Raw genomic sequence first — 57,671 nt, 5'->3', positions numbered from 1 at the left:
GAAGCAGGTCAGAGCTTTGAAGTACGTACCACCGTCGAGTCGGCTTATCTGTGCAAGTACGAAGACGCCTGATCAACACTGTCACTCCCGAGATAAAAAGCCGCCGCAGCCTTAAAAGGCTACGGCGGCTTTTTCATTGATAGGCCAGTACCCACCCACGAAACAGCTCAGGCTCGGCGACGTCGTTTGAGCACCGTACGCAGCGCCAGATAACTGATTCCAGCCATCAGCAGGTAACTTGCCGCTACCCCGACGAAGATACCGACCACGCCAAAAATCTCTCCGCCCAGCCAGGCCAACGGCACCAGCAACGCAAACAGTCGGATCAACGATAACGTCATGGCGCGCGAGGTTTATGCAACGCATTGAGACTGGAGTTAGTGAGGATAATCACACCTTGCGCTCCCAGCGCTGCCGGAATCAGCCACAAATAGGTACTGACTAGCCTGGCCACCTCCTCAGTCTCCGCAAAGCGCGCCGCTATCCATCCCCCACTCAATCCCAGACCCAGCCACACCGCCAGCTGCCAGACGAGAATGAAGCCAAGCACACCATGAATGGCTCGCCATACACGTGCCTGCTGACCCGCGCCGTCGTTCTGGCTGATGAAGGGTGACAACGTCATCGATAATGCCAGCACCAGAATCAAGGCCAGCGACTCGATGCGCGAGCCAATACCAAACGCGGCAACGGCGGCATGACCATGCTGGCTGACGATACGCGTCACCAGCGCCGTGGCGATCGGTGTCATCACACTGGTCATAGCAGCAGGCAAGCCTATCGCGCCCACCTCGCGGCAGGAAGCCATCATGCGCGTGAGACTTATCTGCCGAATATCCAAGCGGGCGCGCAACATCGGCAACGCCAACAAACCCAGTGTCATCGCCAGCCATGACACCACTGTCGCTAGCGCCGCGCCCGCCACGCCCATGCCTTGCCAACCTCCGACACCAAAGATCAACAGTGGGTCCAACGCGGCATTAAGCAGCCCCGCCGCCGCCATCACCAAGGACGGCACCAGCGTATTACCCTCAGCCCGCAACACGCTGCCCAGAACACGGGGCAGCAGCACGAAGGGCGCACCGAAGTACCAGACCTGCATATAGTCCTGAATGTGAGGCATCAGAGCATCATCTGCCCCCAATAACCGGAACAAGGGTGCAATGCTCGCAAGCCCTCCCGCGGCTAGTCCCACCCCCAGCAATAATCCGAGCAAACCGGCATCAGTGGCGCGCGCACGTACGGTCTCGATTTCTCCACGGCCTAACCTACGCCCAACAACTGCCGTCGTCCCGATGGACAGACCGATGGCAATGCTGATCACCGCGAAGGTGACAGGGAAGGTAAAGGTCACTGCCGCTAGCTGCGCCGTGCCCAGCTGGGCGATAAACCAGGCATCGACCAGATTGAATAACATCATGGTCACGATGCCGCCGATGACCGGCCCTGTCATACGCGCTAGCGTTGTCGCGATTGGGTCACGTATCAGATCGCGCCGACCACGCGATACAGGGATGGCACCAGTAGAAGATGAAGAAGTGGGTGTGGCAGGGTCAGACATGCAGGCTCCGGACAGAAAACGGCCCCGCCAGACAAGATGCCTGCGGGGCCACGTAGTGTAAGACATCACTCTGCCAAGAGCAGTTCCCGCCTGAAAAGTAGCAGTACTTACTCACTTTTCAGCGCTCGGCTAGTTACCCTGCATGAAGGGTGATACGACCTCTCCCCCTGCTTCACGCCAGGCAGCAAAACCACCGTCAAGATGCGCGACCGGCCCAAAGCCCATGTCCTGTAGCGCTTTGGTCGCTAGCGCCGAGCGCAGCCCGCCAGCGCAGAAGAGGACATAGCGACCTTCGCGAGCAAACTCAGCGCGGTGATAGGGCGAGGCAGGGTCAACCCAAAACTCGAGCATCCCACGCGGAGCATGAATTGCCTCAGGGACACGTCCCTCACGCTCCAACTCGCGCACATCACGAATATCCACCAATGTTAGCGGCGTACCACCACTGCGAGCCTCTTGTAATGCGACGTGTAGCTCGCTGGCCGACAGAGTCTCCACCTCGGCATTAGCCGAGGCCACTAGCTCACTCACCGGTCGAATCATGTTCACTCCTCTTGCTGCTGTGGCGACGGCTATTGACTACTGATCATGACTACCATCTACCGACTAGTAGCCGCCATTATTGGTCTGCACATACTGATCTGCACACCCTGAACCAATAGCTCAGCACCTCTTGCCAATCACACCCTACACATCGGCTTCGCCCACACGGTAAAAGCGCTGAATGCTTGAGAAGTCCAGTCGCCCGGCCCCCTGCGCCGCATGCTGCACGAACAGGTTACGCGCCTGAGCCCCCATCGGCACCGCCGACTTTGATCCCAGTGCCATTTCCCAGGCCAGCCCCAGATCCTTGGCCATCAGGTCCACCAGGAAGCCGCCTTGATAGTCATTGGATGCCGGCGCAGCCTCCATCACACCCGGCCACGGGTTATAGACATTCAGCGCCCAGTTACCACCGGAAGACTGTTTCATGACTTCTGACAGCACGGCGGGATCAAGGCCGTTCTTGACGCCAAGCGCCAGTGCCTCTGCCGTGCCACTCATCAAGATACCCAACAGCATGTTGTTGCAGATCTTGGCCACCTGACCACTACCGGCAGGCCCAGCGTGGAACAGGTTCTTGCCCATTACCTCAAGCAGTGGCAAGGCACGTGCGTAAGCATCAGCGTCACCGCCGACGATGAAACTCAAGGTGCCAGCGCGTGCTCCCCCAACACCACCAGAGACCGGCGCATCCATGAAATCAATACCGCGCTCAGCAGCGTGACCGGCCACCAGACGCACGTCATCAGGCGCGATGGTCGAGGCATCGATGACCAGCACAGAACTATCGAGCGCTGCCAGCAAGCCGCCCTCACCATCTTCCTTGTCACCCAGATAGAGTCTGCGCACATGCTGCCCTGCAGGCAGCATGCTGATCAGCACCTCAATGTCTTCACAGGCTTCACGAGGAGAAGCAGCGCGCTTGGCACCTGCCTCGGTCAGTACCGTCATGGCCGACTCGACCAGATCAAACACCTTCACGGGATGGCCGGCCTTGACCAGATTGAGGGCCATCGGCCCCCCCATGTTGCCAAGCCCGATGAATCCGATGGACGTCATGGCGTTACTCCTTATTCTTATAATAGAAATTTCTATCATGATGAATATTGATAATCGACACGTAAAAAGAGCGTCACCTCAAAGACACTGCGCCCGACAGTGCTTACAGATCCGCTAGCGGATGCTCGTCCTCTTCCCACAATGGGGCGAAGAAGCCATCGATATATTCCTCCGATACCTCAGCGATTCCGCGATAGGCCCACTGCGGCTGTTTATCCTTATCGATCAATAACGCGCGTACGCCTTCAGCAAGCTCAGTTCCCAGACAACAGCGCACGGAAAGCGTCAATTCATCACGGAAGGCTTCGGCCAGTGAAGAATGGCGATGACGCGACAACATGCGGAACACCAGATGCGGCGAGCTGGGACAACCTGAGGCGAGTCGTTCACGATTAGCATGTAGCCAGGCATTGCAGTCCTTGCGTGCTTGCGGATCATCGAGAATCTGCTGACAGGATTGTTGCACTTCTTGACCCGCGACCAATTGCTGCAGGTGATCAAACAACGGTGCGACTTGCCCAGGGGGCGCGAGCTCGCGATGCTCGAACGCGCTCAGCACTCGGCCAAGATGGCGCATCGGGTGCCGACCAAACTCGCCATCGCACAACGCCTGTTTGAGCGCCTCACGCTCGCCATCGGGAATCAGTCGCGTCGCAATGCCAAGATCCAATGCATCACGTGCATTCAACTGCGCCCCCGTCACACCAAGATACTCACCCAGCCCACGCGGCAAACGATTGAGCAACCAGCTGGCACCTACATCCGGATAGAGTCCGATGCTGACTTCCGGCATCGCCAAGCGTGATGTCTCGGTGACGACGCGTTCGCTGCCCCCTGTGAACAGGCCCATGCCGCCGCCCATCACGATACCGCCCCCCCAGACCAGCAGCGGCTTGGGAAAGGTGTGCAAGCGGTGGTCCAGTCGATATTCCGCCGTGAAGTAACGAGTGGCAAAGAAGTCTTCGAGCGCTTCAGCATCACTCCCTTCACCCGCAGGCGCTGTCGTCATGGCCTGATAAAGTGCCACGATATCGCCGCCAGCACAGAGTGCCCGTTCGCCGGCACCTTCCAGCCATAACATGGCGATGCTGCTATCGAGCTCCCATGCATCCAGCTGAGCTCAATACGTTCAATCATCTCAAGCGACAGCGCATTCAGTGCACGCGGCGCATTGAGACGAATAATCGCCAGCTGTTTACCATCGCGTGCACGACGCGTCTCGAAAACAACCGATGCTTCGGTAGCGGCCACCGATGTACTGCTGACCCCTTCGATATGACTCATGACTGCTCTCTCCCTTGACCCTCGCCGCTTGTCACCCACTGAGGCGCACGTTTCTCGAGGAAAGCACTGACGCCTTCCTTCTGATTGGGATCATCAAACAGCTCGACAAACAGCTCACGCTCCATGCGCAGGCCGTCACTCATGCCACGATGACGTGACGACATTATCAGCGCCTTGCAGCGCGCCACGGCGCTCGGGCTCTGGTTGGCCACGCTTTCGGCGATCGCCAACGCGCGTTCAAGACTCTGGCCTTTCTCGACCACTTCTTCTGCCAACCCGATACGACCCGCCGTCTCGCCATCCACCTGCTCACCGCACAGAATCATGCGCTTGGCCCAGCCTTCACCCACCAGCCACGGCAGATGCTGAGTTCCCCCTGCACACGGCAGCAAACCGACCTTGGCCTCCGGCAGTGCCAACCTGGCTTGACGCTCAACAATGCGAATATCACACGCCAGCGCACATTCCAGTCCACCGCCCATGGCATAGCCGTTGACGGCAGCAATCGTGACACCCGGGAAGTTGGCCAGTCGCTCAAAAGCCAGCCCGAAACGGCGCGCCATGGTTGAGGCCACGCCCTTGTCTCCATCGGCGAAGGTCTTGAGGTCGGCACCGGCGGAGAAGAACTTGTCGCCTTCGCCGGTGATCACTACCGCACTCAAACTGCCATCGCGTTCGAGTTCATCGAGTAACTGCTCCAGCTCGATCAACGAGGCTTCCGTCCAGGTATTGGCCGGCGGATTGTTGATGGTGATCCGTGCGATATGACGGTCTTTCTCAAGAACGAGACACTTGTTTCGTGCCTGACTGTCCTGTGCTTGACTGGATGACATCGCGTAATCCTCTGAAAAAATTGCGACAAGTTAACCGTAGGGGATGGGAGGCCTGGATCAGCCACTCAGACCAGCGACTCAATCATGCCTGGCGTCATCAAACGACGCGCAATGATCAAACGCATGATCTCGTTGGTGCCTTCCAGAATCTGGTGCACGCGTGTGTCGCGTACCAGCCGCTCCAGCGGATACTCGCGGATATAACCGTAGCCGCCATGCAACTGCAGCGCCTGATTGCAGACTTCGAAGCCCATGTCAGTGGCGAAGCGTTTGGCCATCGCACAGTGGGCACTGGCCTCGGCATCCCCTTCATCGAGCTTGAAAGCCGCCAATCGCACCAGCGTGCGCGCCGCCGTCAGCTCGGTCGCCATGTCGGCCAACTTGAACTGCAGTGCCTGAAATTGACCCAACTCACGCCCGAACTGCTTGCGCTCACCGAGATAATCACGCGACAACTCCAACGCTTTCTGTGCTGCACCCAGCGAGCAGGTAGCGATGTTGATGCGGCCACCATCCAGCGCCTTCATGGCGAAGCGGAAACCCTCGCCTTCTTCACCCAGTCGATGGTCTGCCGAGACGCGCACACGATCGAAATTCACCAAGCGAGTGGGCTGGCTATTCCACCCCATCTTCTCTTCTTTCTTACCGTAGCTGATGCCGTCTGCATCCGCGGGTACCACGAAGGCAGAAATACCGCTCGCGCCGCTGTCTGGTGAACCAGTGCGTGCCATCACTACCAGCACGTCAGTGGCACCGGCACCGGAGATGAACATCTTGGACCCGGTCAGGTAGTAGTCATCGCCTTCACGCTCAGCGCGGGTGCGTAGACTGGCGGCATCACTGCCGCTGCCCGGCTCCGTCAAACAGTAGGAGCCCAGCTTTTCGCCACTGACCATCGCCGGCACCCACTGCTCACGGCACGCATCACTGGCAAAGCTTGAAATCATCCATCCCACCATGTTGTGGATGGTGATATAGGCCGTAGTGGAAATGCAGCCGGTGGCCAGCTGCTCGAGAATGATGGAGCTATCCAAGCGCGGCAGGCCCAGCCCACCATGCTCTTCGGCGACATAAAGCCCCATGAAGCCGGCCTCACCGGCCTTGCTGAGCGTCTCGATGGGAAAGTGAGAGGTGGCGTCCCACTCTGCAGCAAAAGGCGCCAGCTCAGCATCGGCGAAGGCGCGCGCCCCCTCCTGCAGGGCACGCTGGTCATCGGTCAGCGAAAAGTTCATGCAGGTGCCTCCTGTTGTCCTTGGTCATCAGCGATCAGTCGCTAGGCTTGGCGCACCTGAAGGGCCATCAGCACCTTCAGGTGCCATCAGCAGGCTGACAAAAAGAGCCATCAGCGGGCTGGGTAAAAAGCGCCTTCAGCGCATCTGAATAGAGAAGTTCGGCTGGTTGCTGTCCGTGGGCTCGTCATCGAACCAACGTGCCGTCACCGTCTTGGTCTCGGTATAGAAACGCACCGCCTGCTTGCCATAGGCATGCAGATCGCCGAAGAAGCTGCCGCGCCAGCCGGTGAAGGAGAAGAACGGCAGCGGCACCGGAATCGGCACGTTGATCCCGACCTGACCCACTGCGATCTCGTTCTGGAAGCGGCGTGCCGCCCCGCCAGAGCGAGTGAAGATTGAGGTGCCGTTGCCGTAGGGGTTGTTGTTGATCAGCTCGATGGCCTCGGACAGATCTGCTGCCTCCATGCAGCACAGCACCGGCCCGAAGATCTCCTCGCGATACAGCACCATCTCCGGCGTCACCTTGGAGAACATGCACGGCCCCAGCCAATTGCCATCGGGATATCCCTCGACGGTAATGCCACGACCATCCAGCAGCAGCTCGGCACCTTCCTCGACGCCCTGGCCAATCCAGCCCGTCACACGTTCCAGCGCCTGCGGCGAGATCAACGGCCCGTAGCTGGCCCCCTTGTCATTCCAGCCACCAGGACGCACTTCAGCCAGCGCATCGCGCACGCGCTCGATCAGTGCCTTGGAATCGCCGACGAATACCGCGACGGAAATCGCCATGCAACGCTGACCTGCTGCACCGACACTGGCTCCCACCAACGCATTCACCACCTGGTCTGCCGGGGCATCCGGCATGATTACCATGTGATTCTTGGCACCCGCGAAACACTGGGCACGCTTGAGATTATCCGTTGCGGTGCGATAGATATGCTGACCAACCGGCACCGAGCCAACGAAGCTGACCGTCCGTGGAATCTCGTGAGCCAATAGATGATTGACCTGATCACGGCCACCCTGCACGACCGTCAGGATGCCTTCAGGTGCACCGGCTTCCATGAACAGTTCGGCCAGGCGCAGCGTGGTCAGCGGTACCTGTTCAGAAGGCTTGAGGACAAAGGCGTTGCCGCAGGCGATCGACAACGGGAACATCCACAGCGGTATCATGGCCGGGAAGTTGAACGGCGTGATGCCCAGGCATACACCCAACGACTGGGTCACGGAGTAGCTGTCGATGCCGGTGGCGACGTTTTCTACCGTCTCACCCATTATCAGGCTCGGGATATTGGCGGCGTGCTCGACGACCTCGATACCACGCCAGACATCGCCCTTGGCATCATCAAATGTCTTGCCCAGCTCGTGGGAGATGATCTCGGCCAGTTCATCGTGATGCTGCTTGAGCAGGTGCTGATAGCTGAGCATCAGACGGGCACGCGTCGGTACCGGCGTGTTGCGCCAGCGCAGAAAGGCCTGCTCGGCGAGCTCTAGTGCGTCATCCAATTCACTCAGCGGCGTGAGTGGTACCCGTGCCACTTCAGTATTCGTCGCCGGGTTGGTCACGCTGATGTGCTGATCAGCAGTACTTTCCACAAACTGCCCATTGATCAGTTGTGGCAGTACCAGCGGCTGGCTTTCGCCGGCCACGACAGCGCGCAAGCGCGACAGTAGTTCGAGTGCACCACCAGCAGAAGGTGTGGGAGTAGAGAGAGACGAAGACATGGCGTGGCATTCCTATGACTGTTGTTGTTAGGGAGGACGGCTACGTGACGCTCTTCATTACACAGACGGGCGTGAGAAGATGCGACCTGACTCAACCTAGCATCTGCTTGGTTGGATGCAAATACTATTACCCTTTACGTTAACGTAAACAATGCTAGGCTATAGCAAAAAGCGGCTAGGTGCCGCTGGCAGCCTCTGCGTCATGGGAATATTTCACTACGTAACTCGTACACGGAGCGGCAGCGCCCATGACAAACACGACGACTCAACACACTTTTCTGGATACTCCGATGGATACCTCTTCAGAGCCAAACGCTCCGGACCCGACGGCAGAGGCAGCACTTGCCGCCCACGAAGATGGCCTGCTGAGCAGCACGACTTCCGGTGGCATCCGCCCTAGTCAGCGCACCTGGAGCATCGGTGAGCTGGCACGTCACTTTGATGTGACCACCCGTACCATCCGCTTCTATGAGCAGGAAGGCCTGCTGCATCCAGAGCGTCGCGGCCAGACACGTGTCTATCGCGACAAGGACCGCGTGCGCCTCAAGCTGACCCTGCGCGGCAAGCGGCTAGGCTTTTCGCTGGCCGAGATTCGCGAAGTAGTCGATCTTTACGATGCAGCCGATGGCGGTGGAGAGAAGCAGTTGACGCGCTTGCTCGGCATTCTGAGCGACAAACGCGAAGGACTCGAGCGCCAGCTGCACGATCTCACCACCATGCAACGTGAGCTTGACGATGTAGAAAGCCGTGCCCGTGAAGCACTCGCGCGTTTGAAGACGGATGATTGAAGACAGCACACTTGAATAGAGTGCTTGAAGACAGGCATCAACAAGACTTGATGTAGCACATGGCGCCGCCGAAGAGCGGCCCTATCATGTTTTAGCCTCACCACCCCGCCTAACGGCGACTCCCCCTGCACAGCCTTGCCACGCCAATAACAACCAAGGACACAGGACTGCACCATGCCACAGGACGCCATTGACTCACGCCATCCCGCCACACCTTCATCATTCAGCGCTCACGATGTCAGCTATCTTAGCGCCACTTCCGACACGCCACTGATGGGCGAAACCATCGGCGACTGCCTCGATCGTATCTGCGCTACCTACCCGGAGCGTGACGCACTCATCAGTTGTCATCAGAACCTGCGTTATAACTGGACTGAGCTACACCAGGAGGTCGAGCGCGTCGCACGCGGACTTCTGGCGATGGGCATCACGCGCGGAGACAGAGTCGGCATCTGGTCACCCAATCGCGCCGAATGGACCTTGATCCAGTACGCCACCGCCAAGATCGGCGTGGTGCTGGTCAACCTCAACCCTAGCTATCGTGGCCACGAACTGGCCTATGCACTCAAGCAATCCGGCGCGGCCACGTTGCTCTTCCAGTCACGTTTCAAGGGCTCTGATTATGTGGCGATTCTTGAGGAGCTATTCCCGGAATCATCTCAACAGCAAGGGCGTCATGGCATTCACAATGTTGCTCTACCGGATCTCAAGCGCCTGATCTGTTTCGAGCCGGGAGATGCACTCCCCGGCATGCTGCATTGGCAGGATGTATTGAGTGGTGCCGACAACGTGACGCATGAAGCGATGATTGAGATTCAAAGGAGCCTGACCTTCGATGACCCGATCAATATCCAGTACACCTCCGGTACGACTGGTGCCCCCAAGGGCGCCACGCTCTCGCATCACAACATCCTCAACAACGGCTTCTTCGTCGCCGAGCGCATGAATCTCAGCGAGCACGACAAGCTGGTGATGCCAGTGCCGCTCTATCACTGCTTTGGCATGGTGATGGGCAATCTGGGCTGCCTGACCCACGGCGCTGCCATCATCTATCCCGAGGCGGGTTTTGATCCGCTAGCGACGCTACAGGCAGTCAGCGAGGAAGGCGCTACCGCCATGTTTGGCGTGCCGACCATGTTCATTGCCGAGCTTGAGCACCCACGCTTTGGCGAGTTTGATCTGTCGAGCTTGCGCACCGGCACCATGGCGGGTTCCATCTGTCCTATCGAGGTCATGCGCCAAGTCATTGAGCGCATGCACATGAGTGAAGTCACCATCGCTTATGGCATGACCGAAACCAGTCCCGTGAGCTTGCAAACCACCCGCGAAGCCCCCCTCGAAAAACGCGTCTCCACCGTCGGTACACTGCACCCGCATCTGGAAATCAAGATCGTCGATCCAGACACTGGCCGTGTGGTATCGCGTGGTGAAAAAGGCGAGCTGTGCACGCGCGGTTACAGCGTGATGCTGGGCTACTGGAACAATCCGGAGTCGACCGCCAAAGCCATCGACAGTGGCCGATGGATGCACACTGGCGACCTCGCTACGCTGGATAGTGACGGATACGTCACGATTGTCGGGCGCATCAAGGACATGATCATTCGCGGAGGCGAGAACATCTATCCACGCGAAATAGAAGACTTCCTCTATACGCATCCAGCGGTATCGGATGTGCAGGTGATCGGCGTGCCCGATGAGCGTTATGGCGAGGAAGTGATGGCGTGGGTCAAGCTCAAGGACGGCGAGCAACTCGATGCTGAGGGTCTGAAAGCGTTCTGTCAGGGGCGCATTGCCCACTTCAAGGTGCCGCGCTATATCAAGTTTGTCGACGAATTCCCGATGACCGTGACTGGCAAGATCCAGAAATTCAAGATGCGCGAGACGGCCACCGCCGAGCTAGGGCTAGATGAATGAATGGCCAAGGAAGGGCCAGAAGATACAAAAGGTGATGATGGGATAAACCACACCAGAGGCCGGCCATGAGCCACGAACGGCCGGAGAATGAGATGACAGAAAACTATCGTGAGGATGAGCCCGGCGGCTCAACCTCACGCCACCTGAAAATGGCCTGTGATCAGGTATCCCACTACGCGTCCGCCAGCCGTCATGCAGCACTCAACAGCGCGCTGGAGGCGCTGCTGAGTGCTTATCCGCCCAGTGAGGTACCGGTAACGGCACTGGCCGGATTGGACCAGTTACACCTGGGTGGCGTGGGAGGCACCCACGAATTACTTGCATTGGCCAAGCTGCAGAAACCTTCCTCCTTCACTCCACTCAAGATTCTGGAGCCGGCGCCGGGCTCGGCGGACTGGCTCGCCATCTGGTAAGCCAGTCCGCACGCAACGGTGTCCAACATCATGTCACCACACTCGATCTCTCGGATAGTCTCTGCCAAGTGGCTATCGCCCTGAATCGGGCTACGGGACTGAGCGAGCATATCCGCGTTCTTGAAGGCGACGCCTGCTACCCCGAGCTGCACCCGGCACTACCCGGTCGGCGTTTTGATCGTGTGTTAAGTCAACATCTGCTGGTGCACCTCAGTGACAAACCTGGCGTGCTGAAGCAGTGGCATGACTGCCTGGAGGATGACGGTTATCTGATATTGCATGAGCCAGTGCTCAGCGTGCAGGCACAAGCCTTCGGCGAGCGACCTGAGCTACCGGTACCCTGGGCGCTGACAACGCGTGCCGATCAGCTCGCGACCTGTGAAGAACTACATGAAGCCATGGCCAACAGCGGATTTGAGGTTGATACACATGTCGAGCTGACTGATCAGGTGCTCGCCTGGCAAGCACGCCGCCAGCAGCATGCCCGTTCCTCACATCAGAGCGATAACGCTGAAGATCCGCTCGGCAGCTGCGATGCTCAAGAGCTATCAAACGCCATGCTTGCCGCGAGAGCATTGACGCCCGAATTGATCTTTGGCCCGACGTTCGCACTGATGCAACGCAACATCGCACAGGCCCTGGAGGCTGGCTGGCTGGAGGTACATCTGTGGCGGCTGCGCAAGCGTCCTGCACAGCATGCATCAGGCACTGGCCGCCCTCACCTCTGACAAGGAAAAGCCGCGAAATGGCCATTGTGGTAAAAATTAGGAAACAGCGCTCTAAAATTGCTGGCGTCGCGTTGCGTCAACCGTTATTCTTGCAAGTACAGTCCCGTTCGGGGGATAAACCGTTCTTTACCCGTTGGCATGTGAGGGTAAATATTCTCTCCATGACGACCGCACTGCTTCGTGTTCTTTCATTACCCACGAATCAGCGCACAGTTTCCCGATGCTCGCGCAATGTTTCTCCGGGAATCTGTTCATCAAGGAGGTGATCTGATCAATCAGCTCCGACTGCATCAAAGATTCCTTAACGGGAAAACCGAAAGGGCCTCCACTTGGAGGCCCTTTTTTTGTGCAAAGCGCTTGATCACACCTGCCAGGCTTTCAATGCCCTCAAGTAGTCACGGCGTGCCTGACCCGGCGTTACCGCGGCCAGCCGTACACGAGTACCCGGCACACATTGCCCCAGCTGTGCACATGCCAGTGGCGTCAAGGCGCCGATACGCGGGTAGCCACCAATGGTCTGACGATCATTGAGCAATACGATCGGCTGGCCATCCGCCGGCACCTGTACCGCGCCGAGCGGAATCCCTTCCGAGACCATTCCCGCCCCATCGCGCTCCAGTCGTGGACCCGTCAAACGCACGCCCATCCGGTCAGCGCGGCCATCCACTGCCCAGTCACTGTTGAAGGCACGATAAAGACTATCACCACTGAACTCGGCGATTTGCGCTCCAACCACCAGCGGCAAAATGATTGCCGTCTCCTGGTCGGCAGGCGATAGACCTGTTTGCCAGTCCAGGGCAGCTTGCGGCAGCTTGCGCAAGGACAGCTCATTGCGGGCAGCACGCAGCTCATCACCGCTGGCCAGCGCGCGGCCTTCACCGTCCAGGCCGCCAAGACCATCACGCACCACGCAGGCAACACTGCCCAACACCGGCGCCACATCCAGCCCGCCCGCAAAGGCGAGATAGGCTCTCAGACCAGTCACGGGGCGCTCGAACTTGATTACCTGTCCTGTCGTTACCGTGAATGCCCGACCGGGCAACAGCGGCTCACCATCGAGGGTCGCGGCAAGATCTGCCCCATGCAGGGCTAGAGTACCTCCCTGCTCGACCTTCAAGCTCAGCCCCCCCCCCAAGGGTAATCTCGAGCGCCGCCGCATCAGGCGCATTCCCCAGCAACCAGTTGGCCCAGCCCAGTGAGACCCAATCGGCAGCGCCACCCTGAGTGACGCCAAGATGACGCACGCCGAGACGCCCGCCATCCTGCACCAGTGCCAGGGCGCCACTTCGCTCGACGCGTAAGGTGACCACGCTTTCTACTGCTGATGCGGCACTCATGAACGCTCCTCCAGCGGTGTGACATCGCCACCCTGACGCAGAAATTCTTCGCGGCTGACCGATACGAATCGTACTCGATCACCAGGCATGAACAGACTCGAAGGCTCGCCGGCGGCGTTACGCCCAAACAGTGTCAACGGTGTGCGCCCCAGGATATTCCAGCCCCCGGGTGAGCGTGACGGGTAGATGGCGGTCTGGCGATCAGCGATACCGACACTGCCCGCCGCCACCTTCTGACGCGGAGTCTTGAGGCGCGGAGTCGTCAGCGCATCTTCCAATACGCCCATGAAGGCGTAACCCGGCGCAAAACCCAGCGCAAACACACAGTAATCATGCGCGCAATGTCGTTCGATCAATGCCTCGACACTGATACCAAGGCGCGTGGCAATAGGGACGAGTTCTGGTCCAACACTGTCGTCGTACCACACGGGTACCTCGTGAAGCTGGCCCTGCTGGCCGTTATCGGGTGATAGATTTTCAAGCGCTTGCGATACCCGTGCACGCGCCTCGCTCTCTTCAAGCATCGTCACATCGTAGTGCAGCAGCAATGTGGTATAGGACGGCACCAGGTCAATCAGCGCCGCTCCGAATACCTGGCGCAGCGCGCTATCTGCCGCCAGTACCCAGCCCATGTTGGACTCTTCAATACTGTCGAACAGCCGCACGATCAGCGTGTCCATGCCGACTGTCTCGAGACGCAAGTGAGGCACGTCACTCGTCTGTATGCCAGCGCCCGCCATCAGGCACCCGCCAAGGTGTCGAAAGCTTCACGAATGGCGCGAACCGCCGCCACGGACTCGGCATTGTCACCGTGCACGCACAGCGTGTCGGCCGATAGCACTAGCTGGCCACCGCTGCTGTCCGTCAGTGCCTCACCGCGTGCCAGGGTCACTGATTGCGCGATGATCACCTCGCTATCGTGATGCACGGCTCCCGGCTCACGACGTGACACCAGATGGCCACGGGCGTCGTAGGCACGATCCGCGAAAGCTTCAAACCACAGCGTGATGCCCATCTCGTCGGCCAGCGCCTGCATCGGAGCAGGATCAGCGGTTGCCATCACCATCAGCGGCAGGCTGGCGTCGTAACGCACCACGGCCTGCATGACGGCACGTAGCAGTGTCGGGTCAGCGGCCATGTCGTTATAGAGCGCACCATGTGGCTTGACGTACTGCACACGGGTGCCTTCAGCACGACAAATACCTTCGAGCGCGCCGATCTGATAAAGCAGCATGTCTTCGACTTCGGCGGGCGAGCAAGCCATGGAGCGACGCCCGAAGCCTTGCAGGTCCGGATAAGCGGGATGCGCACCGATGCGCACGTCATGCTGGACGGCCAGGCGTACGGTACGACGCATGATGTTGGGGTCAGAGGCATGAAAACCGCAGGCGATGTTGGCGCAATCGACAAAGGGCATCACCTCTTCATCGAGGCCGATCTTCCAGTTGCCGAAGCTTTCGCCCATGTCACAGTTGAGCAGAGGGAGGGCGGGAGCAGAAACGGAACGGGACATAGGGACACCTCACAGGCTGATCTTGTGTGTTGTTATGCCTCCACTCTATGTAAGGCCATGCCTTGGTATCCAATCGTATTTTATGATTCGTTATATCGAAGAAATCTTTCATTACCTGAGGAAATGCAAGTATTGGCACCCGATTGCTTGCCCAATCTCTGGCTGCGTGTTTCTGTCCCTTCAGGCTGCCTGACCCTCGCAGTCTATCGACAAGACTGCCTACAAGGCTGTCTGCAAGACTGCCCACAAGATCAGCCGCAGACAGGCACAATAATCATAAACGACTACATGAGGAGCCTTTTCCATGGCCGTCAGCGATCCGTTCCATCTCGCCATTCAAGTCCACGATATTGAAGAAGCGCGGCGCTTTTATGGTGAATTTCTCGGCTGTCCCGAAGGTCGTTCTTCTGATAGCTGGGTCGATTTCGATCTCTACGGACACCAATTTGTCTGCCACCTGAATACCGAACTCGCCAAGCAGGGCGTGGCACAGCACAAGAACCCCGTCGATGGTCACGGCGTCCCTGTGCCTCACTTCGGTGTCGTGCTGGAAATGAACGCCTGGCAAGCCTTGGCTGACCGCCTGAAGGCGGAAGGTGTCAGTTTCGAGATTGAACCCTACGTGCGCTTCAAGGGTGAGCCCGGCGAGCAAGCCACGATGTTCTTCTTTGACCCCAGCGGCAATGCGTTGGAATTCAAGGCATTCAAGGACCGCGAGAGCCAGCTGTTCCGCAAGTGATCACGTCAGCGGGCCAACTCTGACCCGCTAGAACACTGCACGCCCCGTGATGAAAGCTGACGCCCTGCGCTGCATGCGGCAAGATGGGCGATCATCACGATTCATCACGGGGCACCTGCCATGTTCGACTTCAAGGAACTCGAGGCCTTTGTCTGGGTCGTGCGGCTCGGCTCGTTCCGCAAGGGTGCGACCAAGCTGCACCTGACCCAGCCCTCCATCTCGGACCGCATCAATCGTCTGGAAGCGACCGTCGGCGAATCACTGCTGGAACGCTCTACACGTCCCATTCAGCCCACCTTGCGAGGGCGTGAATTCTTTGCGCATGCCGAGCGCCTGCTAAGTGGCCGTGAAGAAGCCATGCGCCTGTTTCAGGAAGAAGGTGCCTTTTCCGGCACCCTGCGTCTGGGCGTGATCGAGACGATCGCCAACAGCTGGTTTCCTGCCTTCATGCGCCAACTGGCAGAACGCTACCCCAAGTTGACGCTGGAAATGACCGTCGATATCTCGCCCTTCCTGCATCAGCGGCTGGCCGAGAACGATCTCGACATGCTGTTTGCAATGGATAGTGCTGCCATGGGGCCCTATGCCACTCAAGCGCCGTTGTGCACGTTCGAAATGGGCATGTTCGCCTCCCCTGTGCTGGCTCAGCAGCTAGCGGAAGGCACCAGTCGCTTTGCCAATACACCCTTCATTTCCTTCAGCAAGCAGGCACGCCCCTACAGTGAGCTGGTCAGTTATCTGTCAGAGCTAGGCATCAAGCAACCCAAGGTGCACTGCACCAGCACGCTGATGACGATTCTACGCATGAGCAGCGAAGGACTAGGTATCGGCGTACTACCCGTGGCCACCGTCGAGGATGTCATCAGCCACGGCGAGCTGGTGCGCCTGCCGCTGGATACGCCACTCCCCCCGATGATCTACGAGGCTATCTGGCGCAATGCCAACTACCCTGATTTTTGCGCCAGCGTCGCTCGTCTGGGCCGTCAATGTGCCGAAACCTATGCCCAACAACATGCCATCGTGCCAGCAGAGCCATCTGCTGAAACATGACCATGGTGGCGTGTCGTGTTGACACATCACTTGCCGACCTTTGACACGCCATCCAAGCTGCCAAGAGGCGGCAAATGACTCGTAAATCCACCAACAGCCTTATTCGACCAAGGTCTATAAATATCAACAAAGTCTTTCATTACCCACAGCAATGAAAGGTTTTAGCGATACTGTGAATCAGAATTAACGATTGGACTGAACCGGCTGTCGCTTGAAGAATGAAATTGTCTGCCGAGAACTTTCAATAATAATGAGGAACGAGACATGCGTAAGCCCAACTCTTTCGTATGGCTGGCCGCCGCGGGTGCACTGGCGTTCAGCGGCACTACTCTGGCTGCCCAGTGGAACCTCGCCACCCCCTATGGCGATGCCAGCTTCCACACCAAGAACACCAAGCAATTCGCTGAAGAGGTGACAAAAGCCACCGATGGTGAGTTGACCATTACCGTTCACAGCGGTGGTTCATTGATCTCCCACGGTGAAATCAAGCCTTCCGTGCGTCGCGGTACCGTCCAGGCCGGCGAGATCTTCCTGTCGATTCTCTCCAACGAATCGCCGATCTATGAGCTGGATACCCTGCCCGGGGTCGCTTCCAGCTATCCGGAAGCCATTGCGCTCTGGGAAGCCTCCAAGCCTGACATTACCAAGCTTTTCGCCAAGGAAGGTCTGTTGCCGCTGTACGCCGTCGCATGGCCAGCGCAGGGTATCTACACCGATTTTGATCTGACTGACGTGTCTCAGCTCAAGGGGCTGCGTATTCGCGCGCCCAACATCAATACCCAGCGCTTCGTCGAGAATGTCGGCGGCAAGCCCACCGAGACCGAAGAAGCCGATATCCCGACGGCCTTCAGCACCGGTCGCGTCGACGGCATGATCACCTCAAGCTCCACCGGCAAGTCCATGTCGGCGTGGGATTACGTCAAGCATTACAACGACGCCAAACTGTGGCTGCCGAAGAACATCGTCTTCGTCAACAAGCGTGCCTTTGATCGTCTCGATGAGAGCAGCCAGCAGGCTGTGCTGGACGCCGCCAAGGCCGCCGAAACGCGTGGCTGGGAAGCCAGCAAGGCTGACGCGGCAGAAAGCGCCAAGATGCTGACGGAGAAGGGCTTCACCATCACCGAGCCGGATGCCAAGCTCGCTGAAGACCTCAAGGCCGCAGGCGACAAGCTGTTCCAGGATTGGAAATCACGTGCCGGCGAAGAAGGCCAGCAACTGCTTGAGCGCTATCAGGCCGACCTGAGCTCCTGATCGTCAGACGTTGAGCCTTGCCACTGGCAAGACAATGCTCGCGAGTCAGCAGTCTGTCCCTCTGTCTGTCCCCGCCACGCGGTAGCGGTTGCAAGTCACCCGTATCGCGTGGCCACCCTCACCTTCCCTGTGAGCGCCCGTCATGACCTACTTCTTCGACAAACTCTACCGCCTTGGTGCGTGGGGTGCGGCGGCCTGCATGCTACTGATCTGTGCTGTTGTCAGCCTGCAAGTCTTCCTGCGCCTGATTGATGCCATCCTGGTGACGTTCGGTGCCGAGCGTCTCGGCTTCGAAATCTCCGGTGTCTCGGAAATGGCTGCCTTCCTGCTGGTCGGTGCCACCTTCCTGAGCCTCGCTTACACCTTTACGCATCACGCCCATATCCGCGTGACGCTGGTCATCAACCGCCTGCCGGCTGCAGGCCGCGTATGGATCGAAAGCCTGGCGCTACTGATCGCGCTGGCATTGAGCGTATTGATCACCCGCGAGCTGGTGTTACTGGTCGGCGAAAGCTTGAATATCACGATATTTCTTCCGGACTGCTGGCACTGCCGCTGTGGATTCCGCAGAGCGTGCTGGTGGCCGGTACCAGCCTGTTGTGCCTGGCGATTCTCGAGACACTGATCGCCACTCTGCGCACCGCCTTCACCGCGCCCTCACGCTACGTGGCGCCTGAGCCCGAAGACGGAGCCGAATGACATGCTGACACTCATCCTCGTCACCCTGCTGACCCTCGCCCTGCTGTTGGGCGGTGGCGTGTGGGTCGCCTTCTCGCTGATCGGTACCGGCTGGATCGTGCTGACCTTCTTCTCGACCTTCGATACCGGCCCGATCCTAGCCTCTGATTTCTGGGGCGCCAGCTATGGCTGGGACCTCACCGCTCTGCCGATGTTCGTGTGGATGGGCGAGATCCTGTTCCGCTCAGGACTGGCCGACAACATGTTCCGTGCCTTGGCACCGTGGCTCAATCGTATGCCGGGGCGTCTGCTGCACTCCAACATCATCGGCAGCGGTCTGTTCGCCGCCGTCTGTGGATCCTCTGCCGCCACCTGTGCCACCGTCGGCAAGATGACACTGCCAGAGCTTGAGCGGCGTGGTTACGACAGCAACCTGGCCATCGGCACCCTCGCCAGTGCCTCGACCCTTGGCCTGCTGATTCCGCCGTCGATCATGATGATCGTCTACGGCGTGGTCACCGAGCAGTCCATCTCGCGCCTGTTCATCGCGGGCGTACTGCCGGGCCTGCTGCTGCTGGCACTGTTCATGGGCTACCTGGCGATCTGGTCCAAGGTCATCGGCGAGCCACAGGGCCGCGCCGGGCATGATGAGCCGCACATGAGCTTCATGGCCAAGCTGCGCAACAGCGCTCAGCTGATTCCGCTACTGGCGTTGATCGGCGGTATTCTGGGCAGCATCTATGGCGGCCTGGCATCGCCGACCGAAGCGGCTGCTGTCGGCGTGGTGCTGTCACTGATCATTGCGCGCCTCAACGGCCACATGAGCCTCAGTACCTTCAAGACCTCGCTGTTCGCGGCGCTGCGCACCTCGTGCATGATCGCCTTCATCATTGCCGGTGCGTCGTTCCTGTCTTCCGCGATGAGCTTCACCCAGATTCCGATGCAGTTGGCAGAAGGCATTGCCGCGCTAGGACTGTCACCGACCATGCTGCTGGTGGTACTGACACTCTTCCTGCTGATCCTGGGCTGCTTCCTTGACGGTATCTCACTGATCCTGCTGGTGACGTCCATCATCATGCCGGTGATCCAGGCGGCCGGTTTCGACCTGATCTGGTTCGGTATCTATCTGATTATCGTGGTCGAGATGTCTCAGATCACACCACCCGTTGGCTTCAACCTGTTCGTGATCCAGAGCCTGACCGGCAAGGACATCATCACCATCACCAAGGCAACACTGCCGTTCTTCCTGCTGATGATCTTCTCCATCGTGTTGATGCATATCTTCCCGGAGATCGTGCTGTATTTGCCGCAGGCCATGAATGGCAGCTAGGCCAAGCCTTGCTGTACTCGGCTGACAATATGAAATTCTCTTCAAGGCCTCCCACTCGGGAGGCCTTTTTTGTACCTTCACCTGACCGAGCCAAGTCGTTAGGCTTGTCGACAGCTCATAGCCCTCTCACCTCGCCGGACGACACCGTGCCCGATTCCCGCCCTGCTGCCTCATCGACTTCTCGCGCATCCCCCGAGATGACGGGCACCCTTACCTCGCCTGCCACTGCCTGGCGCCACCGTCAGCGCCAAGGCGCCAGATGGCTGTGGGTCATTGGTGTGCTGGTCGTGCTGGCCTGCCTGCTGGATATCAGTCAAGGCAGCGGCCAGTTGACGCTAGCCCGCCTGCTACCAGCGTTATGGCAGCCGCAGGCCGCTGATCCGCTCGCACACGTCATCCTGTGGCAGTTGCGTCTGCCGATCGCGCTGATGGCGGTCGTGGTCGGTGCCGCGCTGGCGATGGCCGGTGCCCAGATGCAGACGCTGTTGCACAATCCGCTGGCCGATCCCTTCACGCTGGGTGTCTCAGCGGCGGCCAGCGTCGGTGCTGGGCTGGGGCTAATTCTACATTTCGACCTGATTCCTGCCGGTCTTGCACCGCTGACCTTCCTCAACGCCGCCGGGCTCGGCGTGACGCTGAACGCCTTCGTGTTCGCGCTCACCGCATCACTGATCCTGTGGAGCGCCCAGCGCCTACCGGGAGTGGGTGTGCAGACGCTGGTGCTGCTGGGTATCGCGCTGATGTTCTTCTTCAATGCGCTGCTCGGCGTACTGCAGTTCGTTGCCTCACCGGAGGCGTTACAGCAGTTGATCTTCTGGTCAATGGGCAGTCTGGAACGCAGTAGCTGGCCGCGTTTGGGCGTGCTATCGGCAGTGATCCTCGTGTGCGGAGTGATCTTTCATCGCCGTCGCAGCGAATTGACCGCACTGAGCCTCGGCGAAACACAGGCTCGCGCGCTGGGAGTGGATGTACGTCGCCTGCGCCTGACCGGCCTGCTGTGCACGGCACTGCTGACCGCCACCGCCGTCTCCTTCGTCGGTAGCGTCGGCTTCATCGGCCTGGTCGCACCGCATATCGCACGTCTACTGGTCGGCGAGCAGCAGCAACGCTTTCTGCCCCTCTCCGCGCTGCTCGGTGCACTGTTGTTGTCATTGACCTCGACTCTCAGCAAGTCGCTGATACCGGACGTACTGTTGCCGCTAGGCATGATCACTGCCCTGATCGGTCTGCCGTTCTTCGTCAGCCTGATACTCAAGCGCCGAGGACTGGACGGATGATTGAGGTGAACGCTGAAGGCCTTGAAATTCGCGACTTGAGCGTCAGCCGTGGACGTACTCGGATACTGGACAGTCTGCCCGAGCTACGTGCGAGACGTGGTGAGCTGACCGCGCTACTCGGCCCGAACGGTGCAGGAAAATCGACGCTGTTACAGGCGATTGCTGGGCTGTTACCGACTGACGGTGAACTATCTCTCGACGGCAAGAGGCTGAATGAGCTGTCCGCCCGACAGCGTGCCGCACGTATCGGCTATCTACCGCAGCTCAGTGAGGCGGGGGCAATGCTTGAGGTATTCGAGTCATTGCTGCTCGCACGCCGTCTGGCAGGCCATCACGATGACGATGCCAATCTGGCCCACTGCGAGCAGCTCGTCGAGGCACTCACCCTTGCGCCACTCGCCTCACAACGGCTGGGTCAGCTGTCGGGAGGACAGCGTCAGCGCGTGGCGATTGCCCAGGCACTGGTGCGCGAGCCGACACTATTGATGCTCGATGAGCCGACGAGCGCGCTGGACCTCCACTTTCAGCTATCCGTACTCGAGTGGTTGAGCCGCGAAGCCCGCGAGCATCAGCGCGTGGTGATCGTGGCGCTGCATGACCTGAGCTTGGCGGCCCGCCATGCTGCGCATGTCTGGCTGCTTCACACCGGGCGACTCGTGGCCTGCGGTAGCCCACGTGAGGTATTGACGCCCGCAAGATTGCGCGAGGTCTATGCCATCGAAGCACGTGTCGAGTGGCCGCAAGACGGCAGCCCACCGGCGATCATTGCACTGCATGCGCTCTAATCAGCCCCCTCCCAGTCATCTTGCAGACACAAAAAAGCCGCCCTCTACTCGAATCGAGCAAAAGGCGGCTTTTTCACTTCTCGCGAACCTGAATGGCGATCAGGAAATGCTGGCGACCTGTGCTGTGGCAGTGCTATCCAGCATGGCGTGCGGCTTTCCACCACCATGACCGCCGCCGTGCCCATGACCATGGCCGAACAGGCCACAACCACTCAGCGCCAAGGTAGCAGCCACGAGGACAATCGCAGGAATCAATGATGTTATACGCAAGACTTTCTCCTTGAGGTGGGTAAGGGCCGCTGTCTGTGGTCTGTCAGCAAGCCCTCACTATCAAACACCACTTTACTCCCGGGAAGCCTCAACGTTAATCCTGCATCCTCCCATTCCTTGTTTGCTGCACAGCTTGTCAAAGACTGGCGACAGGGACTGTCGTTGACCACGCTAGATGTCAGTACTGATCTCTAGCCCCGACTGCACCTCGTTCCCCGACGCATCCGGCTGGGTATGGTCCTTGCCAGCATCGGGATGATGATAAGGATCATTGGTCGCACTGATCGTGGGCTGGACGGACACCTCACGTCCCCCGCAACCTGACAGCACTACCAGGCTTCCCAACGCCAGGATGATCAATAGCTGCTGGTTCCCTCTGGATATGATACGTGAGGCATTCATCATCGAATTGTTCCTTATCAAGAGAGATGGTCAGTACTGACATCGACCCGGACTGGCACAGGCCAGTAGCAGCATAGTCACTTCAGAGGACACCCATTTCCAGCAAGCGCGACCCATTGGCCGCGCCAGACGCGCATGTGTCACCTCAACGCGTCTTGAGACCGCGCATGTGCGCCGGAATCACCATGCGCTCGAACAGCTCGAATAGAAGCTCTGCACAGATGGCGAGCAAGGCTGCCGGAATCGCGCCATACAGCACCAGATCATAGTCATTGAGCGACAGCCCCGTCACGATCGGCTCACCCAACCCGCCAGCACCGATAAAGGCCGCCAACGTCGCGGTACCGATATTGATGATGGCCGCCGTTTTGATACCGGTCAGCAGGTTCGGCGTCGCCAGCGGCAGGATGACGTGCCGCAGCTGCTCGCGGCGCGTCAGGCCCATGCCGCGCGCCACCTTGACCAACAGCGGGTCGACCGTCAGCAATGCCGTGATGGCAGAACGGATGATCGGCAGCAGCGAATAAACGAACAACGCGATCACCGCCGGTACCACACCGATGCCGAACAGCGGGATCATCAGCGCCAGTAGTGCAATCGACGGAATCGTCTGCAACAGACCGGTCACGTAGAGCACCACGCGCGACACCTTCGGGTTGCGATATACCAGCAGCGATAACGGCAAGCCGACCAGACATGCCAGTAGCAGTGCCGACAGCGTCAGCTGCAGATGCTCGATCAGATTGGTACCCAGCTTGTCCCACTTGGCGCCGCTGACCACGCGCTGCTCGCTCGTGATGCCCTGCTCCTGAATGAAGCGACTGGCCACCTGCGCGAAGCTCTTCTCATCGGTGGAGACCTCGGCATTCAGCGCCTGCATGCTGTCCTCATCCAGACTGCCCGCCAGCTGGTTGAGCGCCGCGACGGCCTTCTCGGGCAAGGCGGCATTCACGAAGGGCACCGCCAGATACTCCGGGAAGTAGCCCTTGTCATCTTCCAGCAGCACGAAGTCGAAACGCTTGATGTCGCCCTCGGTGGAGTAGGCGTCGGTGCCATCGATCTTGCTCTCGCGCAGCGCCTGATAGGCGATGCCGTGCTCGATACCTCGCGGCACCTGCGGCAAGTCATAGGCCGCCGCCAACCCCGGCCAGCCATCCGACCGCTTGACGAACTCATGTGACATCGCCAGTGACAATTCAGGATGCGCCGCCAGATCACCGATAGTGGCGATACCGAGCGACTCGGCCTGATCGCGGCGCATACTGATCGCATAAGTATTGTTGAAGCCCAGCGGCTTGAGCACCTTGAGGCCGCGTTCGCGACTCAGTGCATCCAGCTTCTCAAGTGAAGGCACGTTATCCAGCTTGAGAATGGCGTGCGCCAGCGTACCGGTGTACTCGGGATAGACATCCAGCTCGCCTTCCGCCAGGCCCTGATAGGTGATGATGGTCTGCCCCAGCCCCAAACGACGCTCGACCGTGTAGCCAGCGTCCTCCAGCACCTGCGCAAACATCTCGCCCAACAGATACCCCTCGCGATCCGCCTTGGAGCCGATCACGATGGGCTTGTCAGCCGGCCATTCGGCCACCTCTTCTGCGGCCATGGTAGCGGGGCTTGCCAGCAGCGTCCCCAGGCTTGCCAGCAGCAGGCCGACGATCAACAGCATATTGGTCAGTGCAGCGCGTGCACGCAGAGGAATCGAGGTCATCATGCGCGTGCCTCCAGCAGTCGGGCCACACGCTCATCCGCAGGCGCCTTGGCAATGATGTCGGGACTGGCGGCCTGCAACACCACGCCGGGCGCCATCACCACCATGTGATCGGAGAGACTCAACGCCTCATTCATGTCATGCGTCACCATCACCACGCTGCGTGGCTCCTCCTGCTGCATGCGCTGGAACTGGGCATGCACCTCGATGCGCGTGATTGGGTCCACCGCCGAGAACGCCTCATCGAGCAGTAGCAACGGTGGCTCCAGCATCATGGCGCGGCACAGTCCGACACGTTGTGCCTGGCCACCGGAAATCTCATGGGGATAGCGGGTCAGTAGGGCCAGATCGAGATCCATCATCGCGAAGAGTCGCTCGATGCGTGCCTTGACCCGCGATTCCTCCCACTTCTCTCGATCAGCAAGAATGGCAATGTTGTCGCGCACGCTGAGGTGCGGAAACAAGCCAATCTGCTGCACGGCATAGCCTATCCGGCGCCGCATCACGGGCAGATTGGTGTAATCCACCGCCGCGCCGAACACCTCGACCTTGCCGGCGTCCGGGCGAATCAGCCCATTGATCAATTGCAGCAAGGTCGACTTGCCGCAACCACTGGCACCGACTAGTGCAGTAATGCGATCTCGCGGCAACTCAAGGTCAATGCCTTCAAACAGGCGCTGACCGGAAAAGCCCTTATGCAGGTCGCTAAAGCGAACCGCCGGGGCACTGTCATCACTCATCGGGAAGGTCCTTCTTGCAGGTGAGAGGCAGGCCGAGGGAGGAAAGATGCCTGAAGGTTGTTTTACGAACATGAACACCAGATTACCAGTCGACCGATTATCAGGCGAAAAAAGTGTACGTCATCATGACAACAACACAGCGTCTTCCATGACAACAGCATAGTGCCGTGCGACCTTGGTCAAAGCAGGCGACTATAACCTTTACGTTAACGTCAACTTTGACCTAGAGTAGATTAATGCACTGCACTATCGCCAAACCCTCAGCCTCTCAAGACAGGAATCCTGACCATGCACAGCCTCTACACGCCGCTGGACTTCGGACTCGACGAGACTCATACCATGCTGCGCGAGCAGGTCAACGCCTTCGCACGTGACGAGATTGCTCCGCGAGCGGCTGAGATTGATGCCAACAACGACTTCCCCGCGGACCTGTGGCAGAAGTTCGGTGACATGGGCCTGCTGGGAATCACTGTTCCAGACGAAGATGGCGGTAGCGGCATGGGTTATCTGGCCCATTGCATCGCCATGGAAGAAATCTCGCGGGCCAGCGCCTCGGTAGCCCTCTCTTACGGCGCGCACTCCAATCTGTGCGTCAATCAGATCAAGCTCAACGGCAGCGCGGAGCAGAAGGCTCGCTATCTGCCGAAACTGATGAGCGGTGAACATGTCGGTGCCCTGGCGATGTCCGAACCGGGCGCGGGGTCTGACGTCGTCTCCATGAAGCTCAAGGCCGAGAAGCGTGGTGATCACTACGTGCTCAACGGCAACAAGATGTGGATCACCAACGGCCCAGACGCCCACACCCTGGTGGTGTATGCCAAGACTGACCCGGATGCCGGCTCCAAGGGCATCACTGCTTTCATCGTCGAGCATGACTTCCCGGGCTTCTCCACCGCCCAGAAACTCGACAAGCTCGGCATGCGCGGCTCCAACACCTGTGAGCTGGTGTTCCAGGACTGTCAGGTGCCCGCCGAGAACGTACTCGGCGAGGTCAACCGCGGCGTGAAAGTGCTGATGCGTGGACTGGACTTCGAACGCACCGTACTGGCCGCTGGCCCCATCGGCATCATGCAAGCGTGCATGGATATCGTGGTGCCCTATCTGCATGAACGCCGTCAGTTCGGGCAGGCAATCGGTGAATTTCAGTTGGTGCAGGGCAAGGTGGCCGATATGTACACCACCCTGAATGCCTGCCGCGCCTATCTTTATGCCGTCGCCAATGCCTGTGACCGCGGCCAGACCTCACGCAAGGACTCCGCCGGCGTCATCCTATATTGCGCCGAAAAGGCGACCCAGATGGCACTGGATGCCATCCAGTTGCTGGGCGGCAACGGCTACATCAATGAGTACGCCACTGGCCGCCTGCTGCGTGATGCCAAACTTTATGAAATCGGTGCGGGCACCAGCGAGATTCGCCGCATGCTGATCGGGCGTGAGCTATTCAACGAGAGTGCATGAGGAATCGCCTTGCCTCTCTCATGTCTGTTGTTCCCTTGATGTCCGACGGCTGGGCAGCCTCTCCTGCCCACCTGTTTCCCTGTTCACTTATTCCACTGAGGGAGCCGCCACATGGCCATTCTGACGTCCCTGATCAATCCGCGTAGCGACCAGTTCCGCGCCAACGACGCAGCGCTGCGGGCCGAGGTCGAGCGTCTGCATGCGCTGCTGGAAACTGTCGCGGCGGGCGGTGGCGACAAGGCCCGCGAACGTCACGAATCGCGCGGCAAGCTGTTCGTGCGCGAGCGTATCGATCACCTCATCGACGAGGGCTCTCCGTTTCTTGAGCTATCGGCACTGGCAGCACATGAGGTCTATGACAGCTCAGTGCCCGGTGCGGGATTGGTCACCGGTATCGGCCGCGTCAGTGGCATCGAATGCGTCATCGTCGCCAACGATGCCACCGTCAAGGGCGGCACCTACTTCCCGCTGACGGTGAAGAAGCACCTGCGCGCGCAAGAAGTGGCCCGCAAGCATCGCCTGCCGTGCATTTACCTGGTCGATTCCGGGGGCGCGCACCTGCCTCATCAGGATGAGGTCTTCCCGGACCGCGATCACTTCGGCCGCATCTTCTACAACCAGGCCACCCTGTCTGCCGAAGGCATTCCGCAGATCGCCGTGGTGATGGGCTCGTGTACCGCAGGCGGCGCCTACGTGCCAGCCATGGCCGATGAATCCATCATCGTGCGTGAGCAGGGCACCATCTTCCTCGCCGGCCCCCCGCTGGTGAAGGCCGCGACGGGTGAAGACATCAGTGCCGAAGCCCTTGGTGGTGCCGAGGTGCACTGCAAGATCAGCGGGGTGGCTGATCATCTGGCCGACAATGATGCCCACGCCCTGCAGCTGGCACGCCGCGCCGTGTCACGCCTCAACTGGCAGCGCAAGGGACAGCTCGCACTGCGGGAATCGCGGCCGCCGCGGCTCGATCCACGCGAGATCTACGGCATCGTCGGCACAGACCTCAAGAAGCCTTTTGATGTGCGTGAAATCATCGGGCGTGTTGTCGATGACTCCGATTTCGATGAGTTCAAGCGCTACTACGGTGAGACCCTCGTCACCGGATTCGCCCACATTCATGGCCACCCAGTGGGCATCATCGCCAACAACGGCGTGCTGTTCTCCGAGAGCGCCGTCAAGGGTGCTCACTTCATCGAGCTATGTGCCCAGCGCAAGATTCCGCTGGTCTTCCTGCAAAACATCACCGGTTTCATGGTCGGCTCACGCCATGAGCACGAAGGTATCGCCAAGCACGGCGCCAAGCTGGTGACGGCGGTGGCCTGCGCCAAGGTGCCCAAGTTCACCATCCTGATCGGCGGCAGCTTCGGGGCTGGCAACTATGGCATGTGCGGACGCGCCTATGATCCGAATCTGCTGTTCATGTGGCCCAACGCACGCATCTCGGTCATGGGCGGTGAACAAGCCGCCAACGTGCTGGCACAGGTCAAGCGCGAGCAACACAGTCGCGAAGGACGCGAGTGGCCACAGCAGGCTGAGGAAGACTTCAAGGCGCCGGTGCGCGATCAATACGAGCGTCAAGGGCACCCCACCTATGCCAGTGCACGTTTATGGGATGACGGTGTGATCGACCCTCTGCAGACTCGCGACATCCTTGGCCTGTCACTGGCGGCCGCGATGAATGCCGAGATAGAAGAGAGCCGCTTCGGTGTATTCCGGATGTAACCAACCCCACGAAATACTAGTCGTCAAAATCGATTTATTTCTCTATCCATGATCTTTTTGCTAACAAGGTGGATAAAGTCGCGATGAATACCCACAGCCAGTTCAGCCGACTCGAGATCGATGCACGCGGTGTGGCGACACTGACGCTGACGCGCCCTGACGTGCATAACGCTTTCGATGACATTTTGATTGGCGAGCTGAATCGCCACCTCGAGACGCTGCATTCACTCGCCTTGTCAAACGAGGTACGCATCGTCGTGCTGGCCTCTGAAGGCAAGAGCTTCTCCGCCGGTGCCGACCTGCGCTGGATGCAACGCATGGTCGACTATTCGCTGGAAGATAATCTGGCTGACTCGCGTGAGCTGGCGCGCCTGATGCAGTTGCTCGACACCCTGCCTTGCCCGAGCGTGTGCCGTGTACAGGGGGCCACTTTCGGCGGTGCCGTCGGTCTCGCGGCCTGTTGCGACATCGTGTTGGCTGCCGAACGCGCCCGTTTCTGTCTTTCCGAGGTACGTATTGGCCTGGCACCGGCGGTAATCAGCCCCTATGTGCAACGCGCGATTGGCGTCCGCCAGATGCGCCGCTATGCGCTGACGGCTGAGGTCATCGACTCCGCGACCGCGCATCATCTCGGCCTGGTGCATGAGATCTGCGCGGGAGACACGCTCGATACACGTCTCGACGAGATGCTGAACACGCTATTGGCCACGTCGCCGCAGGCCAGCCGCGCCACCAAGGCGCTGCTGGCTGAGGTCGCGAGTGGGTCACATGACGATGATGGCGCCGCCCTACGCGAACGCTGCTGCCAGACGATCAGCCAGCTGCGTGTCAGCGAGACAGGGCAAGCGGGGCTGGCGGCATTCTTTGCTGGCACGCCAGCCCCCTGGACGTCGTCATGACGCCAAATGACCCGCTCGCTTCTTGACCGGCTTGATGACCTGAATTGATGGCGTTTTTGATCATCGCCTCTATCTATCGACTCTACCTTCACCTTCGCCACGGGATTTTGCCATGAACGCCAACCGCGACACTGAACAGCACCTGCCCACCGGTTGCGGCGCGATCCGCAAGCTACTGATTGCCAATCGTGGCGAGATTGCGGTGCGCGTGATGCGCACTGCACGTGCCATGGGTATCAGCACCGTGGCGGTCTACTCCGACGCCGATGCCAATGCCCTGCACGTTCGCGAGGCGGATGAAGCAGTACGCCTTGGCCCGGCCAGCGCACGCGAGAGTTATCTTGATGTCGACAAGGTCATTGCAGCCGCGCGCTTGAGTGGTGCCGACGCCGTGCATCCCGGTTATGGATTTCTCTCCGAGAACGCCACCTTCGTACAGGCATTGCATGCCGCCGGCATCATCTTCGTTGGCCCGCCGGAAAGCGCGATTGCCGCGATGGGTGACAAGTCCGCCGCCAAGGCGCGCATGCAAGCCGCGAGCGTGCCACTGGTGCCGGGCTACCACGGTGACAATCAGGAAGATGGGCTGCTCAAGTCAGAAGCGGATCGCATGGGCTATCCGGTGTTGATCAAAGCCTGCGCCGGAGGAGGCGGCAAGGGCATGCGGGTGGTGGAAAACACCGTCGACTTCCAGGCCGCACTGGAGAGCTGCCGCCGTGAATCGCGCGCCGCCTTCGGTGACGACCGCATGCTGATCGAGAAATACCTGACGCAGCCGCGTCATGTCGAGGTGCAGGTGTTCTGCGATGCCTATGGCAGCGGCGTCTATCTATTCGAACGTGACTGCAGCGTGCAGCGTCGCCACCAGAAGGTGCTGGAAGAAGCGCCTGCCCCCGGCCTGACCTCGGCGCTACGTCGTGAAATGGGCGAGGCAGCCGTGCGTGCCGCACGTGAAATTGGCTATGTCGGTGCCGGTACCATCGAGTTTCTGCTCGATGCACCCGACGCAGGTAGCGAGCAGCACGGCGCCTTCTATTTCATGGAGATGAATACCCGCCTGCAGGTCGAGCACCCCGTCACCGAGATGATCACCGGCGAAGACCTCGTCGAATGGCAGCTACGTATCGCGCGGGGCGAACCCCTGCCTCGCCAGCAGGATGAGCTAAGACTCGAAGGCCATAGCTTCGAGGCGCGTCTTTACGCAGAAGATCCGGACAACGACTTCCTGCCGGCGACCGGATTGCTCGAACGCTTCCGCCTGGATCTCGCCGGTGCTGGTCTTGATGCCAGCCAGGTGCGCCTCGATTCCGGTGTCGCCGAAGGCGATGAAGTCTCGATGCACTATGACCCGATGCTGGCCAAGTTGATCACCTTCGGGCCAACGCGTGAGCAGGCGCTGGAAGTTCTGCTGCGCGCATTGGCCGCGCTCGAGGTACGTGGCGTTACCACCAATCGCGCCTTCCTGACTCGCCTAGCGGCGCATGAAGATTTCCGCACTGCCAGACTGGATACCCGCTTCATCGAGCGTCACCACGCTAGCCTCTTCCCTGTCGCTGAGCTTGATCACATTACCGTGGCTTCCAGTGCGCTACTGGCACTTTCACGCCTCGCGGAACAAGCATCGAATGAAGGTCACAGCGAGCAACCCGCTAGCCCGTGGGCGCGCCGTGATGGCTGGCGTAATGGCACTCGCCAACAGATACGCCTCGCGCTGTGTCTGCCCAACGATGCGGATGCCGATGAGAACAGCGACAAGGTGGCTCACGTCATCGCACGACGCCCCTATGCCAGCGCAGCGTCTACTCCGCCAAGTCAGTGGCAGATTGAAGTGACCACTCACTTGTCCGGAGAAGCAACAACTACAACACATGAAGGTCATCTCGACCCTCTCTCGGGCAATGCGATTGCCGTAACACTGGATGGCCATCGCCGCCGCCAGCAGGCCAGCCACGCATCTGCCACGGGTGGCGAGGTCTTGGTGCTGGCAAGCCCGCACGGCGAATCACGCTTGCTGTGGCGCCGCGCCGATGCGGTCAATCACGCTCAACACGAGACCCAGGCCACCTTGAACGCGCCGATGAACGGCACTGTGGTCGCTCAGCTGGTTGAGGCCGGTGTCAGCGTGACGGCAGGCACGCCACTGATGGTGATGGAAGCGATGAAGATGGAGCACACCATGAACGCGCCGACCGATGGTCAGGTCGCACAGTTCCACTTCAGCGCCGGCGACAGCGTCACCCAAGGCGATGTACTGCTCGAATTCGTCGCTGATACAGATGCTGCTGACATCGACGCTGCTGACAGGAGTAAGTGAGCATGCACTTCCCTGAAAACGTACGAATTGTCGAGGTAGGCGCGCGTGATGGCCTGCAGAATGAGCCAACCCCGGTCGATACCGCGACCAAGTTAGCGCTGATTCGCAAGCTCTCGGAGAGTGGCCTGCGTCATATAGAAGCCGCCAGCTTCGTATCGCCCAAGTGGGTGCCGCAGATGGCTGATCATCGCGAGATCATGCAGGCATTGGCGATGGAGGGTGAAAAGTCAGTAACCACTTACTCCGCCCTCACACCAAATTTGAAGGGACTTGAGGCTGCCCTGGAGTGCGGTGTTCGCGAAGTGGCGGTATTTGGTGCCGCCAGCGAGTCCTTCTCGCAGCGCAACATCAACTGCTCGATTGCCGAGTCGCTGGCACGCTTTGCGCCGGTGATGGAACGCGCGCTTGAGGCCGGCGTGCGCGTACGCGGTTATGTCTCCTGCGTGATGGGCTGTCCCTATGAGGGAGAGATCTCGCCTTTGCAGGTCGCCGCTGTCGCGCGCGAACTGAGCGACATGGGCTGTTACGAAGTTTCGCTGGGCGACACCATCGGCACCGGCACGCCGCTCAAGGCCAAGCGCCTGCTGGAAGCCGTCACCCGTGAAGTGTCTGTTGAACGCCTCGCTGCACACTTTCATGACACCTATGGGCAAGCGCTCACTAACCTGTACACCGTTATGGAAGAAGGGATCTCGGTCATCGACAGTTCCGTGGCAGGCCTGGGGGGATGCCCTTACGCCAAAGGCGCCTCGGGCAACGTTGCGACCGAAGATGTGATCTACCTGCTGGAAGGATTGGGGATCGACAGTGGCGTGAATCTCGCTCAGCTTGCGCGCACCGGCGACTGGATCAGTCGTCAACTGGGCCGCGCCAATGGCTCGAAAGTCGGCCAGGCCCTGATGGCAAAGTGATGATGTCCCGGTATTGACGGCCACCGTTGCGACCAAGGGCCGCAGTCCATGGATGCTACCCGGCAATCGGTGTAGGCTTGCCGGCGTTCGCGCACCGCTTGAGCTCGATGCGTGCCTTCTTCCATTACGTCATCCGCCTCGGCGGACCGCCAAGGAAACCGTCATGAGCGCCCTCCCCCATTGCCCGGCCTGCAATTCCGAATTCACCTACGACGACGGCATGCAGTTCGTCTGCCCTGAGTGTGCCCACGAGTGGTCAAAGGAAGCCGTTGCCGAAGAGACGGGTCCGGTGTTCCGTGATGCCAATGGCAATGAGCTGGTCGATGGCGATACCGTCACCGTGATCAAGGATTTGAAGATCAAGGGCACCTCTTCCGTCGTCAAGGTTGGCACCAAGGTCAAGAACATCCGTCTGATCGAAGGGGATCACGATATCGACTGCAAGGTCGATGGCGTTGGCCCGATGAAGCTCAAGTCCATCTTCGTCAAGAAGGTCTGATTCGTCGCGAATTCACCTCTCAGCAGTACACTGAAAAGCGCCCCACCGGACATTGCCCGGCGGGGCGCTTTTCATTCTGACAGTTCCTGAACACACTCAGTCCAGACTTCACCTGAAACACGCACAAGGGCTCCCGCATGACACTCACGCACTCCCCTCGGAAAGTGGCCTACATCACCGGCGGCGCACAAGGCATCGGGCGCGGCATCAGCGACCACCTACTCGCCAACGGCTGGCAAGTGATGGTGGTGGATATCGACCATGAGGCTGGCGAGCAATACCTCGCCGATCAATGCAAAGCGCAGCAAGAAGACAGCAACACACGCCTGAGCTTTCAGACTGTCGATGTGTGCGATGAATCCGCCGTCGCGGCCAGTATCGCGCAGACGGTTGAGGTATTTGGCCGACTGGACGCCGTGATCAACAATGCCGCGATCGCCAATCCCTTTCAGGGCGCACTGGAAAGCCTGTCGCTCGACAGCTGGCACCGCGTGCTGGATACCAGCCTGACCAGCAGCTTTCTGACCGCCAAGCATGCGGCGCGTCATCTGCGCGAGCATGGCGGCAGCATCATCAACATGGCCTCCAGCCGCGCACTGCAATCAGAACCAGACAGCGAAGCCTACGCCGCCAGCAAAGGTGGCATCGTCGCCCTCACCCACGCCATGGCCATGAGCCTGGGGCCCGAGATTCGCGTCAATGCCGTCAGTCCCGGCTGGATTGACGTCTCAGACTGGCAGAAGACGGCACAGCCAGAGACGCTGAGCGCGCAGGACCACGCCCAGCATCCGGTGGGTCGTGTCGGTCATGTCGAGGACATCGCTTCGCTGGTCGCCTTCCTGATCTCGGACAAGGCCGGCTTCATCACTGGCCAGAATCACGTCGTCGATGGCGGCATGACACGCAAGATGATCTACCAGGAGTAATCAGGCCACTGCGAGGTGAGGTCTCCTCAGACAGTGTGCGGTGCCAGCCACTGCTTGAGCTGCCCTGCCTGCATCACGCCGGCCTGACGTGCTAACTCCTGCCCCTTCTTCATCACCATCAGCGTCGGAATGCTACGGATGCCGAAACGACCCGCCAACGCCTGTTGGGCTTCGGTATCGATCTTGGCGAAGCGCATCCGGGTGCCCATTTCAGCGGCGACGCCATTGAAGATCGGTCCCATCGTCTTGCACGGACCACACCAGCTGGCCCAGAAGTCGATCACGATCGGCAGCTCGCTGCGCACGACCAGTGCCTCGTAATTGGCACTGGTCAGCTCCAGCGGCGCCTCAGGCAACATGGCACTGCTGCATTTCCCGCAACTGGGGTTGTCATTCAAACGCTCGGTGGCCACGCGATTGAGGGCAAGACACTGCGGGCAAGCCAGCACAAGAGATTCGGACATCATCGGACTCCAGGAGAAGAATAGGCACTGAGCGCTCCACTGATGGCACAGAGCGCCCCACTGAGAGAGCCACCCCGACCACGCGTCAGGCGCAGGTTGAAGGTGATCATACGACTCGTGAGCCAGGAAGCAATTGACGCGGTGCATCGGGGTGATCAGCTCTCTATATGAGTACTTGCTGCGCCGCCTGTAGTCCCAATGAGACGAGCCCTGCCAATGATGGCAGGGCTCGTCTTGGCAACATCAAGGGGATCAGATGCTCGCCAGTCCGAACTTGATGCACAGCGTGACCAGCACCAGCAGGAAGACGGTCTCGAGCACCATCAGGATGACGGGCTTCCAGCCCACCACTGCCAGCTTCTGAAACGACGTCTTGACGCCCAGCGCCGCAATGGCCGCGACCAGACACCAACGTGACATGTCAGTGAAGCCATCCACCACGACAGACGGCACCCAGCCGAGACTGTTGATCAATACCAGCACCACGAAGGCAATCAGGAAGGTGGGGAACATCGGCACCTTGCCACCTTCATCACCATTGGCCTGACGCGCATTGCGGAACAGCAGCATGAAGACCATCACCGCTGGCACTAGCATCGCCACGCGCAGTAGCTTCACGAAGGTGGAGACATCGCCGGTGTGCTCGGAAATGATATAGCCCGCCCCGACTACCTGCGCCACATCATGAATGGTGCCGCCGAGAAAGATACCGGCTTCGGCATCGTCCAGCCCCAGCACTCTCACGATCAGCGGATAGGTGATCATCGCGATGGTCGACAGTGTCGTTACACCGACCACCGTCATGATGGTGTGACGCTCACTGGTGGCGTTGCGCGGCATCACCGCCGACAGCGCCAGTGCCGCAGAAGCGCCACAGATCGCGACCGAACCGCCCGTCAGCAGGCCCATCTCACGGTCCAGCCCCATCAGTCGCGCCAGCAGTGCCCCGAACATGATGGTGGCGACCACGCCAAGAATGACCGTGATGACGGGGCCCACACCGAGACTCGCCACCTGCTCAAGCGTGATGCGGACGCCCAATAGCGCCACGCCGATGCGCAGCACCGTCTTGGAGGCAAATTCGATGCCGGCGCGACATGGCCCGTCTTCGGATAGAAAGTGCAGCGACATGCCAAACAGCAGCGCATACAGCAGCGTGGGGCCGCCGTAGTGATCAGCAATGAAAGTGGTGGCAAGCGCAATGATGATGCAGATCAGCAAGCCGGGCATGACGGCCCGCACGCACGCTTCCAGCTTGCGCAGAGGCGCTGACGATGTGTCGGTCACCGTCGGCTTGTCGAGCAATGAAGATGAATTATCGTTATTGGCCACGCTAACACCTCATAAAAACCTGAATTCAGGAAGCAATGAACGCCTGATAGCGGCGCTGAATCGCGTTAGCTGGCTTTGGCCATCTCGAGCTGGGCAGCTTGATCATGTCCGAGGCTTTCTCGGCGATCATGATGGTGGGCGCATTGGTATTGCCGGAGACGATGACCGGCATGATCGAGGCATCAACCACCCGCAGCCCTCTCAGTCCGTGCACGCGCAGTTCATCATCGACCACCGCCAGCGCATCATTGCCCATCTTGCAGGTGCCCGCCGGGTGATAGATGGTCTGGCTGAACTGGCGCGCGGCTTCCAACAGCTCTTCATCGCTCTGGTACTGGGCTCCAGGGACATACTCTTCACTGATGACCGCCGCCAGCGGCGCTGCCTGAGCGATACGACGTGCCACCTTGACGGCATCTACCACGACACGGCGGTCTTCCTCAGCGCTGAGGTAATTGGGCTGAATGGAGGGATACACGCTGGCATCGGCGCTGGTGATGCGCACATAACCACGGCTATGGGGACGCAGCTGGCACACCGAAGAGGTAAAGGCAGAGAAGGGATGCACGCCATCTGCCGGCTTGTCGGCACTCAATGGCTGCATGTGGAACTGGATATCCGGGCGTGTCAGTCCTTCACGTGACTGGGTAAAGGCACACACCTGACTGGCCGCCAACGTCAGCGGCCCCGTACGCGTGAAGAGGTACTGGGTGCCGACCGCCAGCTTCTTTAGCGGACTTCTCACCTCATCATTCAGCGTGCGGCATTGGGTCTTGAAGACCAGTCGCACCTGAAGGTGGTCTTGCAGATTCTCGCCAACCCCCGGCAACTCATGCAGACATTCGACCCCGACACTGGCCAGGTGCCTTGGATCACCGATGCCGGAGCACTGCAGAATCTGCGGGCTGCCAATGGCGCCACTGGAGAGCACGACTTCACGCTGTGCCAGTGCGCGTGACACCTTGCCTTTCACTTCATACTCCACGCCGATGACATGCTTGCCCTCAAGCAGCACGCGTCGGCAATGGGCATGCTTGGCCAGCGTCAGGTTGCCGCGCGTCAGCGCTGGACGCAAAAACGCCTTGGCGGTGCTGCAACGCAGGCCCCTATGGGTCGTCTGCTGGAAATAGCCCACTCCCTCCTGACGCTCACCATTGACATCTTTATTGAGCGGAATACCCGTCTGAATGGCCGCCTCGATGAATCGTTCGGCGATCTCACGCTTGAGACGCAAATCCGATACATGCAGCGGCCCATCAGTGCCATGCCATTTATCGGCACCACGCGCCTGACATTCCGACTTGCGAAAATACGGCAGCACCGACTTGAAATCCCAACCCTGATTACCTGCCGCCGCCCAGTCATCGTAATCCTCGTGCTGACCGCGAATGTACAACAGGCCATTGAGTGAACTGGAACCACCCAAGACCTTGCCGCGCGGCCATTGCAGGCGACGGCCATTGATTCCCGAATCAGGATCAGTGAGATAGCACCAGTCCGTCGCCGGATTGTGCATGGTCTTGAAATAGCCGACTGGCACATGAATCCATGGATTCCAGTCTGAACCACCCGCTTCAAGCAATAACACCTTGATTGACGGGTCTTCCGTAAGGCGATTGGCGACCACGCAGCCGGCAGAACCTGCACCGATCACGATGTAGTCGTAGGTGGTTGTGACGTCTTCGTTGGCATAACGTATTGTTTTCATTATTTTCTCAACCATATTGAGACATTTTGTCTCGTAATAATGGTATCGAAAACAAAATTCGTCAAATACGAAACGTACTGTCTCGATAATTTTGCCAAATCAAGATAACTGCCCTACATTGAGATTTGTCTCGTTGCTAAAGCGCGATGTACGGCTAGAGAGTTAGTCAAAAGTACACATGCATAGCACAGCTCGAAAACGCCAAGAAAATGCTGAGACAACGCCCGTGACGTGACGCCACGGAGCATCAGCAAGACCTGCATCCCACCACAAAAGCAAACACAACACCGGGAGCACTACCATGCCTACGCCACTCAGCAAGCTGTCTCGCCGTGACTTTCTCAATATCTCTGGACGCTTCGGACTAACCTCGACCCTCTTGGCCGCATCAGGTCTCGGAGTGGGTCTGACCGCCTCCACACTGGCTCGCGCCGCAGATGAGCAGCAGCAGAAACGCTACAAGACCGCGCCCAAATTCCAGCTGCGCTTCGGTGCTTCAGGCTTCAACGAGCGCAACCTCGATATTCAGAAGTCTGGTCAGCTGTTCTTCGCGCGTGATCTGGAAGAGCGCACCAATGGCGCCATCCGTGTCGAATTCATGGGCAGCAACGAAGTCTGTAATCAGCTCGATTGCGTAGGCAAGACACAGCAAGGCATCGTCGATATCTATTCAGCCTCGACCCAGAATTCCTCCGGCAGTGCGCCCTATCTGAATGTGCTCGATTTCGCGTACATGTTCCCGACCGTCGCCTCCATGTTCCACTTCTTCTATCACAAGAAAAGTGAGCAACTGCTACGCCAACCGCTGCGCGAGCGCCATAACCTGCAATTCCTGTTCACCCACTGTGATCTACGCGGCATCATGCTCGGCTTGAAGTGGCAAGACCGCCCGCTCGTCACCAGCATCGATCAGCTCAAAGGCACCAAGAACCGTGTGACCGGCACCCAGATGGGCCGTATCGCCATGGAGCAACTGGGCCTGAATCCGGTACCGGTCGCATGGGAAGAGACGTTGGATGGTCTGCGTCAGGGCCTGCTAGATGGCGCCGAAACCTGGATGAGCGCCGTGGCCTATGCCGGCATGGCACCGGTGGTGTCACAGGCTGTCGATTTGCGCTTCTTCGCGGGGACTGAGCACACCGGCATGAACCTGGACAAGTTCAATAGCCTGGGGGCAGAGCTGCAGGACCAGGTGATGGAATCCGCCTACTGTGCGCAGATCTTCACTCAAGGCATGAACGAGGCAGGTCGCTTTGAAATCGTCGGCGCCACCGAGCATCCTGCGGCTGGCACCGTGTTTGCCGAGAACAATGTACGTGTGGCGCCGCTTTCCGATGCTGAACGTGCACGCGCCGAACAGATGTGCGCGCCAGAATTCAATCCTGAACCGTGGGAGCAGTGGCGTGAACGCCTCAATGGCTGGTCGGGTGGGCTCGACATCTATAAAGAGATTCACAGCGTCGCGCGTGAAATCCCCCGCGACATGGCCGCCGTCAACGTCAAGCCGCAGCGCTGGTGGAGGGGGTAATGGGCGATACCACCATATTCAGCCGTCCCTCGACCAAGCCCTCCCTCAAGAAGGCTGCCCCCTGGGCACGTCCCTTCCTGTGGCTGGATGCCCATCTGGAACAGGTCATCATCCTGGTCGCCTATTCCGGCATGGCCGGCATCATCTTCGTCGAAGTCATTCGCCGCTTCTTCTTCGGCCTGCAGGCTCCCTGGAGCACCAGCATTCCCGTACTGCTGTTCCTGTGGCTGACCTGGTTCGGCGCCTCACTCAACGTCAAGAAGCGCACACACCTGAGTCTCAACGAGATCCGCATGAAGCTGCCGCGCGGCGGCCAGTTCGCCTGCCTAATTCTTGATGCCGTGCTGTGGATTGGCTTCGGCATGATGGTGATCTACTTCACCACCACTCAGGTCGAGCTGGCCTACAACAACTACGCGATCGTGCCAGGCACCGATAACGTCATGCAGTGGTGGTTCTACCTCGCCACGCCACTGGCCTGGATTCTGATCATCTATCGCGTGCTGCAAAACCTCTACGCCGACTGGTTGACGTATCGCCGTGGCGAGTCCTTCAACCTCCAACCGTCCATCATGGATTAAGGAGATCATCATGGCTGACAGTATCTGGATCTCCCTCATCACGGCAGGCGTGACGGCCTTCTTCCTGCTGGGCGTGCCTATCTTCCTCGTCATTGGCTTGTGGGTCGTTGGCGTCAGTCTTGTCATCGACTTCACCTTGGCCAACGTCGGCGTCACTCTCTTCCAGGGACTAAGCTTCTTCGGCTTGCTGGCCCTGCCACTGTTCATCCTCACCGGCGATTTGATCAACGCCGCAGGGATTGCCAAACGACTCTCCGACTTTTCCTACTCCACACTGAGCTGGATACGCGGTGGCATGGGCATGTCGACACTGGGGGCCTGTGGCCTATTCGCGGCGATTTCCGGCTCCAATGCCGGCACCACCGCCACCATCGGCTCGATCATGCAGCCGGAGATGGTCAAGAACGGTTATGACGAGCGCTTCGCGGCGGCGACGGCAGCTTCCGGCGGCACGGTGGGCATCATCATCCCGCCCAGTATCATCTTCATCGTCTATGGCTTCATGATGAACCTGTCGATCAGTGACCTGTTCATCGCTGGCATGCTGCCAGGTGCCATGATGGTGATCGCGATGATGGTGGCCTGCTATCTGGTGGCGCGTAAAAATGGCTGGGGGCAGGTTCAGCCCTTCAAGATGGGCGTCAGTGCCACGCTGGCACGCAAGGCTTATCTGGGCTTTGCCACCATTGGCGTGGTCATCTATGGCATCTATTCCGGCAAGTTCTCACCGACGGAAGCCGCCGCCATCACGGTCGGTTTCACCATGATCGCCGGGCTTTTGATCACGCGGGAAATCAGCCTGAAGAAACTGCCCACCATCATGCTTCGCTCGGGTCAGATTGCAGGAATGCTGGCACCGCTGATCGCCATTTCCGTCGTCATGCAGCAACTGCTATCAGTACTCGGTGCAGGTCAGGCACTCAGTGAACTGCTCAGCGGAATCGACAACTACTATCTGACGCTAGGCACCTGCATGCTGATCATCCTGCTGGCAGGTATGATCCTTGAGAGCCTGCCGGTAACGATCATTCTTGCGCCCATTCTTGCGCCTATCGCACAACAGGCAGGCGTTGACCCAATCCACTTCTCGGTCATCTTCCTGGTCGGTGCGGCGATTGGTTTCGTCACACCGCCCTTCGGACTGAACCTGTATGTTGCCAGTAGCATCACCGGCATCTCCTACGTGCGACTGGTGAAGTATGTCATTCCCTACTTCATCGCCCTGATGGCCTGTTGGCTGGCTATCTGCCTCATTCCATCCCTTTCCCTGTTCCTCGTAAACCTGTAACACTAGCGTTATCGACAGCCCCGCAAGGGGCTGTTTGCGTCCCCTCAGCAGCTTGCGTCTCGCCATTCTTGCGAGAACGATGAAAGAGGGAACGTCACCGAATTTGGCTACCCGGGCACTGATGCGTGACCTGGATGAACGACACTGATGAATCGATGCACTCAATGCCGCCCGATACCTGACGGCCTTGGATGTCCCGACAGGCAGGAAGAGGACACTTGATGAGCAAAGACACTCCCACGAATTCGACGCTCTTCCGTGCACTTGGCTTGCTGGAAGAGGTGGTCACGACTCCACACATGATCACCGCTGCTGATCTCGAGAAGCGTTTCGACATCCCCAAACCGACCATCCATCGTCTGCTCAAGCAGCTGGAAGAACAGCAGTTGATCAGTCGCGACCTGGACGGTCGTCACCTGCTGCCCGGTCAGCGTTTCCGGCGCATGTCGTTGGGTGCACTGGCCAACGAAGGCCTCAAGGCTCCGCGTCGCGTATTGCTGGAGCGACTGGCGAAGGAAGTCGGCGAGACCTGCAACCTGACCCTGCTCGATGGCCACGAAGTGATGTATTACGACCGCGTCGAGACCAACTGGCCGGTACGTATCCAGCTGGCACCCGGCTCGCATCTGCCATTGCACTGCACCGCCAGCGGCAAGCTGTTTCTGGCGCTGATGCCGTTGCATCGCCGCCGCGCGCTGCTGGCAAGCCTGGCACTTGAAACGCATACCCCGTGCACGCTGACTTCTCAGACAGCACTGGAAGGTGCGCTCGGTGTCATCGCGCGCAATCAGCTCAGTACCGATGACGAGGAATTCATTCAGGGCATGGTGGCTATCGCCGTGCCAGTGTTTGATGAAGTCGGCCAGATTCAGGCTACCCTCGCCATTCACGCCCCGCGCCTGCGCCACTCCATCGAATCACTGCTGGAATGGGCACCCTTGATGCGCCAGATCGCTTCGGAGCTGGAAGGCACGCTTTAACGCCTCGTAGTGACAATATTCCGGACTCACTGCCGCTTGAGAACAGCGCTTGATAGAAGACGAAAAGCCCGCCTCAGCAGAAATACATCTCTGCTGAGGCGGGCTTTTTTGGGCTCAACCAAGTCTGATATCAGGGCGTGGGTACCACCACTACTGGAATGCTGGAACGCTTGATCACGCCCTTGGTGACCTTGCCCGCGTAGGACGCCACGAAGCCACGCTTGTTGGTCGCCATGATGATCATGTCGCAATCATGGCGGGTGGCGTAACGGATGATTTCCGAGGCCGGATAGCCTTCCACTACGTTCAATCCGGCAATGGCAGGACGTGGATCACCGTTATCATGTGTCTTCCAGAAGGTGTCCATCATGGACTCCAGATTGACCTTCGCCTGATCAATCCGCTGCTGTATCAATCCTTCCAGGGTCGGTTTGTGTCGGATATTGACCTTCAAGGTATTCATCACATCATCTGATAGCGACTTGACCGCGTGCAGCACATGCAGTTCTGCCCCTGTCGCACCCGCCAGCCAGACGGAACGTGCCAGTACCCGTTCGCAGTCACCGCGCAAGCCCACACAACACAGAATTCGTCTGACTTCCGGCATGGTCTTCTCCTCGAGCGTGTCGTCAGTAACCCATCAATCTGGGTAGCCACAGCGAGATTTCTGGCACGTAGGCAATCAGGAAGATAGCCGCGACCGAACCTGCTGCAAAGGGTAATGCCTTGACAGAAATCTCTTCGATGGAAGCCCCGCCAATTCCCGAAGCCACGAAAAGGTTCTCCCCCAATGGCGGCGTCTGGAAGCCAATCGCCAGCGCACATACGATGACAATACCCACATGCACGGGGTCCATCCCCAGCATATACATGATCGGCAACAGCACTGGTGTCAGAATCATTATCGCGGCCAGCGTCTCCATGAACATACCGACGAACAGCAGGAAGACGATGATCATCGCCCAGATAAGATAGAGGTTATCCGTCATCGCCAACATGCTTTCCGCGATATGCGCTGGCACGCGCTGCTCTACCAACAAGCGCCCGAATACTGTGGCAGTAAATAAAATCAGTAGTACGCGCCCAGTAATCCAGGTGGTGGTTTCCAGTGTGCGCAGCGTCGGCTTCCACTTGAGTTCCTTGTGCAGAAATATCCCGACGATCAATGTATAGACGATAGCGACGATGGCAGATTCCGTTGGGGTGAACAGGCCACTGTAGATCCCGCCCAGAATGATAAAGGGAGCCAACATCGACCAGACACCCTTCTTCAAGGTGGCGCGAATATGCGTCCATGACCAGCTATTGGTCAGCCCGCGATAACCACGTTTCTTCGAGATGACATAGTTGATCAACAGCAGGAAGCTGGCGATCACGATGCCCGGCATGACACCTGCAATGAACAACTTGGGAATCGAGAGAGTCTGGAAGTCACCGTACATGGCCACGGCTTCAGGGGGTGGCTGAAGCCCCATGCCCGAAATGCCGAAGATCACCATGGGGATCGATGGCGGAATCACCACACCCAGACCACCAGAGGAGGCCGTGATGGCCGAGGCATAACCACGATCATAACCACGGTTGGCCATGGCCGGGATCATCAGCATTCCCACGGCTGCCGTGGTAGCAGGACCGGAGCCTGAGATAGCCCCGAAGAACATGCAGGCAAAGACGGTCGCGGCAGCCAGTCCGCCAGTTACGGGGCCAGCAAAAGCTTCTGCAATATCGACCAGTCGTCGTGAAATCCCAGCGGCTTCCATCAACGCCCCCGCCAGAATGAAGGCCGGCAATGCCATCAGCGGAAAGGATCCCACCGAGGTAAAGGCGATCTGCACGAAGGCCATCGGATTTTCATCGATGCTCAGATAGGTCGCCAGTGCTGCCACCCCCAGAGACACCGTGATAGGCGCCCCCATGACCAACAACAGGAAAAATACGCCAAACAGGATATAGATGATGGTGGAGTCAATCATGGTGTCCCGCTCCCGCGCTTTTCGTCATCATTGACGGATGATCCTGCCTGCTTCAGCTCCTGCATGGCCTGGGAATCCGGGTCCACGATATCTTTCTTACGCACGAACTTGAGGTAGTTGTTTTGCAGAATACGTACCGACATGGCGGTAAAGGCCAGCGGAAGAATCAGGTAGAAATACTTCATCGGTACGCCCAAGGTCTGTGACTTCCAGAACAGATTCATCTTGTTGAAGACAAAATCGTAGCTGTAATAGATAAAGACGGCATTGAACGCAATCCAGATGATATCCGTCAGGACACCACATGATGTTTCCACCCAGCGTGGCAAGAACCTGAATTGGAATGTCACTCGGTTATGCGCCGACATGCGCGTGGCATATACCGCGCCTAGATAGGCGAACCAGATAAAGGCATAGGTGGCCAGTTCGTCTCCCCAGGGAATTGAATAACTGAAAATATTGCGCAGCATGATTTGCAAAAAAAGGATAATGACAAATAGCACCAGCAAGCACTGGCACATATAGTTTTCAACATTATCCAGAAACTTCCCCACTCCCTTCATGGATAACCCTTTCATGGACACGTCTCTCCTGACATCAACACGATTACCGAATCAGCACCCCGCCTTCCCTGCCCATTACATCAACAGGCAGGGAAGGTCGAGCGGGCATGAGAAGCCTCAGTAGATCAGTGCTGACTCAAGGTGCAGACGCTGGATCACGTCCCAGCACCTCGAGCACTTCGACCAGCTTGTCGCGACCGCCAATGCTGTCGTAGAAGTCCGGCCAGATACTGGAGGCCTGAGCGATCCACTCTTTCTCGTCATTGGCAGGTTCAGTGATGGTCATGCCGTGGTCTTCCACCAGCGACTTCTTGATGGAATCTTCGGTGGCCAGCAGATAGTCATAGCTATGTGCGGTAGCCTCTTTGGCGGCGTCCAACACCAGCGTTTGATTGGCTTCACTCAGGTCCTGGAAGGCGCCTTCACCCATGATCAGCGGTTCCAGCGAGAAGACGTAACAGCTATCGGTCACGTGATTCTGTACTTCATAGAACTTCATCGCATCGATGGTGATGTAGGGATTGTCCTGACCATCCACGACACCCTGCTGCAGGGCGGTAAAGGTTTCGGACCAGGCAAGCGGGTTGGGATTGATGCCCCAGGCCTGATAAGAGGAAATCATGATTTCGTTCTTGGGCACGCGAATGACCATGCCTTTCAGGTCTTCCGGCGAGGCCACCGGCCCCTTGGAATTGGTCAGACGACGACAGCCGGAATAGGCCCAGCCCAGTATGCGAATACCGGCATCCCGTAGGGTATTGTCGCGCAGTTCATCACCAATCTTGCCGTGGGTAAGCGTCTTGGCATCTTGTGGGCCATGAATCACATACGGCAACGTCAGCACCCCAACGCTTGGCGAAAAAGGCGTCAGGTTATTGATGGCCACCACTGACAGGTCAACAAGCCCCATGTTGGCGTTGTTGACGGTGTCCTGCTCACTGCCCAGCTGGCCATTGGGAAACATCTCTACCTTGATGTCACCTGCGGATTTCTCTTCCACCAGACGGGCAAAGGTCTGGCCCAGTTCGTACTGGGTGCCGCCGGCTGCATCGCCCAGCGCCATCTTCCAGGTGGCTGCCGAGGCATGAGACACGAGGCCAAGACTGGTCGCCGCCATCGCGATCGCCAGCGAGCACTTGAGCCCTGAGCGATTGAAACCTGAGTGCTTGAGTCCTGAATGTGCCAGCCCTGAATGCTTGAAGTCGATCATCGTGGTGTCCCGTGATTATTGTTGTAGCGGGCTTCTGACGATTGCGCGTGGAGTGCTTCTACGCCATCTCAGAAGAGGGGTCGAGTCGCGCTGTACTTGCGTTTTGCTTGCCTAGTCACTTTCTGCCCCTGTGTCAGCCATCGATAGAACCAGTCAGATGTCATCGATAGGTCCAGCTGAGCACGTCACTTGCCCTCCTCCTCGCGGTCTGCCTCAATGCAGGCATACTCTGCTTGAGTCGTCATATGCAGCCCGGGATAGCTAGCGCCAGAAAGAGCGCGTATTTCAGGCACATGAAGGCTTCAGGTATAACAATGCATTAAATACAAAAACATAACGCAGACATCCCCACCGGGAGCTGTCGTCACATATCTGCCGTTATATCCATCGAGAACATGCATGAGTCATCCGCTGTTTCACCTTGATTCCCGCCGCAAGGAAAGCCTGCAGTTCCAGATTCGCGAGCAAATATCACAGGCCATTCTGGCAGGCCATCTACCACACGACGTGGCGCTGCCTTCCAGTCGCAAGCTAGCGAAAGAGCTGAATGTGGCGCGCAATACCGTGATGCTCGCCTATGAACAGTTACTGGAAGACGGCTTTCTGATCGCCCGCGAACGTAGTGGCTATTTCATCAATCCCGAGATTCTCAAGGGCCGTGCCGACACGCCGGTACGTTTGAATGATATTGATGCCGATCGTCTCGATTGGGATGAACGGCTCGCGCTCAAGCCGTCTCGCCAGCGCGCCATCGACAAGCCGGGTGACTGGCATCAGTACGACTATCCCTTCCTTTATGGTCAGCTTGATCCGGAATTCTTCCCCACTCAGCACTGGCGCGAGTGCAGCCGCGATTCGATGAGCGTGCCGTCTATTCGCAGCTGGTCGGTAGACCACCTCAATAATGATGACCCGCTGCTGGTGGAGCAGATTCACCAGCGCCTGCTGCCTCGGCGTGGCGTGTGGGCCAGTCCTGAAGAGATCCTGATCACGGTCGGCGCTCAGCAGGCGCTGTGGATCAGCTGCATGTTGCTTCTCAAGCAGGGGCAGCGATTCGCGATGGAGAATCCCGGCTACGTCGACATGCATAACATCGCGCGCACCTTCACCGACAACATCCAGTTGATGCCAGTGGACGAGCAAGGCATGCAGCCCGATGCGTCGCTCAAGGACTGCCGGCTGGTCTATGTCACACCAAGTCATCAATCACCGACCAGTGTCACCCTGCCACTGGAGCGTCGCCGCCAGTTGCTGGACATGGCCGAGACAGACAACTTCCTGATCATCGAGGACGACTACGAGAGCGAGAGCAACTATGCCGATAATCCGACGCCTGCACTCAAGAGTCTTGATCGCCATCAGCGCGTCATCTATGTCGGCAGCCTCTCCAAGACCCTCGCCCCCGGCCTGCGACTGGGCTACATGGTCGCGCACCCCACGCTGATTCGAGAGGCGCGCGCCCTGCGCCGCCTGATGCTGCGCCATCCGCCGACCAACAATCAGCGTGCCGTGGGACTCTTCATCGCGCGGGGCTATCACGACAGCCTGCTCAGTCAGATGCACCAGGTGATGCAGCGCCGCTTTCTGATCATGCGCGAGGCCATCCTGCGCTATCTGCCCATGATGAGCACACCCTCGACCTACGGCGGTTCCTGCTTCTGGATGTACGGCCCTGACACCCTGGATGCAGAGATGCTAGCGAGCCTTGCGCGTGAACAGAGCATTCTGATCGAGGTGGGGGATCTGCACTTCTTCTGTGGCCGCGACGCGCATCGTCACTACTTCCGTCTCGGATTTTCAGCGCTGCCGGAATCACGTATCGAGGCTGGCATCATGAAACTGGCGGAGCTGGTTCCGCTGGCCATTCGCCAGCATGAAATCAGCTTAGGCAACGAAGTATAATCTATATAAATTATCTTTTAGATAATAATAACGCTCCTGCATCTGCCATTTATCGTTGGCAGATACAGGAGCGTTTGCATCGCGACGAAGCGATAGTCGTGACAGAGCAATCGTCGTCACGGAGCAATGGCGGGTGTCTTCCTTCGCCTTGTTACTTCGCCTCATCCTTCATCGCATACCAGCGGTACAGACAACGCTGCCCAGTCCGCCGGAACGGCGCGAAGATGGGTGACTCGATCTTCTCCAGCACATTGGGATACGGCAGGCGCGACTGGAAGATAGGCAACACCAGGTCCGCCGCATCCTTGGCGATCCACTGCGCCAGACGCTTGCCCGCCTGGGCGGAATACATCACGCCATTACCGCCATAACCCATCGCGTAGTAGATGCTCTGCTTGGGGTCTGGCTGATGGATACGCGGCATCATGTCGTGACTGACATCGACCCAGCCCCACCAGGAATAATCGACCTCGATACCGGTCAACGCCGGAAACTTGCGATGCAAGTCCGCGATCAGCTGGTTTTCGTATTGCGCCTTGGGGGCATCCTTGCCGGCCACGGCACTGCGACTGCCGATCTGCACGCGATTGTCTGGCAGCAGCCGATAGTAGTGGCGCAGCACACGGGTATCGGTCAGTACCTGAGTGGTGTGGAAGCGGGTTGCCTCTATCTCCTGCGGCGTCAGCGGACGTGTCACCAGCGAGTTGGACAGCACCGGCATCAGACGATTGCGCAACTCCGAATGCATCTTGCCGGAGGTATAGCCGCCAGTCGCCATGCCGACCGAACGCGCCTTGACCACGCCCCCTGGCGTCTTCAGATAATGCACGCCATTGCGGGTCTCCCAGCTTTCCACCGGGCTGGCAGGATGAATCTTCACCCCCAGACGCCGTGCCTTGCGCAGATAGCCGAAGGCCAACTTGCCGGGATGCACGCCGATGCCTTCCGGCTCGTGCAGCGCGCCGCAGGCCTCTTCATCACCGACCCATTCATTGCGCACCGTCGCGCCATCGAGAATGCGTGCATCGTAGTTGAAGGTCTCGCGCAGCAGGCGCGCTTCCTTCTCCAGCCCCGGCATCATGCGATCACGGTGCGCGATGTAGAGATGCCCTCCCGGCTGCGGATCACACTCGATATCCTTGATCAGCGCCTTGAAGTTCTCCATGCCCTCGACACATTCGCGGTGCAGGCCAAGCGCCGTCTGCAGGCCATAGCGCTCTATCCACTGCGAACGCTTGAGCCGCCCGGAAGCACACTGCGCCTGGCCGCCATTGCGCGTCGAGCAGCCCCAACTGACACGATTGGCTTCGAGAATGGTCGCCTTGATGCCGTACTTCTCGGCCAGCACGATGGCGGTGGTCAGGCCGGTAAAGCCCGAGCCGACGATCACCACGTCCGCATCGATATCGCCCATCACCGGGCCATCATCTTCCGGCGGCTCACCAGCAGTCGCCACCCAATAGGTCGGCGCATATTCACGGCCACGGCCAGGTGTTGCACTGACCAGCGGATCATAGGCCGGATCATACGGCTGGGACGGTGGTGTCGCCTGTTGCTGGCCAGACTCAGTACCTGCCGCGGTTGGCCGGGCGCCGTGTTGCACGAAAGCTTCCATCTCGAACACCTCCTCTCACCCCCAAGGCACAGGTTGCGCCGTAACACCTCGGGGGCAAAGACAGCTTCAGAAACGTCTTTCCTCATCAACTCGCCAGTGGCGCTCAGACGTTGACGGGCGGACGGTTCTTGCGGAAGGCATTCTTGATCGCGATCTTGCCATCACGCAGCGTGAAGGCATCGATCATGCGCGCTTCGCTGCGCGCACCATCGGCGGTGGTGCCGGTGTAGGTGCTGATGACGAAGCCACGCTCGCCATCGGCGAAGATTTCCGCGTCGATCCACTGGGCATCCGGAGCATTCTTCCAGGCAGCGGAGAGTCCGGCGCGCACTTCATCCTGCCCGGCAAAGGTCTTGCCCTGCAGCTCGGCACCGCCGACGGCGAGGAATTCGCAGTCATCGGTCATCATTGCCAGACAGTCGTCGATGTCGTGACGGTTGAGGGCATCACAGAAGGCAGTCAGCAGTTCAATGGTGGCTTGGCTCATGGGTCGGGCTCCGCGGATGGATATTGTTGTTGGTCGTCTCGGTGTTGATCGTGCCGGGCTTCAGCAATCGCTGCGCCATGTCCCGAGACTACGCCCACACCCGCGCCACCCTTTAGCACCAGTTGGCAGCCGCCTATTGGGCCAGTTGATCCTATTGCTAGCTGACCCTGTTGTTAGCTGACCCTGTTGCCAGTCGACCTCATCAACATCTGAGCCCGTGGCGCTCTCCCTGCCGTCAACCGGCGAGCGCCGCCTTCCTCTCCACGCCCGGCGGCGTAAAGGCGTCAGCGACATGAAGCTCTCACGGCCCAGCAGGAGGTCACTGAGCAGACGGGTGGCGGCGGGCGCCAGCACCAGGCCATTGCGGTAGTGGCCCGCATTCACGTAGAGGCCGTGAAGCCCCGGCACCGCGCCGATGAAGGGCGTGCCGTCCGGTGTGCCTGGGCGCAGGCCTGCCCAGTGATGCTCCGGCGCCAGCTCGCTGAGTGCTGGCAGAATGCTCGCGGCGCTGGCATGTAACGACTCGCGCGCCTCCGCAGTAGTGCTCTTGTCGAAGTCTTTATGCTCCAGCGTCGAGCCGATCAGAATCCGCCCATCGCCACGCGGAATCAGATAGCGGCCATCACAGAGCACCACGCGGGACAACAGCGGGTCTTCCACGCGGCAAAGCCCCGCCGCCACCGGATTGAACACCATCATCTGGCCCTTCACCGGACGTACCGGCAGCAGTACGCCGGCCTCGGCGAGCAGCTTGCCGCTCCAGGCACCGCCGCAGACCACGACTTGCCCTGCCTTGATGACGCCCTGGGCTGTCAGTGTACCTGCAACGCGCTGATCATCGCCGATCATCAGCCGCTGCACGTCACAGCCTTCGCGCACCTCGACACGCGGGTGCTGCATCAAGCAGGCACGCAGCGCCTGCCCGAGACGCGGATTGCGAATGCTGCCCAGTGTCGGCATCCACAGCGCCTCGTGGTGACCCGTCGCCAGATGCGGCTCGCGTGCGTAGAGCGCCTCCTGCCCGATCACCTCCAACGGCTTGTGCTGAGTACGCGCCCAATCCAGCGCCAGTGCCTCGTCCTCCACCCGCAGGTAGATCAAGCCCTTCTGGCGATATTCAGGGTCAATCCCTGTCGCCTCGATGAGCGCCTCGGCTAGGCGCGGATATTCACCTTCTGACCAACGCGACAGCGATGAGATGGCGGTTGAGTAGCGCCACGGATACAGCGGCGAGACGATACCGCCGCCGGCCCACGACGCCTCGAGTCCGCACTGGCCACGCTCCAGCAGCGTCACGTGCTGACCAGCATCTGCCAGTTGCCACGCCATCATCATGCCAATCACACCGCCACCAATGATCAGGGTGTCACTCATCTGCCTTGCTCCTGCCAGGGAATGAATAAACACAAATCTCATATTTCGGTACAATTTGCATTGTTTTTAGAAACAAGGCTATATTCGGAGCCTTGCTGCTGCCCATGACACGGGGGCAACAGGGTCGATTCAATCGCCCCTCTTTTCAGAATGCCCGATGGAGATCACCACATGAGTGACGCCAGCCCGTTAGATTCTCGTCCGCTCGATCAAGACAGCGATCACGGCGCCCAGCCGCTGCCCGCCGGCCAGATGCAGCCGACCGAACTACGCGGCGTGCGTGAGCTGTTCAATATCTATAGTGATCTCAAGGTGCCGGTATTCCTCGAGCGCGATGCGCATGTGCCGGAAATCGATACGGCCTATCGCTTCAATCCCGATGTCACCCTCGCCATCCTCGCCGGCTTCACCAACAACCGCCGTGTGATGGTTCAGGGCCTGCACGGCACCGGCAAATCGACCCATATCGAGCAGATCGCCGCGCGTCTCAACTGGCCGTGTCTGCGCGTCAATCTCGATGGCCATGTCAGCCGGCTGGATCTGGTCGGCAAGGACGCCATCGTGATTCGCGACGGCGTGCAGGTCACCGAATTCCAGGAAGGCATCGTGCCGTGGTCACTGACCCGCCCCATCGCGCTGATCTTCGATGAGTACGATGCCGGCCGCCCGGACGTGATGTTCGTCATCCAGCGCATTCTGGAGCGCGATGGCCACTTCACGCTGCTGGATCAGAACCGCGTGATTCGCCCGCATCCGCAGTTCCGGCTGTTCGCCACCGCCAATACCGTGGGGCTGGGCAATCAGGATGGGCTCTATCACGGCACCCAGCTGCTCAACCATGCGCAGATCGACCGCTGGAACATCGTCGCCAAGCTGGATTACCTGCCGCGTGATGAGGAAGTGAAGATCGTGCTGGCACGCGTGCCGGCCAAGGACAACGAGCGTGGCCAGGCGCTGATTCGCGCGATGGTCGCGGTGGCGGATCTCACCCGCAAGGCTTCGCCAATGGCGATCTGTCGAGCCTGATGTCGCCGCGTACCGTGATCACCTGGGCGGAGAACTGCGAGATCTTCCGCAATCCGGCACTGGCCTTCCGTCTCTCCTATCTCAACAAGTGCGATGAGCATGAGCGCCCGCTGGTCGCCGAGTTCTATCAGCGCTGTTTCGCCAAGGAGCTTGAGGAATCCGCGGCGCTGATGTAAAGCGACCTGATGAGCGAGGAAGGAGTGGACACGACAACCACTGGCAAAGGGGCACAGGCATGAGTGCGGCCCAGCAGGTACGCCGTCGTCAGCAGTATCTCGAGGAACTTGCAGCGGCGAGCCTCGGGGCACTCAGCGGTCAGGCCGGCTGGGCCTATCGGGGGCGGCGCCTGAGTCGGCATGCTCAGCCACTGCCACTGCGCACGCCACATCTGCGCCTTGAAGAGGATGATTGCACGCTGGAGGACTATCGCGCCGTCAGTGATGCGATTGCGCTGCGCCTGACACACACCGATGAGGCGCTGCATCTGGCGGCGCGTCCGGGGCTGCCGGAAACCCGCTTGATCTACGACCTGCTGGAGCAGCTGCGCGTCGAGGCACTGGTCGACCCCGACATGCCCGGCGTACGGGAGAACCTTGCGCGGCACTTCACCAACTGGTGTCTGGCCTTTTATCACGCGGGCCTGACCGAGACGAGCAGCGGCATTCTCATCTATAGCGTCATCCAGTCGTGCTGGTCGCGCCTGATGGCCTGCGCGGTGATCCACGAGACGGAGGATTACATCGAGACGACGCGCGCCTCTTTCTATAAGCCGCTGGGTGCGGACATGGCGGGCTTGCGACGCACGCGTTTTGATCAGGCGGCCTATCAGCAACATGCGCTGAATATCAGCCTGTGGTTGGAGCAGGAGTTGGCCGAATCGCTGGAGGAGCAGGACGGCGAGGAGGATGACGGCTCCGATGCCAGCCAGCGCTTCGCGCTGTTTCTGGAAAACGAGGATGAGGAAGCGAGTCTGCTGGAAGAGCAGCAATCACCGTGGCTGGGCAATCGCCGTGATGCGCCTGAAGAGGTGCTGCCGTATCAGGTGTTCACCAGTGCCTATGACCGCGAGCTGGAACCGGCCAGGCGCATGCGCGCGGCCCTGCTCGATGAGTATCGTCAGGCGCTGGATACGCGCCTGGCGGAGCAGAAGATCAACGTGCGGCGCTTGGCACGTCAGCTGGCGCGGCATTTCAGTGCGCCACAGCGCGAGGGTTGGCACTTCGGAGAAGAAGAAGGAATCATTGATGGGCGTCGCCTGAGTCAGGTGATTTCCTCGCCTGCTGAACGGCGGGTCTTCCAGCGTGAGCGCTGGGTGCCCGAGGCCAGCGCGCAGGTCAGTTTCCTGATCGACTGCTCCGGTTCGATGAAGGTGCATGGCGAAGCGGTGGCGATGCTGATCGAGATACTCACCCGTGCGCTCGACATGGCCGGTGTGCCCACCGAAGTGCTCGGCTTCACCACTGGCGCCTGGAATGGCGGTCGCTCTCTGAAGGACTGGCGACGCGCCGGCAAGCCCGCGCGTCCGGGTCGCCTGAATGAAGTGCAATATCTGGTATTCAAACCCGCCTCACTAGCGTGGCGATGTGCGCGCCGCAACTTCGGCGCCCTGCTCAAGGCCGATCTCTACCGCGAAGGCGTGGATGGCGAAGCCGTGCAATGGGCCTGCTCACGCCTCGCCGACTGTGCCTCTGCGGGGACAACCGGCGCCCCTGCCGGCGAAGGCGCGCGCCGTCTGCTGGTCGTCATCTCAGATGGCAGCCCCTGTGACAGCGCCACCAACATGGCCAATGACGAGCACTACCTCGACAGCCACCTCAAGCAGGTTGTCGCGCAACAGACCCGATCCGGCCGCCAGGCCATTCTCGGCCTCGGCGTCGGGCTGGACCTCAGCGCCTACTACCCCCACCAGCTGATCATCGATCTCGAACGCACCCTCGACAACGCCCTCGCCGATGAAATCGTGTATCACATGGCGCTGGCGTGTCGGCATTAGGCTCGAGATAAAACATCACAATAATTATTAATTGTATTCATAATGAGTTTTCTTCAACACTTCTGTTGGAGAGTAAAATCCAAATTTTCTTTTACGTCCAGTCTCAGAATATAAATATAAATATTTGCGAGCGCGTGAACCTATAACATATAGCAATTTCTTTGAACTTAAATCTTTTTCCTTTTCAGTGAAATGAGGAACCATTCCATCTAATAAACCAAAGGCTATAACCACATCATACTCTCCACCTTTTACACCGTGGATTGTAGAAACATTAATGCCTTTATTGGCATCAAAAAAGCTTTTAAAGTATTCAATACTATCTGCACCCTCTATATTTTCTTTTTGCAACCGCTCTATACGTAACTTAGAGCTTTCGAAGAAATATTCGTTCTTGTGAAGAAGGTATTGGCACTCAGCTATATCGATATTGCAAGCACTTAGCGCTTTATCAAAGAAATCTTGCAGATATTCCAGTCCATTAGCATGCATTATATTTAGCGTATTACAACAACGCAAAAACTTTCTCTCGTTTATTTCATCTAAACATACACCACACTCGCTTAATTCCTCTAAGATTTCCTTAGCCCATCTCATTCTACGCATATACATTTGAGGTGAGGGATCAGTTAAGGCAATCCTTGACAATTTATACCAAAAATTTTCTACATCTCTGGCAATTGGAGACAAACCAGGTCCATTAAACTTATACATTGGCAATTTAGAAGCTAGCTTCCGTGTAATTGATGCTAGATAAAACCACTGTGGGGCAATGATACAGATTTGATCCGGTGAAATATTATGGTCGTCTACACTAGCAACAACTTTTGATGCTATTTCATCCACGATTCTTTCACTATTTATATCCTTGTTATATCGAACTACACTCGGATATTCCTTGTTATGCCCTTTAGGTATAATATTTGAGTCAAAAACTTTAAAGCATTGATAATAATCAATAATCTTAGAGGAAGACCTATAATTAAAGTTGAGTGTAAATTCTTCAATTTCCATATCCGTAATATGTCGTAATTCTTCAATGGTAATTGGGTACCCTCCCAAAGAACCATATATCGCCTGATTAGGGTCTCCCACTAAAAAAAAGTCGTGTTCTATCTTTAGCAGAGCTCAATATTGAAGCTAATATAGAGTATTGAACTTCCTTTGTATCTTGAAACTCATCTATTAAAATTATCTCAAATAGTGATGAAAGAAGACGAGGTATTTTAGGGTTACTCGCAATAAGATCATGTGATATTTTAAGCAGCAACTCAAAATCAATCAAATTACAAGATCTTAAATAATCAAAATAATTCTCTAGAACGATTGAGATATTGCCATGTTTATTTTCATCCTTACATGCTAGAATTATTTTTTTGCTTGTATAGTAATAATCACAATCAAAATTAGTTATTTTGGGTGATTTGAGTTCATTGCACAAACTCTTTAGCAGCTCCTCACGCTGATGCATATCAATAATATTGCAACCGCTACTTATTCTTTCATCATAAATACAATAAGGTTTAAGAATCCACTCCAAACAAAAAGCATGAATTGTACCAATCCATAACCTTGCTGTATTAATGCCTAAATCTTCAATACGTTCGCGAATTTCATCTGCGGCTCTATGAGTATAAGTTATAGCAACAACCTTTCTATTATTTATCGATGAGCAAGACAGCTCGTAAGCAATTTTGTATGTTAATGTTTTTGTTTTACCACTCCCTGGACATGCAACAAGAAAAATGTTCCTATTATCTTTTACTACTCTTGATTGATCTTCATTTAAATCTTCATCTGACCAAGTAAACATCAATTAATCTCCTCAAGAATTTCATTTATTTGGTCGTTTTTCAAATAAGAACTCATTAAACTCTTAAACTCCATTAAAGCTATATGTCTAGATTTGTAGCTTTCTATATAACTCATTGCTTCACAATACTTATCTACCTCAACAATTTGATCAGCATAAAGTTTTTTTAATCTGTAATTATAAATACTCGCGTACTGCTCAATTGTTAAGCTTTTCTGAGAAGCTAGAATAGCTTTCCAAATATACGCTGGAATTATAGTTCTATAATCAATTTTGCTTCCAAGCAAAATTGCAAACCAACCTTTACCTAAACTTTCTGCCATTGTTAATACTCTCTGCCCGTACAGTTCGATATTGCCTGAAGATAACTCCTGCTTAGATAAATCAATGGTTGACTGACTTGTATAAACATCTTCGATAATTTTATCAATATATCTATAATTACCAGATTTAATGAAATCAACTTCAAACGTATGTTCAGCATAAAATACTGACAACCAATTATTACCAGAAACAAAGCTATCTAAATCTTTTTGCCTGCTGGCCCCCTTAGACTGAGAACCTGCATATTTTGATTTTCTTTTTTCTAACGAGGACGTATCGGTTTCACTATATGTAGTATCAATAAAAGCAGCATCTAAATCTGTAATGATACTGCAATATTTTTTTATTCTGCAATCGTTAAATAGTATGGCAATATTTTTAAATCCTGTACTCCTAATATTTATCAAGCTTATCCCGAGCTCATCCAATGATAAGCCAGTCACCTGTTTAAACATTATAGGTATTAAAATCTCTTCTGCATCACCTTCAACAAGAATTGTGCTTTTTGCAAATAACAAGTTACTGCGCACAGCATCTAGATATCGTTGTAAGTTACGTATTTCACTAGCACTGAGATTATTTGCAGGCTGGTATACCTCACACCCATTACTCCCTTTAGTGATAATGTTGATATTTTTTATATTAGAAACTTCAGATAGATGTGTAGAATGTGTAGAATATATAATCTGAGTATTATGGTAACCAATGCGATCGAAAAGGGTTTTTTGGATATGTGTATGTATATGTGCTTCAGGTTCTTCAATAATTAAAAATTTGGCTATCGCATCTTCCTCTTTCTTATACTTAAACTCTAACAACTTAAGTGTTAGGAAGATTAAGTTGGCTCCGCCAAGGCTTAACTCACTAATGTTATCTTCGTAGTCGTCTTCTGATTCACCAACAAAGAGCTTTAGCGACTTAAATAACTTGTCAGCCTCTTCAGGTAAATCAGATTTAACAGATAGTGATCGAGGAGCATAAGTTTCTCCTGCAGCATCTTTTATAGTACTAAGTATGTCAGACCTTACTGATTGCACCTCATCCAGCGATTCAATAGATTCATTTAGCTCAAGTACTTTATCAACTATAGGTTGCATGGTTACTTCTGAAATATCACCGCTTTTCACCTTTAAAAGTGCTAACAATGGGTTAGTCCTATTGTTTCTGAATTCAGAAACCACATCCCTGAGTGCTTGTATGTATGTGAAAGATATATCTTTCGAAAGGGATAGATAACGAGGTAATTTAACACCAGCTAATGAAGTATTAACAACCCCATTGAACTTACAATTATTAAAGTCTCCAACAACCATCATGTAATTAACTGGGATTGTGAAGTCAATCGAACTTCTCCCTGTGTATTCTGTCTCATAATCTTCTATTGTTATACTTTCCCGTATTCTTTCAAGTTCTTCAAAATCCCCATCCTCAATTTTTGCTAACTTCTGTCTTATTGATGCTTTAGGCCTAAAGACCAGATTATATACGGCAGTGCCAGAGTCATCCTGGTCAATGACTTCCGCAGAGTGATTAAATAGAGCCTGAATAGGCTCATCATTGGACAACTCACTAAATTCCGCACTAATGATAATCCAATGACCTCTCCAAGTCCCCTAATCCACGA

At 57.6% G+C, this 57,671-nt stretch carries 57 protein-coding genes (1 of these 57 running past the window's edge); 27 read left to right on the top strand and 30 right to left on the bottom strand.

Annotated features, from left to right (window positions below; translation table 11 throughout):
• Positions 1–72, top strand: the end of a protein-coding gene (gene ppnP, locus BF12_RS0108415) for a pyrimidine/purine nucleoside phosphorylase (RefSeq protein WP_024951891.1). Its footprint begins 216 nt before the window's first position; 72 of the gene's 288 nt are visible here — the last part of the coding sequence; the start codon falls outside the window, past its left edge; it ends in the stop codon at positions 70–72.
• Positions 73–167: 95 nt separating this feature from the next.
• On the opposite strand, the gene BF12_RS21975 is transcribed toward ppnP, so the two are convergent.
• From BF12_RS21975 to BF12_RS0108380, 9 genes are all read right to left on the bottom strand, one after another.
• Positions 168–341: a hypothetical protein gene (locus BF12_RS21975; RefSeq protein WP_156941148.1), complete on the bottom strand. Its 174-nt coding sequence runs from the start codon at positions 339–341 to the stop codon at positions 168–170.
• Positions 338–1,561 (bottom strand): MATE family efflux transporter, encoded by a 1,224-nt coding sequence (locus BF12_RS19320; protein WP_169734516.1) that lies wholly within the window; start codon positions 1,559–1,561, stop codon positions 338–340. Before BF12_RS19320 ends, BF12_RS21975 begins: the two co-directional genes overlap by 4 nt.
• Before the next feature lie 129 nt (positions 1,562–1,690).
• The gene (locus tag BF12_RS0108405) at positions 1,691–2,104 is read right to left on the bottom strand and encodes a rhodanese-like domain-containing protein (RefSeq protein ID WP_024951890.1); all 414 of its coding nucleotides are present in this window, start codon (positions 2,102–2,104) and stop codon (positions 1,691–1,693) included.
• A 144-nt stretch (positions 2,105–2,248) separates the two neighbouring features.
• Positions 2,249–3,163 carry a 3-hydroxyisobutyrate dehydrogenase gene (mmsB, locus tag BF12_RS0108400; RefSeq protein ID WP_024951889.1) on the bottom strand — a complete coding sequence of 305 codons (915 nt, stop codon included), beginning with the start codon at positions 3,161–3,163 and terminating at the stop codon, positions 2,249–2,251.
• A 103-nt stretch (positions 3,164–3,266) separates the two neighbouring features.
• Positions 3,267–4,244 carry an enoyl-CoA hydratase/isomerase family protein gene (locus BF12_RS19315; RefSeq protein ID WP_345917378.1) on the bottom strand — a complete coding sequence of 326 codons (978 nt, stop codon included), beginning with the start codon at positions 4,242–4,244 and terminating at the stop codon, positions 3,267–3,269.
• On the bottom strand, positions 4,169–4,447 hold the full coding sequence (locus tag BF12_RS23380; protein ID WP_345917377.1) for a hypothetical protein: 279 nt from the start codon (positions 4,445–4,447) through the stop codon (positions 4,169–4,171). The genes BF12_RS19315 and BF12_RS23380 overlap by 76 nt, the downstream gene beginning before the upstream one ends.
• Entirely contained in the window at positions 4,444–5,280 is an 837-nt protein-coding gene (locus BF12_RS0108390; protein WP_024951888.1) for an enoyl-CoA hydratase, read from the bottom strand. Before BF12_RS0108390 ends, BF12_RS23380 begins: the two co-directional genes overlap by 4 nt.
• 65 nt (positions 5,281–5,345) lie before the next feature.
• Positions 5,346–6,512: an acyl-CoA dehydrogenase family protein gene (locus tag BF12_RS0108385; protein ID WP_024951887.1), complete on the bottom strand. Its 1,167-nt coding sequence runs from the start codon at positions 6,510–6,512 to the stop codon at positions 5,346–5,348.
• A 135-nt stretch (positions 6,513–6,647) separates the two neighbouring features.
• Positions 6,648–8,237, bottom strand: a complete 1,590-nt coding sequence (locus BF12_RS0108380) for a CoA-acylating methylmalonate-semialdehyde dehydrogenase (protein ID WP_024951886.1) — start codon at positions 8,235–8,237, stop codon at positions 6,648–6,650.
• A gap of 290 nt (positions 8,238–8,527) precedes the next feature.
• Between BF12_RS0108380 and BF12_RS19310 the strand changes: the two genes are divergently transcribed.
• From BF12_RS19310 to BF12_RS0108360, 4 genes are all read left to right on the top strand, one after another.
• Positions 8,528–9,025 (top strand): MerR family transcriptional regulator, encoded by a 498-nt coding sequence (locus BF12_RS19310; RefSeq protein ID WP_024951885.1) that lies wholly within the window; start codon positions 8,528–8,530, stop codon positions 9,023–9,025.
• 174 nt (positions 9,026–9,199) lie between these two features.
• Positions 9,200–10,939: an AMP-binding protein gene (locus tag BF12_RS0108370; protein WP_024951884.1), complete on the top strand. Its 1,740-nt coding sequence runs from the start codon at positions 9,200–9,202 to the stop codon at positions 10,937–10,939.
• Between the two features lie 65 nt (positions 10,940–11,004).
• Positions 11,005–11,352, top strand: a complete 348-nt coding sequence (locus BF12_RS22760) for a hypothetical protein (RefSeq protein ID WP_248623647.1) — start codon at positions 11,005–11,007, stop codon at positions 11,350–11,352.
• Positions 11,253–12,080 (top strand): SAM-dependent methyltransferase, encoded by an 828-nt coding sequence (locus BF12_RS0108360; protein ID WP_345917382.1) that lies wholly within the window; start codon positions 11,253–11,255, stop codon positions 12,078–12,080. Before BF12_RS22760 ends, BF12_RS0108360 begins: the two co-directional genes overlap by 100 nt.
• A gap of 361 nt (positions 12,081–12,441) precedes the next feature.
• On the opposite strand, the gene BF12_RS19305 is transcribed toward BF12_RS0108360, so the two are convergent.
• From BF12_RS19305 to BF12_RS0108340, 4 genes are read right to left on the bottom strand one after another with little or no spacing between them, the layout of a single operon-like run.
• Positions 12,442–13,197, bottom strand: coding sequence for a 5-oxoprolinase subunit C family protein (locus tag BF12_RS19305; protein ID WP_345917376.1), 756 nt, complete (start codon positions 13,195–13,197; stop codon positions 12,442–12,444).
• The gene (locus BF12_RS23375) at positions 13,130–13,417 is read right to left on the bottom strand and encodes a 5-oxoprolinase subunit C family protein (protein ID WP_345917375.1); all 288 of its coding nucleotides are present in this window, start codon (positions 13,415–13,417) and stop codon (positions 13,130–13,132) included. The genes BF12_RS19305 and BF12_RS23375 overlap by 68 nt, the downstream gene beginning before the upstream one ends.
• A complete protein-coding gene (locus BF12_RS0108345) occupies positions 13,414–14,127 on the bottom strand; it encodes a 5-oxoprolinase subunit B family protein (protein ID WP_439644499.1) in 714 nt (237 codons plus the stop codon). The genes BF12_RS23375 and BF12_RS0108345 overlap by 4 nt, the downstream gene beginning before the upstream one ends.
• A gap of 29 nt (positions 14,128–14,156) precedes the next feature.
• The gene (locus tag BF12_RS0108340) at positions 14,157–14,930 is read right to left on the bottom strand and encodes a 5-oxoprolinase subunit PxpA (RefSeq protein ID WP_024951880.1); all 774 of its coding nucleotides are present in this window, start codon (positions 14,928–14,930) and stop codon (positions 14,157–14,159) included.
• 304 nt (positions 14,931–15,234) lie between these two features.
• Between BF12_RS0108340 and BF12_RS0108335 the strand changes: the two genes are divergently transcribed.
• From BF12_RS0108335 to BF12_RS19295, 7 genes are all read left to right on the top strand, one after another.
• A complete protein-coding gene (locus BF12_RS0108335) occupies positions 15,235–15,669 on the top strand; it encodes a VOC family protein (RefSeq protein ID WP_024951879.1) in 435 nt (144 codons plus the stop codon).
• 120 nt (positions 15,670–15,789) lie between these two features.
• A complete protein-coding gene (locus BF12_RS0108330; protein WP_024951878.1) occupies positions 15,790–16,719 on the top strand; it encodes a LysR family transcriptional regulator in 930 nt (309 codons plus the stop codon).
• A gap of 264 nt (positions 16,720–16,983) precedes the next feature.
• Positions 16,984–17,970, top strand: a complete 987-nt coding sequence (locus BF12_RS0108325; protein WP_024951877.1) for a TRAP transporter substrate-binding protein — start codon at positions 16,984–16,986, stop codon at positions 17,968–17,970.
• A gap of 142 nt (positions 17,971–18,112) precedes the next feature.
• Positions 18,113–18,595: a TRAP transporter small permease gene (locus BF12_RS19300; protein WP_345917374.1), complete on the top strand. Its 483-nt coding sequence runs from the start codon at positions 18,113–18,115 to the stop codon at positions 18,593–18,595.
• A 75-nt stretch (positions 18,596–18,670) separates the two neighbouring features.
• A complete protein-coding gene (locus BF12_RS0108315; RefSeq protein ID WP_024951876.1) occupies positions 18,671–19,978 on the top strand; it encodes a TRAP transporter large permease in 1,308 nt (435 codons plus the stop codon).
• Between the two features lie 146 nt (positions 19,979–20,124).
• Complete coding sequence (locus BF12_RS0108310) at positions 20,125–21,255, top strand: FecCD family ABC transporter permease (protein ID WP_246116504.1); 1,131 nt, start codon at positions 20,125–20,127, stop codon at positions 21,253–21,255.
• A complete protein-coding gene (locus BF12_RS19295; RefSeq protein WP_051510847.1) occupies positions 21,252–22,040 on the top strand; it encodes an ABC transporter ATP-binding protein in 789 nt (262 codons plus the stop codon). Before BF12_RS0108310 ends, BF12_RS19295 begins: the two co-directional genes overlap by 4 nt.
• Before the next feature lie 99 nt (positions 22,041–22,139).
• On the opposite strand, the gene BF12_RS22195 is transcribed toward BF12_RS19295, so the two are convergent.
• The 4 genes from BF12_RS22195 to BF12_RS0108285 form a co-directional block, all read right to left on the bottom strand.
• Positions 22,140–22,310 carry a hypothetical protein gene (locus BF12_RS22195; RefSeq protein WP_169734515.1) on the bottom strand — a complete coding sequence of 57 codons (171 nt, stop codon included), beginning with the start codon at positions 22,308–22,310 and terminating at the stop codon, positions 22,140–22,142.
• A gap of 171 nt (positions 22,311–22,481) precedes the next feature.
• Positions 22,482–22,715 carry a hypothetical protein gene (locus BF12_RS0108295; protein WP_024951874.1) on the bottom strand — a complete coding sequence of 78 codons (234 nt, stop codon included), beginning with the start codon at positions 22,713–22,715 and terminating at the stop codon, positions 22,482–22,484.
• 142 nt (positions 22,716–22,857) lie between these two features.
• Positions 22,858–24,423 (bottom strand): glycine betaine ABC transporter substrate-binding protein, encoded by a 1,566-nt coding sequence (locus BF12_RS0108290; RefSeq protein WP_024951873.1) that lies wholly within the window; start codon positions 24,421–24,423, stop codon positions 22,858–22,860.
• On the bottom strand, positions 24,420–25,160 hold the full coding sequence (locus BF12_RS0108285) for an ATP-binding cassette domain-containing protein (RefSeq protein WP_024951872.1): 741 nt from the start codon (positions 25,158–25,160) through the stop codon (positions 24,420–24,422). Before BF12_RS0108285 ends, BF12_RS0108290 begins: the two co-directional genes overlap by 4 nt.
• A 288-nt stretch (positions 25,161–25,448) precedes the next feature.
• On the opposite strand from BF12_RS0108285, the gene BF12_RS0108280 reads away from it, so the two are divergent.
• The 7 genes from BF12_RS0108280 (at position 25,449) to BF12_RS0108250 (ending at position 33,886) form a co-directional block, all read left to right on the top strand.
• A complete protein-coding gene (locus tag BF12_RS0108280) occupies positions 25,449–26,618 on the top strand; it encodes an isovaleryl-CoA dehydrogenase (RefSeq protein ID WP_024951871.1) in 1,170 nt (389 codons plus the stop codon).
• Positions 26,619–26,729: 111 nt separating this feature from the next.
• Positions 26,730–28,337, top strand: a complete 1,608-nt coding sequence (locus BF12_RS0108275) for a carboxyl transferase domain-containing protein (protein WP_024951870.1) — start codon at positions 26,730–26,732, stop codon at positions 28,335–28,337.
• 83 nt (positions 28,338–28,420) lie between these two features.
• A complete protein-coding gene (locus BF12_RS0108270; protein WP_024951869.1) occupies positions 28,421–29,236 on the top strand; it encodes an enoyl-CoA hydratase-related protein in 816 nt (271 codons plus the stop codon).
• A 112-nt stretch (positions 29,237–29,348) separates the two neighbouring features.
• Positions 29,349–31,550, top strand: coding sequence for an acetyl/propionyl/methylcrotonyl-CoA carboxylase subunit alpha (locus BF12_RS0108265; RefSeq protein WP_024951868.1), 2,202 nt, complete (start codon positions 29,349–29,351; stop codon positions 31,548–31,550).
• Between the two features lie 2 nt (positions 31,551–31,552).
• A complete protein-coding gene (locus tag BF12_RS0108260; protein ID WP_024951867.1) occupies positions 31,553–32,461 on the top strand; it encodes a hydroxymethylglutaryl-CoA lyase in 909 nt (302 codons plus the stop codon).
• Between the two features lie 163 nt (positions 32,462–32,624).
• Positions 32,625–32,960: a zinc ribbon domain-containing protein YjdM gene (locus BF12_RS0108255; RefSeq protein ID WP_024951866.1), complete on the top strand. Its 336-nt coding sequence runs from the start codon at positions 32,625–32,627 to the stop codon at positions 32,958–32,960.
• 137 nt (positions 32,961–33,097) lie between these two features.
• Positions 33,098–33,886, top strand: a complete 789-nt coding sequence (locus tag BF12_RS0108250; protein ID WP_035159605.1) for an SDR family oxidoreductase — start codon at positions 33,098–33,100, stop codon at positions 33,884–33,886.
• A gap of 26 nt (positions 33,887–33,912) precedes the next feature.
• On the opposite strand, the gene trxC is transcribed toward BF12_RS0108250, so the two are convergent.
• The 3 genes from trxC to BF12_RS0108230 all read right to left on the bottom strand — a co-directional run bounded on the left by trxC (position 33,913) and on the right by BF12_RS0108230 (position 37,390).
• Positions 33,913–34,350, bottom strand: a complete 438-nt coding sequence (gene trxC / locus BF12_RS0108245) for a thioredoxin TrxC (protein WP_024951864.1) — start codon at positions 34,348–34,350, stop codon at positions 33,913–33,915.
• 252 nt (positions 34,351–34,602) lie between these two features.
• Positions 34,603–35,682, bottom strand: a complete 1,080-nt coding sequence (locus tag BF12_RS0108235) for a YeiH family protein (protein ID WP_024951863.1) — start codon at positions 35,680–35,682, stop codon at positions 34,603–34,605.
• A 25-nt stretch (positions 35,683–35,707) separates the two neighbouring features.
• Entirely contained in the window at positions 35,708–37,390 is a 1,683-nt protein-coding gene (locus BF12_RS0108230; protein WP_024951862.1) for a GMC family oxidoreductase, read from the bottom strand.
• Positions 37,391–37,691: 301 nt separating this feature from the next.
• On the opposite strand from BF12_RS0108230, the gene BF12_RS0108225 reads away from it, so the two are divergent.
• From BF12_RS0108225 to BF12_RS0108210, 4 genes are all read left to right on the top strand, one after another.
• Complete coding sequence (locus BF12_RS0108225) at positions 37,692–38,918, top strand: TRAP transporter substrate-binding protein (RefSeq protein WP_024951861.1); 1,227 nt, start codon at positions 37,692–37,694, stop codon at positions 38,916–38,918.
• Positions 38,918–39,499 (top strand): TRAP transporter small permease, encoded by a 582-nt coding sequence (locus BF12_RS0108220; RefSeq protein WP_024951860.1) that lies wholly within the window; start codon positions 38,918–38,920, stop codon positions 39,497–39,499. The genes BF12_RS0108225 and BF12_RS0108220 overlap by 1 nt, the downstream gene beginning before the upstream one ends.
• 10 nt (positions 39,500–39,509) lie before the next feature.
• Positions 39,510–40,787, top strand: a complete 1,278-nt coding sequence (locus tag BF12_RS0108215; RefSeq protein WP_024951859.1) for a TRAP transporter large permease — start codon at positions 39,510–39,512, stop codon at positions 40,785–40,787.
• Positions 40,788–41,008: 221 nt separating this feature from the next.
• A complete protein-coding gene (locus tag BF12_RS0108210) occupies positions 41,009–41,767 on the top strand; it encodes an IclR family transcriptional regulator (RefSeq protein WP_024951858.1) in 759 nt (252 codons plus the stop codon).
• A gap of 130 nt (positions 41,768–41,897) precedes the next feature.
• On the opposite strand, the gene BF12_RS0108205 is transcribed toward BF12_RS0108210, so the two are convergent.
• The 4 genes from BF12_RS0108205 to BF12_RS0108190 all read right to left on the bottom strand — a co-directional run bounded on the left by BF12_RS0108205 (position 41,898) and on the right by BF12_RS0108190 (position 45,513).
• Positions 41,898–42,374, bottom strand: coding sequence for a universal stress protein (locus BF12_RS0108205; protein ID WP_024951857.1), 477 nt, complete (start codon positions 42,372–42,374; stop codon positions 41,898–41,900).
• Positions 42,375–42,396: 22 nt separating this feature from the next.
• Complete coding sequence (locus BF12_RS0108200; RefSeq protein WP_211242411.1) at positions 42,397–43,740, bottom strand: TRAP transporter large permease; 1,344 nt, start codon at positions 43,738–43,740, stop codon at positions 42,397–42,399.
• Positions 43,737–44,318, bottom strand: coding sequence for a TRAP transporter small permease (locus BF12_RS0108195; RefSeq protein ID WP_035159603.1), 582 nt, complete (start codon positions 44,316–44,318; stop codon positions 43,737–43,739). Before BF12_RS0108195 ends, BF12_RS0108200 begins: the two co-directional genes overlap by 4 nt.
• A 121-nt stretch (positions 44,319–44,439) precedes the next feature.
• The gene (locus BF12_RS0108190) at positions 44,440–45,513 is read right to left on the bottom strand and encodes a TRAP transporter substrate-binding protein (protein ID WP_248623646.1); all 1,074 of its coding nucleotides are present in this window, start codon (positions 45,511–45,513) and stop codon (positions 44,440–44,442) included.
• Positions 45,514–45,912: 399 nt separating this feature from the next.
• On the opposite strand from BF12_RS0108190, the gene pdxR reads away from it, so the two are divergent.
• A complete protein-coding gene (gene pdxR, locus BF12_RS0108185; protein ID WP_024951853.1) occupies positions 45,913–47,415 on the top strand; it encodes a MocR-like pyridoxine biosynthesis transcription factor PdxR in 1,503 nt (500 codons plus the stop codon).
• 151 nt (positions 47,416–47,566) lie between these two features.
• Here the strand turns inward: pdxR and BF12_RS0108180 are convergent, their stop codons facing one another.
• From BF12_RS0108180 to thiO, 3 genes are all read right to left on the bottom strand, one after another.
• On the bottom strand, positions 47,567–49,030 hold the full coding sequence (locus tag BF12_RS0108180; protein WP_024951852.1) for an NAD(P)/FAD-dependent oxidoreductase: 1,464 nt from the start codon (positions 49,028–49,030) through the stop codon (positions 47,567–47,569).
• 103 nt (positions 49,031–49,133) lie between these two features.
• Positions 49,134–49,517 (bottom strand): nuclear transport factor 2 family protein, encoded by a 384-nt coding sequence (locus BF12_RS19290; protein WP_035159601.1) that lies wholly within the window; start codon positions 49,515–49,517, stop codon positions 49,134–49,136.
• A 60-nt stretch (positions 49,518–49,577) separates the two neighbouring features.
• Positions 49,578–50,891, bottom strand: coding sequence for a glycine oxidase ThiO (gene thiO / locus BF12_RS0108170; protein ID WP_024951851.1), 1,314 nt, complete (start codon positions 50,889–50,891; stop codon positions 49,578–49,580).
• Between the two features lie 171 nt (positions 50,892–51,062).
• Here thiO and BF12_RS19285 point away from each other — a divergent pair, with 171 nt between their 5' ends.
• From BF12_RS19285 to BF12_RS0108160, 3 genes are read left to right on the top strand one after another with little or no spacing between them, the layout of a single operon-like run.
• A complete protein-coding gene (locus BF12_RS19285) occupies positions 51,063–51,917 on the top strand; it encodes an AAA family ATPase (protein WP_248623645.1) in 855 nt (284 codons plus the stop codon).
• The gene (locus BF12_RS22755; protein ID WP_248623644.1) at positions 51,917–52,093 is read left to right on the top strand and encodes a hypothetical protein; all 177 of its coding nucleotides are present in this window, start codon (positions 51,917–51,919) and stop codon (positions 52,091–52,093) included. The genes BF12_RS19285 and BF12_RS22755 overlap by 1 nt, the downstream gene beginning before the upstream one ends.
• A 59-nt stretch (positions 52,094–52,152) precedes the next feature.
• On the top strand, positions 52,153–53,910 hold the full coding sequence (locus BF12_RS0108160; protein WP_024951850.1) for a cobaltochelatase CobT-related protein: 1,758 nt from the start codon (positions 52,153–52,155) through the stop codon (positions 53,908–53,910).
• A 27-nt stretch (positions 53,911–53,937) separates the two neighbouring features.
• Here BF12_RS0108160 and BF12_RS22340 read toward each other — a convergent pair whose 3' ends face one another.
• Genes BF12_RS22340 through BF12_RS19275 form a run of 3 tightly spaced genes read right to left on the bottom strand, consistent with a single transcriptional unit; the run spans position 53,938 to position 57,612 of the window.
• The gene (locus BF12_RS22340) at positions 53,938–55,005 is read right to left on the bottom strand and encodes a 3'-5' exonuclease (protein WP_211242410.1); all 1,068 of its coding nucleotides are present in this window, start codon (positions 55,003–55,005) and stop codon (positions 53,938–53,940) included.
• Positions 54,992–55,723, bottom strand: a complete 732-nt coding sequence (locus BF12_RS22335; RefSeq protein ID WP_211242409.1) for a UvrD-helicase domain-containing protein — start codon at positions 55,721–55,723, stop codon at positions 54,992–54,994. Before BF12_RS22335 ends, BF12_RS22340 begins: the two co-directional genes overlap by 14 nt.
• Entirely contained in the window at positions 55,723–57,612 is a 1,890-nt protein-coding gene (locus BF12_RS19275; RefSeq protein ID WP_051510844.1) for an ATP-dependent nuclease, read from the bottom strand. The genes BF12_RS22335 and BF12_RS19275 overlap by 1 nt, the downstream gene beginning before the upstream one ends.
• Positions 57,613–57,671: the final 59 nt, after the last annotated feature.

This window comes from Cobetia crustatorum (assembly GCF_000591415.1).
In the GTDB taxonomy this organism is placed as follows: domain Bacteria; phylum Pseudomonadota; class Gammaproteobacteria; order Pseudomonadales; family Halomonadaceae; genus Cobetia; species Cobetia crustatorum.
Note: the sequence above shows the minus strand (reverse complement) of the source record. Positions and strands in the feature narration are given on the sequence as shown.

Coding starts and splice junctions, on each gene's coding strand:
- BF12_RS21975 (WP_156941148.1), bottom strand. CDS start 341: ATGACGTTATCGTTGATCCGACTGTTTGCGTTGCTGGTGCCGTTGGCC.
- BF12_RS19320 (WP_169734516.1), bottom strand. CDS start 1,561: ATGTCTGACCCTGCCACACCCACTTCTTCATCTTCTACTGGTGCCATC.
- BF12_RS0108405 (WP_024951890.1), bottom strand. CDS start 2,104: ATGATTCGACCGGTGAGTGAGCTAGTGGCCTCGGCTAATGCCGAGGTG.
- mmsB (WP_024951889.1), bottom strand. CDS start 3,163: ATGACGTCCATCGGATTCATCGGGCTTGGCAACATGGGGGGGCCGATG.
- BF12_RS19315 (WP_345917378.1), bottom strand. CDS start 4,244: ATGTTATGGCTGGAAGGTGCCGGCGAACGGGCACTCTGTGCTGGCGGC.
- BF12_RS23380 (WP_345917377.1), bottom strand. CDS start 4,447: ATGAGTCATATCGAAGGGGTCAGCAGTACATCGGTGGCCGCTACCGAA.
- BF12_RS0108390 (WP_024951888.1), bottom strand. CDS start 5,280: ATGTCATCCAGTCAAGCACAGGACAGTCAGGCACGAAACAAGTGTCTC.
- BF12_RS0108385 (WP_024951887.1), bottom strand. CDS start 6,512: ATGAACTTTTCGCTGACCGATGACCAGCGTGCCCTGCAGGAGGGGGCG.
- BF12_RS0108380 (WP_024951886.1), bottom strand. CDS start 8,237: ATGTCTTCGTCTCTCTCTACTCCCACACCTTCTGCTGGTGGTGCACTC.
- BF12_RS19310 (WP_024951885.1), top strand. CDS start 8,528: ATGGATACCTCTTCAGAGCCAAACGCTCCGGACCCGACGGCAGAGGCA.
- BF12_RS0108370 (WP_024951884.1), top strand. CDS start 9,200: ATGCCACAGGACGCCATTGACTCACGCCATCCCGCCACACCTTCATCA.
- BF12_RS22760 (WP_248623647.1), top strand. CDS start 11,005: ATGAGCCACGAACGGCCGGAGAATGAGATGACAGAAAACTATCGTGAG.
- BF12_RS23375 (WP_345917375.1), bottom strand. CDS start 13,417: ATGAGTGCCGCATCAGCAGTAGAAAGCGTGGTCACCTTACGCGTCGAG.
- BF12_RS0108340 (WP_024951880.1), bottom strand. CDS start 14,930: ATGTCCCGTTCCGTTTCTGCTCCCGCCCTCCCTCTGCTCAACTGTGAC.
- BF12_RS0108335 (WP_024951879.1), top strand. CDS start 15,235: ATGGCCGTCAGCGATCCGTTCCATCTCGCCATTCAAGTCCACGATATT.
- BF12_RS0108330 (WP_024951878.1), top strand. CDS start 15,790: ATGTTCGACTTCAAGGAACTCGAGGCCTTTGTCTGGGTCGTGCGGCTC.
- BF12_RS0108325 (WP_024951877.1), top strand. CDS start 16,984: ATGCGTAAGCCCAACTCTTTCGTATGGCTGGCCGCCGCGGGTGCACTG.
- BF12_RS19300 (WP_345917374.1), top strand. CDS start 18,113: ATGACCTACTTCTTCGACAAACTCTACCGCCTTGGTGCGTGGGGTGCG.
- BF12_RS0108315 (WP_024951876.1), top strand. CDS start 18,671: ATGCTGACACTCATCCTCGTCACCCTGCTGACCCTCGCCCTGCTGTTG.
- BF12_RS19295 (WP_051510847.1), top strand. CDS start 21,252: ATGATTGAGGTGAACGCTGAAGGCCTTGAAATTCGCGACTTGAGCGTC.
- BF12_RS0108295 (WP_024951874.1), bottom strand. CDS start 22,715: ATGATGAATGCCTCACGTATCATATCCAGAGGGAACCAGCAGCTATTG.
- BF12_RS0108290 (WP_024951873.1), bottom strand. CDS start 24,423: ATGATGACCTCGATTCCTCTGCGTGCACGCGCTGCACTGACCAATATG.
- BF12_RS0108285 (WP_024951872.1), bottom strand. CDS start 25,160: ATGAGTGATGACAGTGCCCCGGCGGTTCGCTTTAGCGACCTGCATAAG.
- BF12_RS0108280 (WP_024951871.1), top strand. CDS start 25,449: ATGCACAGCCTCTACACGCCGCTGGACTTCGGACTCGACGAGACTCAT.
- BF12_RS0108275 (WP_024951870.1), top strand. CDS start 26,730: ATGGCCATTCTGACGTCCCTGATCAATCCGCGTAGCGACCAGTTCCGC.
- BF12_RS0108270 (WP_024951869.1), top strand. CDS start 28,421: ATGAATACCCACAGCCAGTTCAGCCGACTCGAGATCGATGCACGCGGT.
- BF12_RS0108265 (WP_024951868.1), top strand. CDS start 29,349: ATGAACGCCAACCGCGACACTGAACAGCACCTGCCCACCGGTTGCGGC.
- BF12_RS0108260 (WP_024951867.1), top strand. CDS start 31,553: ATGCACTTCCCTGAAAACGTACGAATTGTCGAGGTAGGCGCGCGTGAT.
- BF12_RS0108255 (WP_024951866.1), top strand. CDS start 32,625: ATGAGCGCCCTCCCCCATTGCCCGGCCTGCAATTCCGAATTCACCTAC.
- BF12_RS0108250 (WP_035159605.1), top strand. CDS start 33,098: ATGACACTCACGCACTCCCCTCGGAAAGTGGCCTACATCACCGGCGGC.
- trxC (WP_024951864.1), bottom strand. CDS start 34,350: ATGTCCGAATCTCTTGTGCTGGCTTGCCCGCAGTGTCTTGCCCTCAAT.
- BF12_RS0108230 (WP_024951862.1), bottom strand. CDS start 37,390: ATGAAAACAATACGTTATGCCAACGAAGACGTCACAACCACCTACGAC.
- BF12_RS0108225 (WP_024951861.1), top strand. CDS start 37,692: ATGCCTACGCCACTCAGCAAGCTGTCTCGCCGTGACTTTCTCAATATC.
- BF12_RS0108220 (WP_024951860.1), top strand. CDS start 38,918: ATGGGCGATACCACCATATTCAGCCGTCCCTCGACCAAGCCCTCCCTC.
- BF12_RS0108215 (WP_024951859.1), top strand. CDS start 39,510: ATGGCTGACAGTATCTGGATCTCCCTCATCACGGCAGGCGTGACGGCC.
- BF12_RS0108210 (WP_024951858.1), top strand. CDS start 41,009: ATGAGCAAAGACACTCCCACGAATTCGACGCTCTTCCGTGCACTTGGC.
- BF12_RS0108205 (WP_024951857.1), bottom strand. CDS start 42,374: ATGCCGGAAGTCAGACGAATTCTGTGTTGTGTGGGCTTGCGCGGTGAC.
- BF12_RS0108200 (WP_211242411.1), bottom strand. CDS start 43,740: ATGATTGACTCCACCATCATCTATATCCTGTTTGGCGTATTTTTCCTG.
- BF12_RS0108195 (WP_035159603.1), bottom strand. CDS start 44,318: ATGAAAGGGTTATCCATGAAGGGAGTGGGGAAGTTTCTGGATAATGTT.
- BF12_RS0108190 (WP_248623646.1), bottom strand. CDS start 45,513: ATGATCGACTTCAAGCATTCAGGGCTGGCACATTCAGGACTCAAGCAC.
- pdxR (WP_024951853.1), top strand. CDS start 45,913: ATGAGTCATCCGCTGTTTCACCTTGATTCCCGCCGCAAGGAAAGCCTG.
- BF12_RS0108180 (WP_024951852.1), bottom strand. CDS start 49,030: ATGGAAGCTTTCGTGCAACACGGCGCCCGGCCAACCGCGGCAGGTACT.
- BF12_RS19290 (WP_035159601.1), bottom strand. CDS start 49,517: ATGAGCCAAGCCACCATTGAACTGCTGACTGCCTTCTGTGATGCCCTC.
- thiO (WP_024951851.1), bottom strand. CDS start 50,891: ATGAGTGACACCCTGATCATTGGTGGCGGTGTGATTGGCATGATGATG.
- BF12_RS19285 (WP_248623645.1), top strand. CDS start 51,063: ATGAGTGACGCCAGCCCGTTAGATTCTCGTCCGCTCGATCAAGACAGC.
- BF12_RS22755 (WP_248623644.1), top strand. CDS start 51,917: ATGTCGCCGCGTACCGTGATCACCTGGGCGGAGAACTGCGAGATCTTC.
- BF12_RS0108160 (WP_024951850.1), top strand. CDS start 52,153: ATGAGTGCGGCCCAGCAGGTACGCCGTCGTCAGCAGTATCTCGAGGAA.
- BF12_RS22335 (WP_211242409.1), bottom strand. CDS start 55,723: ATGTTTACTTGGTCAGATGAAGATTTAAATGAAGATCAATCAAGAGTA.